Source organism: Streptomyces sp. NPDC048483 (assembly GCF_040651455.1).
In the GTDB taxonomy this organism is placed as follows: Bacteria; Actinomycetota; Actinomycetes; order Streptomycetales; family Streptomycetaceae; genus Streptomyces.
The window spans coordinates 1-41,855 of sequence record NZ_JBEZJZ010000073.1 but is presented as its reverse complement, the minus strand read 5'-3'; the positions used below and the strand labels follow the sequence as shown (position 1 = coordinate 41,855).

Sequence of the window (41,855 nt, the reverse complement as noted above, 5' to 3'; positions counted from 1 at the left end):
AGGGCGACAACGCGGCGCCGGAGCAGAAACCGCCCACTGAGGACGCCAGGATGCGCCGCCCCCGCCCCAACGACCGCCGCCCGACGCCCCGTTGGCGGCCCCGGTGGCGCCGTTCCACCCCCCGGATTCCCCTCGCATGGCCCGTACAGCTTTCGCTAGCGTGCGGGCCATGACTGCTTTTCCGTCCGCCGCCCCCGAGGCCCACCCCCGCATAGCGGACGTCCGCGAGCGCACCGCGTGACCCCGCTCGTCGTCGCGGCCGTCCTCATAGCCGCCCTCACCCACGCCAGCTGGAACGCGATCGCCCACGGCATCCGCGACCAGCTCCTCGCCTTCACCCTGGTCGGCGGCGGCGGCGCCCTGTGCGGCGCCGTCATGACGGCCTTCACCCCCCTCCCCGCCGCCGCGGCCTGGCCCTTCCTTTTCGCCTCGGCCGTCCTCCACGTCGTCTACCAGGTCCTGCTGATGCAGTCGTTCCGCCTGGGCGACTTCGGCCAGATGTACCCGATAGCCCGCGGCACGGCGCCCCTGGTGGTCACCGTTCTGGCCGCCGTCTTCGTCCACGAGGTCCCCGACGCATGGGCCCTGGCAGGTGTGGCCCTCGCCTCCGCAGGCCTGGTGGGCGTGGCCCTCTGGGGCATCCGCGGCTCGGGCACCACACCCCACTGGCCGGCCATCATCGCCGCCCTGGCCACCGGCCTGTCCATCGCCGCCTACACCACCGTCGACGGCCTGGGCGTACGCGCCTCCGGCAGCTCACTCGGCTATATCGCCTGGCTGATGATCCTTGAAGGCCTGGCCATCCCCGCGTACGCCCTCGCCACCCGCCGCCGCCAACTCCTCACCGAGCTGCGCCCCATAGCCCTGCGCGGTCTGGCCGGCGGCGTCCTCTCCGTCTTCGCCTACGGCCTCGTGCTGTGGGCCCAGACCCGCGCACCCCTGGCCCCCATCGCCGCCCTCCGCGAGTCCTCCATCATCGTCGGCGCCGCCATAGGAGCCCTCTTCTTCAAGGAACGCTTCGGCATGCCGCGCATTGCCGCGGCGGGCCTGATGGTGGTGGGCATCGGCCTGATGCTGCACTCGGGGTGAGCGGCCCGGTGCGGGGCGGGCAGCGGGCGTTCAGCGCCGTCGACGGGTGAGGGCGGCGTTGGCCTTCATCAGCGCCGGAATCAGCACGTAGGCGGCTATCGGGACGACGATCGCGGTGAGGATCAGCGTCCGCAGCAGCAGCGGCAGGCCGGCGGTGACCGGCCCGATCAGCCCGAGGACGACGGTGACCGTCGGATAGATGGCCAGCCAGGTGATCAGCGCACGCCGGTGGGTGGACGGGGCGGGGGCGGGGGCGGGGGCGGCAGGAACGTTCACGGACATACAAATCTCCTGGTCAGAGAGACGGGCAACAAGGAACGAGACAGGCCGAAGCGACGGGAACGACGGCAACGGCAACGGCAACGGCAACGGCGATATCCAACCAACGGGTTGGAGTCTTGCACGTGGCCGCCACAATCTCCAACCCAATAGTTGGAGATGCGTTAAGGTCCCGTCATGGCCTGGGACACAGCACGCACCAAGCGACTCCTCCTCGACGCCGCGGTGGACGAGTTCGCCGAACACGGCCCCGAGGGCGCCCGCGTGGCCCGTATCGCGACCCGCGCGGGCATCAACAAGGAGCGGATCTACACGTATTTCGGCAACAAGGAGAAGCTGTTCGCCGCGGTGCTGGAATCCGAGCTGGCAAAGGTCGCCGCCGCGGTCCCCCTCACCGACGAACAGGCCGCTGACCTCGCTGATTACGCAGGCCGGATCTTCGACTACCACCACGGGAACCCGCACTTCGCCCGACTGCTCGCCTGGGAGGGCCTGCTGTACGAGGGCCGGGTGGCCGCCGAACCCGAGCGCGCCACCCACTACGCCGCGAAGATCGCCGCCGTAACCCGGGCCCAACAGGCCGGCGCCCTGACCGACGAGATCGGCGCGGGCGAACTGATGCGCGCGGTCATCGCCTTGACCGTCTCCTGGTTCACTCTCCCGCAGCTGGCTCCCCTGCTGACCCCGGCAGCCACCGAGAGCGCCCCGACCGCCCAACGGGACCTACTGGTCACCCTGATCCGCCACCTGACCACGTGACCACGTGACCACCACAAGGAGACGTACGGCGGGTCACCCGGCAACGTGGGAAGCAGCGGCCCGTACCAGGGCCTGGGCCCGCGGATCCGCCGTCACATTCTTCTGCATCCCATTGGTGATGTACCCAAAGGCAAGCCCGCTCTCGGGATCCGCAAAGGCAAGCGCACCACCCCGCCCCGGATGCCCGAATGACCCTGGCCCCAAAAGGGGCGACGCCGCCCCGTGCAACATGAACCCGAGCCCGAACCGCGTATTGACCAGCAAGGTCCGGTCGAGCCCGGCGGATTCCTCCGTACGCGCCAGCGTCAACGTGGCCGGCGCAAACAGCCGCGCATGCCCGTCGACGGGCCCCATCAGAGCCGCATAACAGCGGGCCAACGCCCGCGCCGTACCCATTCCGGCCGACGCCGGAAGCTCGGCAGCCCGATACTCCGCGGCATTCTCATCGGCCGCGGGCGATATGGCCTCAAAAGCCCGCCGTGTAAGCGACGAAGGATCCGCATAAGCCTCGGCCACCGACCGCTTCGGCCGCACCCGCAATCCGGCGGCTCCCCCGCCCCCGGCCGCCGGCGCCTCGATCTCGGCCAGCCGCCCCACACGTGACTGCATCGCCGCCGGAAGCCCGATCCACAGATCAAGCCCCAGCGGCCCGGATATCTCTTCCGCAACCCAGCTGCCGAGCGACCGCCCCGTAACCCGCAGCACCAGCTCACCAATGAGCCAGCTGTAGGTCTGCGCGTGATATCCGTGCTCGGCCCCCGGCTCCCAAACAGGCGCCTGGGCGGCCACTGCCGCCGCCCCGCTGATCCCGTCAATCGCCTGCGCGGGCGTCAGCGGCGTATCCAGAACGGGCAGCCCGGCGCGGTGCGACAGCAGATGCCGTACGAGCACCCGCTCTTTCCCCGCCGCCTTGAATTCGGGCCAATACGTGCCCACGGGCGCATCAAGATCCAGCAGTCCCCGCTGATGCAGAAGCAGCGGAACAATCGCGGCCACGCCCTTGGTCGCGGACCGGACGACCTGAGCGGTATCGGCCTCCCAGGGGGCACCCCCGTCCGGCGCGTCCCCGTCCTTGGCCCCGCCCCACAGGTCCACAACCTTGCGCCCGTGCAGGTACACGGCGACCGCCGCGCCCCGCTCCCCGCGCCGCGCAAAGTTGTCCGCGAAGGCGTCCCGGACCGGCTCGAAGCCGTCCTCGACCGTGCCCTGGACGTCCACCACTGATTCCCGCTTCCCACTCATCCGTCGCCTTGGTGACCCATCAATGGTGCAACGCGCAGATCAGTGCTGATGACCAGGGTCCAGACCAGTGGGGTTCCTCACATCATTCCGGCCGCAACGGCATCAAACGGGCAGCGTCACGGACCGCGGATCAAATCCGAACGGCAACTCCAGCCGATGGGTCCGCATCAGCTCCTCATCGCACAGCAATTCCTGGGTGGTGCCGTCCGCGACCAGCACTCCGCCCGACAGCACAACGGACCGCGGACACAGCTCCAGCGCATACGGCAGATCGTGCGTCACCATCAGCACGGTCACATCCAATGACCGCAAAATGTCTGCGAGTTCACGCCGCGATGCCGGATCGAGATTGGACGACGGCTCGTCGAGGACAAGGATTTCCGGCCGCATTGCCAGCACCGTGGCCACCGCAACCCGGCGCCGCTGCCCGAACGACAGATGATGCGGCGGACGGTCCGCAAATCCCGCCATTCCGACCCGCTCGAGCGCCTCCATGACCCGCTCTTCCAGCTCGGCACCGCGCAGTCCCGCGGCCGCGGGCCCAAAGGCGACGTCTTCCCGAACGGTCGGCATGAACAGCTGGTCGTCGGGATCCTGGAAAACAATCCCCACCCGCCGCCGGATCTCGGCCAGGTGCTTCTTTCCCAACGGCAGCCCGGCGACGGTCACCGACCCGGCCCCCGCCTCGAGAATCCCGTTCAGATGCAGGACGAGCGTGGTCTTCCCCGCTCCATTGGGCCCGAGCAGCGCCACCCGCTCGCCCCGCTCCACGGACAGATTGACCCCGAAAAGCGCCTGATGCCCGTCGGGATAGGCATAGGCGAGCCCGGAAACGGCGAGCGAAGGCGGCGTCGTCACGCTCGCAGTCGCGTTCGTATTCGCGTTCGTTGTCACGCTCGCAGTCGCGTTCGTATTCGCGTTCGTCGTCGCGTTCGTCGTCGTACTCACAGCGTCCATCCCAAGAGGCATACAGCAAGGGCGGAAAGGGGCAGCACCGCGGCGCGGGTCCATTGCGCGCCACTGGCACGGGTATCGGAAAGAACGGGCATCGTGCCGGTGTACCCCCGGCTGACCATGGCGAGGTGCACCCGCTCTCCCCGCTCGTAGGAGCGGATGAACAGAGCGCCGGCGGACTTGGCGAGCACTCCCCAGTGCCGTACGCCCCGCGCCTCGAATCCTCGCGACAGCCGCGCAATCCGCATCCGTCGCATCTCATCGGTGATCACATCGCCGTACCGAATCATGAACGACGCAATCTGTACGAGCATCGGCGGCATCCGCAGCCGCTGCAGCCCCAGCAGCAATTCCCGCAATTCGGTCGTCGAGGCAAGCAGCACGGAAGCCGCCACGCCCAATGTTCCCTTGGCCAAGATGTTCCAGGCCCCCCACAGCCCGGACACACTCAGGCTCAGCCCACCGAGATCTATGTGCGGCCCCTCCGCCACAAATGGCATCAGCACCGCAAACGCCACAAACGGCACCTCGATCAGCAACCGCTTGAGCAGAAACCCGGCCGGAATCCGCGCCACGCCCGCGGCCGCCGCAATCAGCACCGCGTACAGCCCGAATGCCCAAATCGCCTCCCGCGGCGTGGACACCACGATCAGCACAAAGCAGAAAACGGCCGCGATTTTGCAATGCGGCGGCAGCGCATGCACCGGCGAATGCCCATGGCGATAGAGCTTATGAGCGTGCCCGGCCCCCATCAGACAAGCCCGCCCGAAGCATCGGCAGCCTCGCCGGTCCCCAGCGCCTTGCGCCGCCGCAGCACCACAAAAACCCCGGTCCCGACGGCCAGGGTCGCCCCGACGCCGATCACGCCTGCAAGCCCGCCCGACAGCCGCGCATTGGTGATGTCCTTGACGCTGTAGTCGGCCAGCGGCGAATCCTTGCCGGCGTGCTCCTGGGTCTTCTTGTCGATGCCCTGATCGTGGGCGACCTTCTCCAGGCCGTCGGGGTTGGCGGAGGCGTAGTAGCTGATCCCGCCCGCGCAGACCAGCGCGGTGGCCACCCCGGCCAGCCACACACCGCGAACCGACCGGCGGGGAGCCGGGGCGGCCGGGGCCGACGCGACCGGCTCGGCCTCGCGCGCGGCCGTGGTGACATCGTCCGTACCCGGCGCCGGAACATCGAGCGGCGACGTCCGCAATTCCAGCGGCTTGGCCAGGCCCCGCGCGCCATAAACCAGATCCGGCCGTACGGCAATCACCGCACCCACCGTCAGCGCCGTAATAGCGGCCTCACCGATACCGATCAGCACATGCACCCCCACCATGGCGGTGAAAACCTTGCCGATCGACACATCGGCCGTCCCGCCCAGCGCATACATGGCCGTAAACGCGACCGCCGCGGCCGGCACCGAAATCAGCGCCGACACAAACGACGCCACCGGCACCGAACGCCGGCTCCGCGGCAGCACCTTCACCAGCCCACGGAAAACGGCATAGGCAACAACGGTCGTCACTATCGCCATATCGGTGATATTCACGCCCAGCGCCGTCAGACCGCCATCGGCAAACAGCACCCCCTGCATCAACAGCACCACCGACACACACAGCACACCCGTGTACGGCCCCACGAGTATCGCCGCGAGCGCACCGCCGAGCAGATGCCCACTGGTCCCGGCCGCAACCGGGAAGTTCAGCATCTGCACCGCGAAAATGAACGCCGCCACCAGCCCGGCCAGCGGCGCCGTCCGGTCCGCTCCCGCCCCGCTGCCGCCCTGCCCCGCACCCTCCAGCTCACGCCGGGCACCGCGCAGGCTGACCGCTACCGCGACGGCGGCGACGGCACCGGTCGCCACCGACACCGGCGCATTGATGAATCCATCGGGTACGTGCATCTCAGGCTGTCTCCGCTCCAGGCTCTGTAACCAGCCAATGGTGAGGCCTCCTGCAAAGTTGTTGCAAGAGCGCCCACGGTGCGAAACGCCACAGCCGCCTGTTACTGCCCCGTAACGCAGAGCACGCTCCCGGCGGACAGGCCTTAGGCCCAGGTCGGTGTCCAGGTCTCGGCGTCGGCGTGCGGGGCCCGGCCGGAGCGGAGGTGGTCGCGGAGTGCGGCGAGTGTCGGGTGCGGGTTGTCGCGGTGCCAGACCAGTGAGTGCGGGTAGACCGGTGTCGGACCCCGCATGGCGATACGACGCAGGTCGTGGTCGGCGGGCCAGAGGAGGCGTGTCTGCTCGCCGACCAAGGTCGCCAGTGACCGGGAATCGGCGAGGGTGTCCAGCAGGGGCTCGGTGCCGAAGTCGGGGCCGGTGACCTCGATGGTGAGCCCGAACGCGGCGGCGAGGTCACCGTAGAAGGCGGCCCACTCGGTGCCGGGAACAAGACCGGGCATCCAGATCCGGTGCCCGACGAGTTCGGCAGGCGTGACCGCGTGGGCGGCGGCGAGCTCGTGGGCCGGTCCGGTGAGGAGCTGGACGGGCTCGTCGAAGACCCGGGCGGCCTCGACGTCGTCGGGGAGCTGCCGGCCGGGCATGGTGACGGCGCGGAAGGACGCGTCGATCGTGCCGGACCGGATGGCGTCGACGGCCGCGTCGGCGTCGAAGAGGGTCACGACATCGAGCTCGGCCTCAGGGTGTGCGCGACGGAAGTCCCCCAGCACGGCAGCCGGGCCGAGCCGTCGGCCGATCACATCCACGCGCAGCGCGCGGCGGCCGGGACGCACGGAGGCGACCGCCCGCTCCTCGGCCCGCAGGAGATCGCGGGCGTGGGGCAGGAACGCCTGTCCGTCGATGGTGAGCTCCGCGCCTCGCGCGGTGCGGGTGAACAGCCGCACGCCGAGGGTCTTCTCCAGCGTGGCGATGCGCTTGGAGACGGCCTGCTGGGTGACCGACAACTCCGCGGCGGCGTCCTGGAACCGCCCCGCGTCCGCGGCGGCCACAAAGGTGCGCACAGCGTCGATATCCACGCCGGCCACGCTATCCGCACAACGAATGGTTGTGCCTCGTAGCTGATCGGTTGTTTGATCTCGCCCTCTCCTCCTCGCTTTGATGCCGGTGGTCACCGCGTGGTGGTTCGGTCGGCGAGGGGGGCGGTGGGCATGACGGGCAGGCGGGCGCTGGGGCGTCGGTTCGGGTGGTTGTGGGCGGCGTTTGCGGTCAGCTCGTACGGCTCGGCGCTCGGCCTCGGCGCGTTTCCCCTGATCGCGGTCCTGGTGCTGCACTGCGGGCCGGCCCAGGTGGCGGCGCTGGCTGCCGCAGGGCGGGCCGTGGGAGCCCTGGTCGCGGTGCCGCTCGGCCCCTGGGTGGAGTTCCGGCGCAAGCGGCCTGTCATGGTGGCGATGGACCTGACCCGGTTCGCGGCGCTGATGAGCATCCCCGCCGCGTTCGCGCTCGGCCGGCTCGGCTTCACCCAGCTCCTCGTGGTCTCCGTCGTCACCGCGGCGGCCGACATCGCGTTCAGGGCGGCGAGCGGCGCGTACCTGAAGGCGCTTTTGCCGCCGGAGGACCTTCTCGTCGCGAACAGCCGGTTCGAGTCCACGACGTGGACCTCGACCACGGTCGGTCCGCCGCTCGGCGGGGCCGCGATCGGGATGTTCGGCCCGGTGACGACCGTGGTGGCCGACGCGGTCAGCTACCTGCTCTCGGCGCTGGGCATCCGCGCCATCGGCGGGACGGAGGCGCGCCCCGCGCGGACCGGTGCACCACGGCTGCGAGCAGGTGACCTGCTCGACGGCTGGCGCTACATCCTCACGCACCCCACGCTGCGCCCGCTGTTCTTCAACATGATCGTGGTCAACGGCCTGATCATGGCCTCCGAGCCGCTGCTCGCCGTACTTCTGCTGGGCCACCTCGGGTTCACACCCTGGCAGTACGGCCTCGCGTTCGCGGCCCCCTGTGTCGGCGGCCTGATCGGCTCACGCCTGGCGCATCGGCTCGCGGCGCGGTTCGGCCGGCACAAGGTGATGCTCACCGCCGGGGTGCTGCGCGCGTGCTGGCCGCTCGGGCTGGCGTTCGTCCGGCCCGGTGTCCCCGGGATCGTCCTGGTCATCGCCGTCCAACTCGGCCTGGTGACCTGCATCGGCCTGTTCAACCCGATGCTGGCGACCTACCGGCTCGACCACACCGCCCCCGACCGGGTCGCGCGCACCCTGGTCGCGTGGTCGATCAGCAGCAGCGCCGCCATCGCGGTCCTGACCGCCCTGTGGGGTCTGCTGGCCGCCGTCACCAGCCCCCGCACCGCGATCGCCGCCGCCGGAGTCCTCCTCCTGGCCACCCCGCTGCTTCTCCCGCGCCGCGAGAACGCGCCCCAGAACAAGCCGACTGGTGCCGGAGTCCAAGAAGCTGCCGATCGTGTCTGAGGCCGGAGCTTCGGTCGGTTCTTGAGCCACCGGCGGACCCAAGCCAGGGTGACGGTGCCCCGCGGCGTCGGCGGTGGCGCGCCGGGCGCTTGCCCCTGGCTCAGGACATCAGAAGCTGAAGCTCATCAGCGCCCCCGACTCCAAGCGGGCCGTGGCCTCGAAGAAACTCACCAGCGTCTCGAAGGCCACCTTCAGATACTCGGGTGCGCCGTCATCCTCGGGATCCCAGATCTGGGGTACACCTCTTCCTCGTCCATCCGAACCGGGTCGTCATGCGTGACCAACCGCTCCCACGGCAGCGCCCGCAGCGTCTTCGCCATGTCCTGGACGTCCTCGACGCTCCAGCCGAACAGCGTGCCTTTGTCGTCTATCGGGTAACCGTCCATCAAGAACTCAAGGGGCTCATCGGCCTCTTCAAGCAGGAACTCCAGGCCGGCCCAGGCCTTGTCGAGGTAGCCGTCGGGGTCGTCCGGCCGGAGCTCGTCGACCTCCCGGAGGAACTCCCTCGCCCACTCGGTGTCCTTCTCGGCTCTGTCCAGCTCCTCCGGTGTCACGCGCGTGAACGAGATGACCATGCCCATGGAGACAGCCCCCATCATCGAGTCGAGATCGATCCATCGCGACGACGAACTAATGTTCCCTATCTCACTGACAGTGCGGGCGTAGACGCCGAAGCCGGGCGGACATCGACTGCCGCACTGTCGCGAAGGCAGGTTCCGGGCCGTCACCGCGCTTCACCACTGAATCTGCCGACGAATCTCCGACTCAGGTCACTGGCCGAGCGTGTGCCGCCGCTGGTGCGGGCCGGGCGGGGCGAAGTTCAGCCCGTTCTCGTCGAGCGCGTTGAAGACGGTCACTCGGCCGTCGGGAAAGAGGAAGCTCACCTCCACGGCCCCTTGGGCCATGTCGTTGCCGGTCCATTCGAGCAACTCGACGCTCTGGAGGACCTCGCCTCGGAGAGCCTGCAACCCGGGTAGCGGCTCGGGCCGCCACCGCAGGTCGAAGCCCGGCCATTGAACCGGACGGCGGGGGTCGATCGTGGCCCAGGTAAGGGAGAGATCGTCGAACTTGAAGTGGTTGATCTCGACCTGTTCGCCGTCGAAGTCGAACAGCACCGGGCAGTCACAGAACCATTCGTCGTCCTCGAGGTCCCAGACCGCCCAGACCCTCGTCAGAGGACGGCCGATGAGCCCGCTCAACCGTCGCCCGTGCGCCTGAGCCACCGCGCCGGCGCCGTTCAGCCACTGCGGCCGGTAGCCCTCAACCCCGAAATCGAACACGCACTGATCCTGCCAGCCGCCGCTCTCGCGAGGGAGCCGACATTTTCCGCCGCGCCCGACAGGGAGGGTTCAGCTCAAGGGTCCGAGGTCAGGCGCGCTCGGCGCCGTGGCCCGTATGTGACGTATGAGGGCAGTCAGTTCGGCCGGGGTGGCTGACAGGACTCGGTGCGGGGTGTCGCTCTCGCGGAGGAGGATGGTGTCGTTGACAATCGCGAGTTCCACGCAGTCAGGCCCGTCCTGACCACCGGAGAAGGACGACTTCTGCCATGTGACGCCGTGTGCCATGTCGAGCCCCCCAAGCTTCAAGAAGCGTTCGCTTCCGTCCCTACATGACGTAGAACACCGCGAATCGGGAATGGGTTGCCGACGGTCACTTCGCCTCACCCTGTACGTGCCGCACGAAGGCCGCGATCTCGTCCGGGGTGGCCGACAGCATCCGGGACGGAGTGTCGTTCTCGCGGAGGAGTATGGAGCCGTTCACAGCGGCGAGTTCGACGCAGTCGGATGAGTCACCACCGCCGGAGAACGACGACTTCTGCCACACGGTGCCCTGTGTCATGTCGGGACCTTTCACATGCTCTGCACGAGGCGATGGACAAAGTTCCTCGACTCTACGACCCCCAGCGCTGCCTCCTCCACCTTGCGACGTACCTCTCGATAGCGGTTGAGCTGCGCTTCCGCGTCCAGAAGGTGTCCACCGTGCGGGGTGTCCATCAGAACCGTGTCCAGCTGCGGAACCGGGCCGCTTGCATACACCAGCGGGTCGCCGACCCCGGCAAACCCATCTACGTCGAACGGGACGATCCGCACGGTCACTCGCGGGAGCTCCGACTGTTCCAAGATGTGGAGCAACTGACTTCGGGCCACCTTGTTGTCTGCCGCCCTGATCCGCAGCGCTGCCTCGTGGATCACCGCCACATAGGGTGCGGACAGTTCCTGACGGCGCAGCCGGAAACGTACGCGCACTTCGAGCTCTTCCTCCGACAGCGTCGGCACTGTGGAGGCGAAGATCGCCCGCACCTGCTCTTCAGTCTGGAGAAGAGCAGGGATGTGCATGCTCTGAAACGTCCACAAACCGAGGGCGTGGTGCTCCAATTCCGCCACATCCAGATAACCCGAAGGCACCCACTCCCGGTACTCCTCCCACCAGCCGCGCACACGCTCAGTCGCCATGGCGGCCAGGACATCCACGAGTGCTGCGTCTTCGCACGCGTACTGGCTGGCGAGATGACGTACGCGCTCCGCACTCACCCCCACCCGACCCGCCTCAGTGCTGGAGAGCCTGCTTTCGGCGATGCCCAACTCCCGCGCACCGTCCCGGCCTGTCAGGCCTGCCCGCTCGCGGAGCTTGCGCAGTTCGACGCCGAGCCGTTCCTGACGCGCAGTGATGACCGCCCTTGAGGCCATGTGGCCCTTCCTTCCCCGGTGTTGAACGGTACGAGTATTCCAGCCCGGCTTGACGGAGGGAAAGTTTTACCCCTACCGTCAGTGACGTATCGCACACGCAGTGAACTCGGCATCCGGAAGCGCATTGCCCCGCCCTGCCAGGACGGCCGCGACATTGCCACCGCCTGCCCACCCGCCGCGTACGCATCAACTCACTCCCCTCAACCCGGAGTTACGCATGCCCATCTCCATGGTCAAGCCCTGGGAATACTCCCTCTACATCCCCCACGACCCCCGCGCCGTCCCCATCACCCGTCGCACCCTCCACCTCATCCTCACCGCACACGGCCTCCCCCATCTCATCGAGATCGCTGAACTCCTGGCCACCGAGCTGATCACCAACGCCGTGCGCCACACCGAGGGCCCCGCGGCCCTCCGTGTCCACTGGGCGGACGGCATCCTCCGTCTCGGGTCCTGGGACACGGACCCCACGCCACCCGCGCTCGTACTGCGCCTCACCGACGACACCGAGAGCGGTCGCGGGCTCGACCTCGTCCACTCCTGCTCCGACAAGTGGGGCTGGTACCCGCTGCTGAGCACCGGAGACCTCGGCAAATACGTCTGGTGCGAGCTGGCGGCGGCCGCATGAGTGCGGCGTCTCCCCTGGCAAGTTCTGGCAAGTTCCTCGTAAACAGCGTGAGTTAGCGGAAAGCTCACGCACAGAGATCGCTGCCTTCAGCGGAGGTGGACGTCATGACCTTGCGGAAGCTCGGCAAAGACCCGGAGAGCCCGAGTGGTGGCTCCCCCACGGTGTACCTGGACGAAGAAACGGACAACTACCTGGTTCAGGGCTGGAAGGTGGTGGACCCGGATCGTCTGTCCCAGATGGACATCCCCAGTCATGAGACGGTGGTCGAGATCCCCCGGCGCATGGTGCGGTTCTTTCTGGAGGTGAAGGGTGACTAGGGTCCCGCCGTTCGAGGAGCTGTTCCGCAACTGCCAGAGGTCGGCGATCCATCTGGAGATGCGCGACGGCTATATGAAGTCGGACCCGGCGTTCATCGACTGGAGCGCAGGCCACGCCATCGAACCCGCGACACGATGGGGCGACTGGCTGCGGCTGGTGCGCGAAGCGACCTCCAGGGGGGTAGAGGTGCGGCGGGCCAGAATCGTGTCCGAGCCGGTCAGTGCGTACATCCGTTTCGAGTACGAGGTCACCGAAGGCCTCAACCTCGCGGCCGGGGAGAAGGTGCGCTGGCTCTCGCGTCGCAAGGCCACAGACATCGCCCTGCCAGGCAATGACTTCTGGCTCTTCGATGCCGGTCTTGTGCTGGTGAATCACTTCGATGGAAACGGGGATTCCCTGGAGCACGAGGTCACCACGGACCCCAAGGTCGCCGAACTGTGCGCGGCGGCATTCGAGGGCGTGTGGGAACGAGCCGTGCCCCATGCGGAATACCAGCCCGTCTGACGGACAGGCGGTTGTCCGGCGCCCAGCCCGAGCAGTATGACCTCACCATCATCGAGCGTTCACCAGGCCAGGAAGGCCTTGGGCCAACGCCTGCGCGAGATACGGCTTGACGCCGGCCTCACGGCGCGGGCGCTGGCCGCGTTGGCCGACTGGCACGAATCCAAGTGCTCCCGCCTGGAGAGCGGCAGCCGCAGCCCGTCGGAGCCGGACCTCCGTGCCTGGGCGCTGCATTGTGGTGCGCCACACCTTGCCGAGGATCTCGTGACGACTGCTCGCGGTATCGACGGCATGTATGTCGAGTGGCGCCGCATGGAGCGCTCGGGGCTCAAGCAGGCCCAGGAGTCGGTTCTCCCTCTCTGGGAGCGGACCCGGCGTTTTCGTATCTACTCCTCGTGGCTCATTCCCGGCCCCGTCCAGACGGGGCCGTACATCAAGGCTCTGCTGACCTCAATCCGCAATCGCCGGCAGCTCGTCGACGATGTGGATGCAGCCGTACGGGTACGCATGGAGAAGCAGCGCATCGTGCACGAGGGAAATCATCGCTTTGCGATCATTCTCGAAGAGAGCGCCCTTCGCTACCGGATCGGCGGATGCGAGGTCATGGCAGGTCAACTGCGGCACCTTCTTGTCGCCGCATCGCTGCCTTCGGTGAGCCTCGGCATTGTGCCACTTGACGCCGACCGGTCCGGGCTCTGGCCGGTCGAGGGCTTTTTCCTCTTCGACGATGTCCAGGCCAACGTCGAGCTGGTGTCCGCCCACCTGACCGTCACGCAGCCGCACGAGATCAATCTGTACGCCCAGACGTTCTCCACTTTTACCGAACTGGCCGTGTACGGCGGTGCGGCGCGCGACCGAATTACGGCGGCCATCGACTCGCTTGGGTGACTCCTGGCAAGTTCCGGCACATTCATTGAGGCGCTGACCTGCCCGTTCCTAGCGTGATGCGCATACGGAGAGACCCATCTCCATTCAGCAGACGCGCTCGGAAGGGATGTCCCATGCCCAACGTCTACGACACGCCCATCAACGACGCCCGGTTCACCACGTTCTGTGGCGGCAACTTGGGAGGTGAGCACGAGACGTGCCTCTCCATCGCCGAAGTCCCCGGGGTGACAGGGGCGTTCGTCCTGCACGACACCAAGCCGGAGGGCGCCGGACGAGAGCTCCGCGCGACCGCTCAGGAGCTCGACACGTTCGCCCTTGGCTGGGTGAGGGAGCGAGGGCTGGAGTGCTGAGCCGGGAGGGGCACTGGCACGGTTACGGTGCATGGGTCGGAAGCGGCAAGGAATACGGGCGGGAAGGCTTGCGTCGGCCTGGCCGGCATCCGGGCGACGAGCAGACCCGCGCCTTTCTGGCTTCGCCCCTGCCTCCCATGATGGTCGGCCACTGGCTGCTGCGGCGGGACCAGACTGCCGCCGAGCGCACCTGGACGCGTGCAGTCGACGCCGTGTCCTGGCTTAAAGGCATCTACCGGGAGAACCTGCCGCTCGACCGGGAGGACGGCAGGACGGCGTACTGCGGCCTCCACGTGAAGACGGCCTACGCGCTCGATGCGCTGCCCCGTGGCGTGGATGTGACCTGGGCCTACTGGATGACCTCGGGGTCTCTCACCTCGTACTCGGTAGTGGCATGTCCCAATCGCCCACATCCGGACATCGCTTGCCCACTTCCACCTGACTGACCGAGCGCTGCCGAGGAGAAGACACATGTCGTTGAATCTGTTACTGAGCGGCGGCACGGGGGAAGTGCTGAGCTCGTGGCCGGATGAACCGCGCGTATACCACCGAGGCACAACCGAACTCGATCGGAACGTGCCGTTGTCCCTCCTGGAGACGTACATCGACTACGGCCTTCTGCCACCGCAGTACGTCGCGGTGGTCAAGGACGGGCAGGCCGTGCACCCCGGCCGGTTCTCCCAAGACGGCGCGCTGCTCCCGGAGAAGCTCCGCGGCCTGATCGACGAGGGCCACACCGTGAACCTCCGGGAGGCCGAGCGCGCGATCCCCTACCTGGCCCAGGTGTCGTACCAGATCCAGCGCGAGACGGGGTACCCGAATCACGTGAGTGCGATCGTCACCCCGCCCGGAAAGCAGGGGCTCAGACACCACTGGGACCAGTTCACGGGGATCATCACGCAGCTCACCGGCCGCAAGCGATGGCCCTTGTGGTGCCCCGTCGTCGATCGGCCGGTGGATGACTACCTTTCATCGCCCCAGGTATGGAGTCCACAACTGCAGGAGCGCTTCGAGACAAGCCCGCCGGATCTCGAGTTCGAGTTGGCGCCAGGCGACACCTTGTTCGTCCCGAGGGGCTGGGTGCACAGCCCCTACGCGGTCGGGAGCGACACGAGCTGCCACCTGACTTTTGCGATCAAGGACCGGCCCTGGCTGTGGCTGGTGCAGCAGATCATCGACTTGGCCGTGGAAGAGAAGTCGTTCCGAGCGGAGGTGCCTCCGCGTCTCTTCACCAAAGATCTTGAGACCGGGGTCCGCACGGCGCGTTCCATGGTGATCAACTTCCTTGACCGGTTCGATCCGGCCGACGCCACCACACGAATCGGCGAGGCGGCTATCAGCGACCGGCGCTGGCTGCGGCCGCATGGCTCACATGGCTCACGCGCTGCGGATGCGGCCGCCCCGCCGCACCAGCAAGGCCCCCAGGGCCGTGCGCCGGTGCAGGACCGCGCGTCCGGCGCGGACCGTGGTGATCAGGCCCGCGCCACGCAGTGCGGCCGCGTGGGCGGAGGCGGTGGCGTTGCTGACGCCCAGGCGGCGGGCGAGTTCGGTGGTGGTGTGCTCGTCGGCGAGTCGCTGCAGGATGTCGAGGCGGGTGCGGCCGAGGACGGCGGAGAGCGCGTCATCCGTGCCGCCGGTGCCGTCCGGGGTGAGCGGCAGGCCCGTACCGGCCGGGTAGGTCAGGAACAGGGGGCGGCCGGGGAGGTCGGAGATGAGGGGAGGGCCGGTCCAGTGGAAGGTGGGGACGAGGACCAGGCCGCGGCCTTGGAGGGTGATGTCGCGGTCGTGTTGAAGTGGTGAGGTGAACTCCCAGATGGAATCTTGGAGTTGGGATGAGGGGGCGAGTTCTGTCAGGGCGCCGGCGATGCCGTGCTCGGCGGCCGTCAGGGCGTGACGGGTGAACTCCGTCCGGTGCAGGTCCTGGATCAGGGGCCATACGGGGCGCAGCGCCGTATCGAAGGCGGCTTGCTGGGCGCGGCGGAGGAGGGTCCAGGCGTCGGCGTCGCCCCGGTGCAGGTCGCGGATCCATAGGGGTGCCGGGGCCGGGCGGTTGGCGTGGACCCGGTCGAGTTCGGAGCGGACCAGGGCAGGGGGCGAAGCCCGTACGGTGTCCAGGCCCTCGCGCAGGCTGTCGCTGAAGACGTCGATGAAGAGGGGGGCCTCGCCCGCGGGGACCAGGTCCCCCAGCGGGCGGACGGCGTCCGGCAGGGACCGGAGCAGCCGGCGGCGCCAGCGGCCGAAGAGGAGCTCCTCGTCGGGGACGCACATCTTCATCAGGGCCACGTTCAGCTCTTGCAACGGTGCCGGCCGGGGGGCGAAGCGGACGCGGGCGAAGTCTTCGGCCGTGAAGTGGATTCGGATCGGCACTACTCCCCCTTCTGACGTTGCGCCAGCGTTTCGGGCCAGGCCTGAACGTTCGCCCGTAGCTCTTGGTGGGCGCCAGCATTCGGGATGTCGGTCGGCCCCCTTCATTCACGCAAGGGGGCACCAGAAGGCGCAAGGACCGACGTCACAAGAGGCCCGAGGGGGAACCGTGTTCGGACGAGTGATCAGCTACGGAGAGGTGGACCGGCGGACGGTCACCAGGTCGGCAATGGCAGCGGCAGCCGCCGCGCTGGGCACCGGGCTGCTCGCCGGCTGCGGTGTCGCGGAGGCCGGGCAGGGAGGGACCGGCGGCGGGCTCACCCTTCGCCTCCCGGCGCCGACCGGGCCGTACCGGATCGGGGCGACCACGCTCTACCTGGTCGACCGGTCGCGGCGCGATCCGTGGGAACCGAAGATCGCGGTGCGGGAGGTGATGGTCACGGTGTTCTATCCGGCCCGTGGCGCCGGCGGCGGCCATCCCGTCGCGCCGCAGATGACCAGGGATGCCGTGGAGCTGTTCACGGCGATCGACGTCCGCGTGCACCGCTTGCCGGTGAAGGGCGTGGACTGGGCCGCCACCAGGACCCATGCCCGTACGGGGGCGCCCGCGCAGCCCGTACGGCGGCCGGTGCTGCTCTACACGCCGAGCGGCGGCGATGCGCGCACCCTCGGCACCGGCACGGCCGAGGAGCTGGCGAGCCATGGCTATGTGGTCGTCACCATCGATCATCCGGGAGATGCCGGGGAGGTCGACTTCCCGGTTGCGCGGGCGGGGCGGGCGAAGGTTCGGCCCACCGTCTTCCGGGGCGACCCGCGGGCGGATCCGCGGCAGTTCCGCACGATGATCGACACCCGGATCGCGGACATCCGCTTCGTACTGGACCAGCTGGCGGCGCTGGCGGCCGGACGGAACCCGGACGCGGCGGGGCGCCCGCTGCCCAGGGACCTCGGGCGGGCGCTGGACCTGCGGCGGGTGGGCATCTACGGCCACTCCGCGGGCGGCACCGCCGCGGCCGGGGCGATGTACGAGGACCGGCGGATCGGGGCGGCGGTCAACCTGGAGGGCTTTCTGGACCACCCCTCGGACCCGCCCGGCCGGAAGCCGGAGCTGTATCCGGTTGCGCGGCACGGGGTGGACCGGCCGCTGCTTCTGCTGGGCAGCGAGCACTTTCCCGCCCGGAGGGAGCTGGAGGGTTCCTGGTCGGCGATGCTCGCCCATCCGGGAGGGCGCACCCGGCGGCACCGGATCGACGCCGCCAACCACTGGGTGTTCTGCGACTACGCGGCGATGGCGCCCCGGTTGCAGGACGCCGGGCTGATGAGCGCGAAGGACCGGAACGCGCTGGTCGGTGCCATCGGGCCGGCCTCCTCGGTGCCCATGGTGCGGCATTACGTGCACGGGTTCTTCGCCCGGCAGCTGCCCATCCGCTGACCGGCCGGTCAGCGGCAAGGGGAACGAGTTCGAAGGATGGGGCGTGGGTACGCGGCCGTGAGGTGGTGAAACCGGCAGCGCCACGGGCGCCGAGTTGCCGCCCTCCCCCCACCCCGAAACCATGGTGGCGTGAGCGACGCACGCGAGGCCGTCGAGCCGCCCCCGGGAACGAACCCGGAGGCGCAATCGGAGGCACAACCGGGGACGAACCCGGAAGCGCTTCCCGCCGAGCCCCGCGGCCGCTTGCGCCGGATGCCGGTCGCACAAGGGCCGCCCCCCGGCTCCTACCTGCGGTATCCGCATCTGCACGGTGATCTGCTCTGCTTCTCGGCGGAGGACGATCTCTGGGTGGCCCCGATCGCGCCCCCGGGCGAGGAACCGGGCCGCGCCTGGCGGCTGACCGTCGACCGGACCCGTATCGGCCACCCCCGCTTCTCCCCCGACGGCCGCCATATCGCCTTCACCACCTGGCGCAGCCTCGACCCGGAGGTGCATCTCGCGCCGGTCGAGGGCGGCCCGGCCCGGCGGCTGACGTACTGGGGGAGCACGGACGCCCGGGTCTGCGGCTGGACACCGCCCGATTACGACGGCAGCCCGCACATCCTCGCCGTCTCCTCGCACGGGCAGCCGTTCTCGTACTACTCCTGGGCGTACAGCCTGCCGACAGACGGGAGCCCGGGGGGCAAGCTGCCCTGGGGGCCGGTCTCCGATATCGCGGTCGCGGACATCGGCGGGGAACACAAGACGCTGCTGCTCAGCGGCAAGCCGCCGCACGAGCCGGCCTCCTGGAAGCGCTACCGGGGCGGCGCGATGGGGCGGATGTGGCTGCACGGGAACCGGATGGTGCCGGATCTGTACGGGCATCTGGACTCGGTGATGTTCGTGGACGGCCGGATCGCGTTCCTGTCCGACCACGAGGGCGTCGCCAATGTGTATTCGTGTCTGCCGGACAGTACGGACCTCCGGCGGCACAGCGATCATGCGGACTTCTACGCCCGGCATGCCGCCACCGACGGCTCGCGCATCGTCTACCAGTGCGCGGGCGACATCTGGCTGATCGACGACCTGAGCCCGGGCGCCCTGCCGCGCAAGCTGGCGGTACGGCTGGGCGGGCCGCGGGCCGGGCGGCGCACGTACCAGGTCCCGGCCGCCTCGCACGTCACCTCGCTCGCGGTGGACGCCACCGGGCGGGCCAGCGCGGTCGGCGTCCGCGGGAGTCTGTACTGGCTCACCCACCGCGACGGGCCGGCCCGGACGATCCACGACGTACCGGGCGTGCGGGTCCGGCTTCCCGAGATGCTGGGCTCCACCGGGCGGATCGCCTACGTCACGGACGCCGAGGGGGAGGATGCGATCGAGATCTCCGACCTGCCGCGGGCCAGTGCCGCGCACACCCCGCTGCAGCTGGCGGCCGGCAAGCTCGGGCGCGTCCACGAGATGGTGTCGTCGCCGGACGGCGAACGGGTGGCGGTGGCGGCGCACGACGGGCGGCTGCTGCTGGTGGATGTCCATTCGCCGGAGGACGCGGAGAAACCCGGCCCGCCCGGCGAGGTCACCGAGCTGGTCGCCTCCGACAACGGCCCGGTGCGCGATCTCGCCTTCTCCCCCGACTCGCGCTGGCTGACCTGGTCGCATCCCGGCATCGGCCGCTCGCTGCGGCTGATCAAGATGGCCCGGCTGGCCGACGGCACCGTCGTGGACGTCACCAACGGGCGCTTCGAGGACGAGCAGCCGGTGTTCACCCGGGACGGGCGGTATCTCGCGTTTCTGTCGTGGCGCGGCTTCGACCCGGTCTACGACGTCCACACCGGGGACCTGTCGTTCCCGCTGGGCTGCCGCCCCCATCTCGTACCGCTGTCCTCCGCCACCCCCTCTCCCTTCGCGCTGTCCCCGGAGGGGCGGCCGGCGGCGGGCGGGCTGGATCCGGCGGAGAACCCGCCGGTCGGGGAGGGGCCGGTGATCGTGGAGGTGGAGGGGCTGGAGAACCGGGTCACGCCGTTCCCCGTCGCCGCGTCCAAGTATTCGTCGCTGGAGCCGGTCGCCGGCGGCGGGCTGGTCTGGCTGCGCTGGCCGATCTCCGGGGCGCTCGGCGAGACCTTCGCCAGCCCCACCGACACCTCGGGGCGGCCCACCCTCGAGCACTTCGATCTGGTCAAGGCCCGACGCACCGAGATCAGCGGCTCCCTGGACTCGTTCGCGCTCAGCGGCGACGGCTCCCGGCTGGTCGTCAACGACGAGGGCGATCTGCGCGCCGTACCGGCGACCGAGCCACCCGACGCCGACTCGACGGTCTTCCTCGACCTGCGGCGCATCCTGCACGACGTCGATCCGGGGTGGGAGTGGCGCCAGGCGTTCGACGAGGCGGGCCGGCTCATCCGCGCGTACTTCTGGGAGCCGCAGATGTGCGGCATCGACTGGGACGAGATGCTGGCGCAGTACCGTCCGCTGGTCGAGAACGTTGCCTCGCCCGACGAGTTCGCCGATCTGCTGCGGGAGGTGCTGGGGGAGCTGGGCACCTCGCATGCGTATGTCGCCGGTGCCCGGAGGAATGAGGGCCCGCCGCACTACCAGCGGCCGATCGGGCTGCTGGGCGCCAACTTCTATCCGCGGGACGGGCGTTGGGCGGTCCAGCGGATTCTGCCCGGCGAGTCCTCCGACCCCAAGGCCCGTTCCCCGCTGGCCGGTACGGGCATCCGCGAGGGCGCCGCGCTCACCCATGTGGACGGCCGCCCGGTCGACCCGGTGGCCGGGCCGAATCCGCTGCTCGCCGCGGCCGGCGGCACCACCGTCGAGCTGACCTTCGCCCCGGCGGAGGGCGACGGGCCGCCGCGCCGGATCGCCGTCGTCCCCCTGATCGACGAGCGACCGCTGCGCTACCAGGACTGGGTCGCCAAACGCCGCGCCGTCGTACGGGAGTTGAGCGGCGGCAAGTGCGGCTATCTCCACATCCCGGACATGGGCGGCTCCGGATGGGCGCAGTTCAACCGCGATCTGCGGCGCGAGATGTCGATGCCGGCCCTGATCGTGGACGTACGGGGCAACGCCGGCGGCAATATCTCCGAGCTGGTGATCGAGAAACTGACCCGCACCATCATGGGCTGGGACCTGACCCGCGGCGCGCAGCCGGTCTCGTACACCAGCAATGCGCCGCGCGGCCCGGTGGTCGCGGTCGCCGACGAGATGACGTCCTCCGACGGCGACATGATCACCGCCGCTTTCAAGCTGCAGGGCATCGGCCCGGTGGTGGGCATGCGCACCTGGGGCGGGGTCGTCGGCATGACCGGGCGGCACCGGCTCGCCGACGGCACCCAGATCACCGTGCCGATGAATGCCGCGTGGTTCCAGCTGTACGGGTGGGGCGTGGAGAACCACGGCGTCGAGGTCGACATCGAGGCGCTGCGCTCCCCGCTGCACTGGGCCGAGGGCAAGCATCCGCAGCTGGGCGTGGCGGTGCGGACGGCGCTGGAACTGCTGGAGCGGCATCCGGCGTCCACCCCGCCGGACCTGTCCGAGGTACCGGACCGGGAGCGGCCGGAGCTGCCGCCCCGGGGCGGGTGAGGCGCCGCGTCATCGCTTGGGGGCACCGCTTCGGGGCACCGCTTCGGCCCCGGCCGGTCAGGAAGGTCGGCTCGGGCCGGTCAGGAAGGTCGGCTCGGGCCGATCAGGAATTTCTGGCTGTCCGCTCCGCTGCGCCGCTCCGCCTGTGCCACGGCACCGGGCTCCGCGGGCCGGCCGCCCTGGATGGCGATGCAGCGGCCATCGCCGTCGCTCGACCGGAGGCGGTACACCGACATCCCGGATGCATCCCAGCCCGCTGCCGCATCGGCAACCCGGCCTCGATGTCCTTCAGGGCCTTGACCCGGGACTTCGCAAAGTCGCGTACGACCTGTTGCTGAGGAACGCTCGCCCCATCCGCAAGCCACGGCGTACGGGCGCGAACCTCGGTCAGCATCCTGTCAAGCTGCGCCGGACCACACGTCAGTCTCCCGCCCCTGGCTCGGCTGAGCGCGTGCACCGCCTTCGACCTGGCCACACCGTCATACACCCGAACCTACCGGGGAGGACTGACAGTTGAGAGCTCTTGATCCTCACCCCGGCTTGAAGGCTGGGGCATCCTCGGAGGAATCAAGTGACCGTCAACTGATACGTGGGGCGCACCCGGTGCACCGGGTGCGCCCCTTCGCGTATCTGCGCGGCGCGTCAGTCCTGGAAGCGGCCCCGCGCGTCGTCGGCCGCATCCTGGGCCTGTTCCCGGGCCTGCCGCCCCTGCTCGGACACCTCGTCCTTGGCGGCGCCCCTCGCCTTCTGTGCCTGCTCCTTGAGCCGCTCGGCCTTGTCCTGGAACTGGTCCTTGAGACCCATGCTGGTCACTCCTGCGTGAGGTGCGGGGAATTGGGCCCGACCAGACTTACATAACCGGACATTCTCCGCATTTCGAGCGCCGAGCGATTAGGGGGCGATCAGGGGAGGCCACCGTGCACCGTGGCCCTACCGCTCCGTCCGGGCCTTCTCGTCCGCCTCCCCGCCCGCGCCGACCAGCCCGACCCGCATCCCGTCCAGCCGGTCCCCGAAGCGCCGCATCTCCCGCTGGCCCACCGACCCGATGACCGACGGCAGATAACCGCGGAGCGACTGCATCCCGCGCAGCCACCACTGCCCGTAGACATGCGCCGAACGGCGCTCGATGCCCGCCACGATCCGGTCGACGGCGGGGCCCAGCGGATAGGTCTTGTTCGACGGCCAGGGCAGCCGGGAACGCAGCTCGCGCATGATGTCGTCCTGGTCGGCGCCGCGCACCATGTCCGTATCGGTCCAGCTCAGATAGCCGACGCCGACCCGTACCCCCTTGTGGCCGACCTCGGCGCGCAGGCTGTGCGCGAAGGCCTCGACGCCCGACTTGGAGGCGCAGTACGCGGTCATCATCGGCGCCGGGGTGATCGCGGCGAGCGAGGCGATCTGCAGGAAGTAGCCGCGGGACTCCATCAGTACGGGGAGGAAGGCGCGGCCGGTGACCGCGCCGCCTATCAGGTTGACCTCGATGACGCGCTTCCACGCCACCGGGTCGGAGTCGACGAACGGGCCACCGTTTGCCACCCCGGCGTTGGCGACGACCACGTCGATCTTGCCGAAGCGGTCCTTGACCTCGCCCGCGACCTGGGCCATCGCCTCGTGGTCGGTGACATCGGCGTGCCAGTGGTGCGCCGGGCCGTGCAGCGCGGCGGCCACCTTCTTCAGCTCGTCCGGCTCCAGCCCCACCAGCGCCAGCGTCGCACCGCGCGCCGACAGCTTGCGGGCCAGCAGCGCACCGACCCCGCGCGCCGCGCCGGTCACCACCACGACCTGGCCGTCCAGGCTCCTGTTCCCGGTCCTGCTCCTGGCGTTGTCTGCGCTCATGCCGACTTCTTCTCCTTGGTCTGCCGCTTGCCGCGGGGGGCCGGGGCGGGCTCGGCGGCCGGGGTCTGCGCCGCCTCCGGGCCGGTGGTGGTCGCGGTCGCGGTCGCGGTCGCGGCCAGGTGATCCCGGACGAGTTCCCGCAGGCGGCCGGTGACCGCATCGGGGTCCTCGATGGGTGTCATATGCCCCAGGCCGGGCAGCTCGGTCACGCCGCGGCAGTCGGGGAGTACGGAGGCCAGCCGGCGGGCGTGCACAAGGGGGGTGAGGCGGTCGGCGGTGCCCGCGACGATGGCGGTCGGCAGCTCCAGCCGGGCCACCCCGCCGGTCAGTTCGAGCCCGGCCAGCACCTTGCCCCAGCGGGCCCGTACGCCGGGCGGGCAGGCGTGCACGATCCGCGCGCAGGCCTCGATCTGCCCGGCGGTGGCGCCGGCGCCCATGGTGGCGTACCGCAGGGCCCATTTGGCGACCGGCGATACGGGGCCCAGCGGGGCGCGCGAGCCCAGGAGGAGACGGTGCGCACGGCGTCGGCCCTGGGGGCTGCGGAACGGGAACACCCGTGATTCCGCGGCCAGTTCGGCACTTCCCGTACTGCACAGCAGCGCGGCGGCGGCCCGCTCGCGCAGCTGCGGGCGGTCGGCGGCGGCCATGATCGTCATGCCGCCCATGGAGTGGCCGCCGATCACCGCCCGTTCGCCGGTCTCCAGCGTCGCCTCCAGTACGGCGACGAGGTCGTCGGCGAGGGCGTCGGTGCTGTGGCCCGCCGCGCCGACGGCCGGGCTGCGCCCATGGCCCCGCTGGTCGTAGACGACCACCTTGTGATCGGCGGCGAGGTCGCGGACGACCGGGGCCCAGAAAGCGGTCGAGCAGGTCCAGCCGTGGGCGAGGACGACGGCGGGGGCTCCCTCGGGGCCATGGATCTCGGCGTAGAGCCGGGCGTCGCCGGTGGAGGTGACGGTCAGCGTCTTCCGCGGAACGGGGGGCGCGTACGGCCCGCTCGTCACATGTCCGGGACGGCGGCTCATGCGACCACCTCCGCGCGCTCGCCGACGGACTGCCCGGCCGCCGTGCCCGCTGTCTTCCCGGCCGTCCTGCCGGGGGGCCGCAGGACCTCGTACTCCGCGAGATCCACCTGCCGGGTCACCCGCCGGAATTCCGACGTCGTCCCCGGCCATGCCGTCGTGTTCCGCCCGTTCGCGTCCAGGTACCAGCTGTCGCAGCCGCCGGTGTTCCACACCGTGCGCTCCATCCGCCGCTGGATCGTCCGCGTCCACTCCGCGACCGCGGACGGCCGGGCGCTGAGCGCGATCCGCCCACCGAGAATGTCGAGCTGCCGCATGAAGTCCACCATGTAGTTCAGCTGGGATTCGATCATCAGGATCATCGAGCTGTTCCCGAGGCCGGTGTTGGGGCCGATGATGGTGAGGAAGTTGGGGAAGCCGGCCGCGCTGGTGCCGCGCAGCGCCTCCATGCCGTCCTTCCACTCCTCGGCGAGGGTGGTGCCGTACGCGCCGGTCACCCGCTGGGCGATGGGCATGTCGGTGACGTGGAAGCCGGTCCCGAAGATGATCGCGTCGGCCTCGGTCTCCGTACCGTCGGAAGCGACCAGGGTGTTGCCGCGGATCTCCTTCAGCCCGGACGACACCAGGTCGACATTGGGCTTGGCCAGCGCCGGGTACCAGCTGTTGGACAGCAGGATGCGCTTGCAGCCGATGCGGTAGTCGGGGGTGAGCCGGGCGCGCATCGCCGGGTCCTTGATGACCTTGCGCATATGGGTCTTGGCGACGGCCTCGATCAGACCGAGCTCGTTGGGCCGCTTGGTGAAGGCGCTGACCTGCAACTCGCGTATTCCCCAGAGCAGTTGACGGCGCAGGGCGCGGGTCGCGGGGATCTTGGCGTGCAGCCGGCGCTCCAGGCCGGTGATCTTGCGGTCGGCGCGCGGCATGACCCAGGGGGGCGTGCGCTGGAAGACGGTGAGCCGGTCGACGTCGGGCTGGATGGCCGGCACGATCTGGATCGCCGACGCGCCGGTGCCGACCATCGCGACCCGCTTGCCCCGCAGGTCGTAGTCGTGATCCCAGCGCGCGGAGTGAAAGACCTTGCCGGGGAAGGTGTCCAGCCCCGGCACGTCCGGAAGCTTGGGGTCCGACAGCGGCCCGGTGGCCGATACGACCACGTCCGCGGTCAGCGTCCCGCTCGCCGTCGCGACCTCCCACCGCAGCTCATCGCCGTCCCACCGCAGGCTGCGCACCTCGGAGTTGAAGCGGATGTGCGGACGCAGCCCGAAGGTGTCCGTCACCCGCTCCAGGTACGCCCGGATGTGCGCCTGCCCGGAAAAGTTCCGCGGCCACTCCGGATTCGGGGCGAACGAGAAGGAATACAGATGCGACGGCACATCGCATGCGCATCCCGGATAGCTGTTGTCCCGCCAGGTACCGCCCACCGCATCGGCCCGCTCCAGGACCACGAAGTCGGTGATCCCCTGGCGGCGCAGCCGTACGGCCGCCCCCAGGCCACCGAATCCCGATCCGATCACCGCCACCCGTACGTGCTCCCGCACGCCCTCCCGCTCATGTTCGCGCCCGGCCATCCCGCTGCCTCCCGAGTCCGACGTCCACCTTCACCGGCTTCACTGCCACCGCGCCAATCGTGCCAGCAATCACTGGCACGATTGACTGAGGGGAGCGTAGGACAGGTCCGTACCGAGCGGTAGGGGTCCGGCGGCAGGAAGTTACCGGCGGTCGCATCCCGGCCGGCTGTCACACCCCCGGCATAGGCTGGTCCCGTGGCAGCGAACGAGAACGAGACCGCGAAGGGACACGGGCACGGGAACGGCGAGGCGCTCCCGGAGGCCGGCGCGCCCGAGCAGCACAACGCCCCGCCGTCCCGCGAATTCCGTATGGCCGAGCTGGCCAAGGAGGCCGGGATCACGGTCCGTACGCTGCGCTTCTACCGCGAGCGCAAGCTCATCCCCGCGCCGCGCCGCGAGGGCCGGATCGCCTGGTACAACGAGCACCACCTCGCCCGCCTGCGCATCATCGGCGACCTCCTGGAACGCGGCCACACCCTCGGCGGCATCGGCGAACTCCTCGCCGCCTTCGAAAGCGGCCGCGCCGTCGGCGAACTCCTCGGCCTGGGCTCCGCCCTCGTCCCCCCGTGGTCCGAGGAAACCCCGGTCCGCCTGACCCCCGAGGAACTGGCCGACCACTTCAGCGACGACATCACCCCCGAGAACCTCACCACATCCCTCAACATCGGCTATCTCGCCGTCGACGGCGACGAGTTCGTCCACATCAGCCGCCGCCTCCTGGACGCCTCCACCGAACTGGTCGACAAGGGCGTCCCGCTGGCCGCCGTCCTGGAAGCCGGCCGCCAGGTCCGCGCGCACGCCGACGCCCTGGCCGACCTCTTCACCAACCTGATCCGCACCCACGTCCTCGCCGATGTCCTGCACCGCGCCCCCACCGACGATCCCCCGACCCCCCAGGAGGTGGACCACATAGCCGAAACCATCGACAAACTCCGCCCCATCTCCAAGGGCGTCGTCGAAGCCGAACTCTCCATGGCCATGGACCGCCGCGTACGGGCGGAGGTCGAGGAGTGGCTGCGGGCCTGCGGCGAGGCGGGGGGACCGGGTCAGTAGGTCAGGAGGTCAGTCGGCAGTCACACCGCTGCTCACCGTAATGATCTTCTCGAGGCGGTAGCCGTCCAGGTCCCGGCCGATCCACGACTCCCCCGCACGGGGCCGATGGAACCGGAAGGTCGCGCCGGTGTCATTGACCGCGACGATGCACACCACCGCGGTCGGCGCCGCCCCCTCTCCGGCAAGCCCGCACACCTCACCGGCGAGCACGAGCCCCTGGCGCAGCAACGACACCTGAGCCTGCTCACCGAGCACCGGCTGCCCGTCGTCGGTGACCCCGGCCCGCACCGGCACGAAGTCCTCCAGGTGCAGGCTGCTGGACGCGCACTCCCAGCCGGTCAGGTCGCAGAGCTCACCGGAAACGGCCTTCGGATCCACCGCCGCACCGGCCCACGCAAGCACCTCCCCGTACCGGACAACGCCCCCGGCCACCCGCTCCCTCAACGCAGGCACCAGCCGATCCACCGGCCCCAGCGCCCCCTGGCCGCCCCGCAGCAACCCGAGGGCCGCGACGGCCGCGTCGTTCATCCGGACGGTGAGCACGGCGTCGCTCCTCAGGGTCCGTAGACCACCGTCACCGGCGCATGATCGCTCCACCGCTGGTCATAACTGTCCGCCCGCTCGACGTACGCCTTCACCGCCCGAGTCACCAGGCCGGGCGTGGCCATCTGGTAGTCGATCCGCCAGCCCGCGTCATTGTCGAAGGCCCGGCCGCGGTAGGACCACCAGGAGTACGGGCCCTCGGTTTCCGGGTGCAGGGTGCGGACGACGTCCACGTAGCCGCCGCGGGTCTCGTCGAGGACGTCCGTCAGCCAGGCGCGCTCCTCCGGGAGGAAGCCGGACTTCTTCTGGTTGGCCTTCCAGTTCTTGAGGTCGGCCTCCTGGTGGGCGATGTTCCAGTCGCCGCAGACCACGACCTCGCGTCCGTCCGCCGCGGAGCGTTTGCGCAGGTCGGCGAGGTACGGGAGGAACTCCGCCATAAAGCGTTCCTTCTCGTCCTGGCGCTCGGTGCCCACCTCACCGGAGGGCAGGTAGAGGCTGGCGACGGTCACGCCGGGCAGGTCGGCTTCGACATAGCGGCCGCTGACGTCGAATTCCGCCGAGCCGAAGCCCACCTGGACGCGGTCCGGCTCCCGGCGGGTGTAAAGGGAGACGCCGGCCCGGCCCTTGGCGGCGGCCGGGGCATGGACGACGTGCCAGCCCTCGGGGTCACGTACCTCGTCGGGCAGCTGGCCGGGCTCGGCGCGTACCTCCTGCAGGCACAGCACATCGGCGCCGGTCTCCGCCAGCCACGGAACGAAGCCCTTCTTGGCCGCGGCGCGCAGGCCATTCACATTCACAGACGTCACGGTGAGCATCCGGGCACCCTACCCACCCCCTGAACTGATCGCTTTCCCGTCTCGTGATCGCTTTCCCGTCCGTGATCGCTTTGCCGTCCGTGATCGCTTTGCCGTCCGTGATCGCTTTCCCGTCTCGTCGCACCGGGCACCGGCACACCCGTACGCTTACTCGAATGGAGACTCGTCCCGTCGAGACACAGCCCGCCGAGATGCACCCCGTCGAGATGCGCCCGTTCGAGATACGGCCCGTGCGCTATGACCACCCGGACGCGATCACGCTCGACACGCTGGTCCAGCAGGAGTACGCGCGCCGCTACGGCGACGGCGACATCACGCCGCTCGACCCCGCGATGTTCACCCCGCCGCACGGCACGTATCTGATCGCCTACGACGGCGCCCGCCCGGTGGCCACCGGCGGGTGGCGGCGGCAGGAGGACGCGGCCGAGGGGTACGCGGCCGGCGACGCCGAGATCAAGCGGATGTTCGTGGTCCCGGAGGCGCGCGGACGAGGGCTGGCCCGGCGGATCCTGGCCGCCCTGGAAGCGGATGCACGGGCCGCGGGGCGTTCCCGCATGGTGCTGGCAACCGGCACCAAGCAGCCGGAGGCGCTGGAGCTGTATGCCTCGAGCGGCTATGTGCTGGTGGAGAAGTTCGGGCTGTACCGGACGTACGAGGACAGCCGGTGTATGGCGAAGTCGCTGGCCGGAGGCGTCGTCCCGGCCCCTCGCTGATCTCCTCCGCCCGCCCCGCGCCCCCACCCGTTTGACCCTCACCCCACGTCAGACCACAGCCTGATCGACGGCACGGGCCACCGGGAGACCGCCCCGGGGACCGCCGGCACGCAGGGGATGCACGGGACACATGGGATGAGAGGCGCTGCGATGGGCTACTCGGTGGGACAGGTCTCCCGCTTCGCGGGGGTCACGGTGCGCACCCTGCACCACTACGACAAGGCCGGCCTGCTCTCCCCCAGCGACCGCAGCCCCGCCGGCTACCGCATCTACAGCGACGCCGACCTGGCCCGGCTCCAGCAGCTCCTCTTCTACCGGGAACTCGGCTTCCCGCTCGACGAGATCGCCACCATCCTGGAGGACCCGCAGGCCAACGCCCTCGACCACCTCCGCGCCCGGCACCACGTCCTCAACGACCAGATCATCAAGCTGCAGCGGCTGGTCGAGGTGGCCGAGCAGGCCATGGAGGTCCAGCAGACGGGGGTGAAACTGACGCCCGAGGAGCGGTTCGAGGTCTTCGGCGAGGTCTCGTTCGATCTCAGTTACGCCACCGAGGCGCAGCTGAAGTGGCAGCACAGCGAGGGGCACCAGCGCTCCATGGCGCGGGCCGCCGCGCACTCCAAGGAGGACTGGGCGCAGATCATGGCGGAGGGCGCCGCGTGGCGCCGGCGTCTGACCGCCGCCTTCGATGCCGAGGAGCCGGCGGACCGCGAGCGCGCCATGGACCTCGCCGAGGAACACCGGCGGCACATCACCCGCTGGTTCACCCCGTGCCCCACCGATATGCACGGCCGGATCGCCGATGACTTCGCCGCCGATCCCCGCGCCTTCGCCCTGCTCGTCCCGCCGACCGAGCAGCGCCCCGGCCTCGCCTCGTACCTGCGCACGGCCGTCCACGCCAACGCCGTACGGCAGTCGGACCCCGAGCGGGACGGCTGAGGGGTCGGCCGGGGACGGCCGGGTTCGTGCGGTGCGTCGGGGTCGGTAGGCCGAGCCGTCGCGTACCTCGTACGCCCCCTTCGACGCCTGGCCTGGTCACTTCGCTACCGCCGCAGTCCGTCGGTCACCCATCAGCCAACAGAGCCCCGACAACCGGGCCCCGCTACCGCTATCCGCTATCCGCTATCCGCACTCCACACTCCACACTCCACACTCCACAACCGAGGGTCGATCCCATGAAGATCCTGATCACCGCCGCCGGCTCATACGGCGATGTCGCCCCGTACACCGGCGTCGGCGCCCGCCTCCGGGACGCCGGCCACGACGTCGCACTCGCCACCCACAACACCTACGCCCCGCTCGTACGCGCCGCCGACCTGGAATTCCGCCACCTCCCTGCCGACCCACGCACCGCCCGCCCCGCCGACGCCGACCAGGACAAGGCGGTTGCCGCGAGCGGCAACCGGGCCCTGATGCGTCAGGCCGCCGCCTTCATCCAGCAGCTGGGCGGCGGGCTCGCCGAAGCCACTCGCCAGGACACCGAACTCCTCCTCCTCTCCGCCACCACGGCCCCTCTCGGCCGTCACCTCGCGGAGGCGATGGAGATCCCGTGCCTGGACCTGCCCCTCGTCCCCAACGCCCCCACCGGCGATTTCGCCCCCGTCATGAGCGGCGGCCGCTCCCTGGGCCGCTGGGGCAACCGCACCGTCGGCCGCCTCTCCCTGCGCGTCGTCGACCGTCTCTACGCCACCGCAACCCGCGACCTCCGCACCCGCCTCGGCCTGCCGCCCGCCACCCCCCGTACGGTCCGCCGCCGCGCCGAAACGGCCGGCCACCCGGTCCTGCACGGCTTCAGCGAGGTCCTGGTCCCCCGCCCCACCGACTGGCGCCCCGGTCTGGAGGTCGCAGGAAACTGGTGGCCCTGGCACTCCCCGAACGCCCAACTCCCCTCCGTCATCGAGGACTTCCTCGCCGCCGGCCCGCCCCCGGTCTTCATCGGCTTCGGCAGCATGGCGTCCGGCGAAGGCGAACGGCTGAGCTCCCTCGCCGTACGGGCCCTGCGCCGCGCCAAGGTCCGCGGCATCCTCCAGTCCGGCTGGGCACACCTGACCGCCGAGACCGGCTCCGACGATTCCGGCGCCTCCGAAACCTGCGGCACCTCTGGCGCCTGCAGCACCTCTGGCACCTCTGGCACCTCTGGCACCTCCGACATCCTCACCATCGGCGAGGTCCCCCACGCCCTCCTCTACCCCCGGATGTCCGCCGTGGTCCACCACTGCGGCGCCGGCACCAGCGCCGCGGGCCTCCGCGCCGGAGTACCCGCCGTCCCCGTCCCCGTCACCGCCGACCAGCCCTTCTGGGCCGCCCGCCTCACGTCCATCGGCGCCGCGACCGCCCCCATCCCCTTCAAGGACCTCACCGCAGACGACGCCGTAACCCGCCTCGCCGAAGCCATCACCCGGGCCACCACGGACCCCGCCCTGCGCGAGCGCGCCACCCACGCCGCGCTCCGCCTCACCTCCGAGGACGGCACGGGTGCGGTCACCAAGGCGGTCGCCCACCTGGCCGGCTAGGCCGCGGGCTTGGCTCCGGATATGCGCCCGCCGCCGTCCCCACCGCCATCCCCGGCGTCGTCGCGCTCAACAAACTCCATCACCAGACCCTCGGGTTCCTCAATCGCCGGCCACCCCCAAAAGGGGCGGAACGGCGCCCGGCATTCAGACATCGCCTCTCCTCCCTTCGACGGATTCCATGCTGGCATGAGGCACTGACAATGCCCGGGCCAACCGCCTCGCCAAGTCCCCTGACAACCAAGGAATTTGCGTAGCGAAAGCCGGAGTCGACGGGGGCGACCGGGGCGACCGGGGCGACCGGGGCGACCGGGGAAACGGCGGCCATGACACCGCAGGCACGAACGGACGAGCCACGCCTCACCCCCTCACCCCCTTGGAGCCCGCCCCCTCAGGCCCCGAACCACCCCCCGACATCCAGCCGGAACCCCTCCCCGGTCACCACGGCGCGCAGCCCCGCCTCCATCTCGCGAACCCGCTCCGCTCCCAGCGTCTCGGCCCACCGGGCCCGCAGCTCATCAAAGATCGCGGCCGACCGGGCCAGCACATCGACACCGCGCGGCGTCAGCCCGATCACCTTGCGCCGCCCGTCCGCGGGATCGTCGACCCGCTCGGCGTAACCCAGGCGCTCCAGCCGGTCGACGGTCTTCCCCGCGGCCTGCTTGGAGACACCGAGCCTTCGCCCCAGCTCACTGGCGGTCGCCCCATGACGCCCGATCGCTTGCAGGGCAAAGCCGTACGCGGGCCGTACGTCCGGATGCCCCTGCCGCGCCAGCTCCGCATGCAACTCGTCGATCAGCGACCGGAATCCGGCGAGCAACAGCAGCGGCAGCTCGTACCCAGGCGTGTCCCCACGCTCGTACGCCTCAGCCATTGCGAAACTCGACAACCCGGTTTACCTTCATTTCGTCAACCACGTTGTCGATTCTACGCCGCACATCACCCCGACCACCGAAAGAGCGGGTCCATCGCCATGCCCACACCCGAAAGCGCCACCACCCCACTCCACTTCGCCGACCACACCCCCGACTCGGCCCCGGCAGCCGCCCGCCCCGCCTTGGAAGCCATCACCAAGCACCTCGGCTATCTGCCGACCGGGGCCGCCCGCCTCGCCACGTCGCCCCATCTGCTCGACGGCTTCCGCAAACTCAGCGCGCTCTTCGAGTCGACGACCCTCGACCCGCTCTCCCGTGAGGTCGTCATCCTGACGATCGCCACCCGCAACGCCTGCCACCTCTGCGTAGCCATGCACACCGCCAAACTCACCCTCCTCACCGCACCCTCCGACACCACGGCCACCCCCGAATCGGCTCCCCTCTCCCCCCTCATCTCCGCCCTACGAGCCCAACGTGCCCTCCCCGACACCCGCCTGGAGGAACTCCGCCGCTTCACCCTCGCCGTCCTGGACACCGCCGGCGATGTGCCCCCGGCCGCCCTCCAGTCCTTTCTGGCCCATGGCTACACCCCCCAGAACGCCCTGGAAGTCGTCCTGGGCATAGGCACCTACACCATGTCCACCCTCGCCAACCGCCTCACCCAGGCGCCCGTCGACGCCCCCCTCGCCCCATACGCCTGGCACCCGTCGCCCCAAACCGAGACCACCCAGACCCCGTAACCTGCCCCGGGACATCGGCCGCAGCCATGGCATCACGCCGCCGACCTTCCGCCGAGATGGGACTCCAGTCCCTCCGCACCACCTCCGATGAAGGGGCACCCAACCGGTGAAGGTCCACCTGACGGATTCGGTCGTGGCACTCTCCACAAACTCTCCCTTGCCCTACTCACCTCGCTACGCATTGCGGGATCAAACCTTGGCCATCGGCGGATACGCCCATCAGGAAGAACGGGATACACAGCTCACCCACACCTTCGGAAGTCAGCAGTGGCTGTGGTCGGAAGAGGACGACTTCCGATTCCACGATTCCGAGCGCTCCGCCCCGTCCGGCCCTTCCGACCCCTCCAAGCCCTCCAAGCCCTCCGCGCCCTCCGCGCCCTCCGAGCCCCCCGCGCCTCCGGACCCTTCCGACCGCCGGCTGGAAAGCCTCTACCTCCTGATTCCCGACGAGCCGTGCACCGTCCCGGAGGAGGCCTGTGCGGGCTGGATACGCACCACCGTGGTCGCCGGCGGGCTACGGGCTGAAGTGAAGAAAGGCTTTGCCCTGGAGACCACGACCACCCGATGGCTGGCTCCAGAGGCGCGGCACATGATCTGCCTGAGGGAACAAGCCCCGCACACCCCGTCACCCGAAGAGGGAGGAATGCGGCTGCGTATCGCTCCCGACACCGACCTTTTGCTCGCGGACGGCAAGATGGCGGGCTGGATGCTCACCAACCCCGCCCGCTATCTCGTCAAAGGCTGGGATCGCCCCGCCGACACACCGCCTGCCCCCGGCACCTCACTCCTGTTGGCGGCATATCTGGCGATGACGTCATGGCCCGCATTCGAGAAAATCCTCGACGGCGACGGAGCGGCATGCCGGGAACTCCGCGCCCTGGAAGAGCGGATCCGCCATCAGACGGGTGATCCTTCACGAACCGCAGTTCTCGCCCACGCGGTAGCCCTGCTCATCGAGGACCACTGCTGAAAGGCCGCGACCGGACCGCCCGAGTACGCCTGGCCCGCAAGACCTGCCACATCGGCGAGCGCGAAAAGGCCCCCTCCCAGCCAGAACTCAAGCGCTCTCCAACGATGTTGCGCCCGCAGTGGCATGGGCTGCTTCCGATCCACCGTCCGCACCCGCCCCGTCGACAAGTGCCTGAAAGGCGTCCAGGTCACCGATGACTTCTTCGGCACGATCCCGCCGCTGGTACATGCGGTAATACCGGGCTCCGATCGCCTCGGGGTCGGCCTCGCCGTCGCCGGGGACAATGCCGGAAGCGATGGTCACCGTGCCCACGTAGACACCTTGCGGCTTGAGTTCGGCGTGCAAAGCGTGTGCCCAATTCCGCAGGCCGGCCATGGCCATGCCGACATTGGCCAGGAAGGGTGCCGGGATCCTCGAGGAAACGCCTGTGGTCAGCAGCAGCGCGCCGTCGCCGCGGGCGCGCATGTCCGGCAGCACCTGCCCCACGGCCGTCACAGCTCCCAGCACCTGCAGCTCGTACTGTGCGGCGGCCGAGGCGACCGTGGTCTGCGCGGCATGCGTGATGGGCCCGGTCGGGCTGGGGCTGAATTCCAGGACGTCGACCGGCCCCAGCGCGCTCTGCGCTGCGGCGAGTGCAGCGGCGAGGGCCCCGCGGTCGAGGATGTCGGCGGGGAAGGCAGCGGCGGTGACGCCGAGTCCGGCCAGTTCCGCCACCAGGGCGTCCAGCTTCTTCTCCGAACGCGAGATCAGCCCGACCTGGAAGCCGTTGCGCCCGAACGCGCGAGCCACCCCCATCCCCAGCCCCGGCCCCGCGCCCACCACAACAAGCGTCTTCGCCACAGCAGTTCCTTCCGATCGCAGCAGTCCGTCCAGCGCCGCCATCCGGGCCTGAACTCCATTAGGCGGCCCAGCTCATCGAGGCGACCGTGGTCGGCACTGCCCGTTGAGCGGACCACCGGGGCACATCGGCCGGGAAGCGACGGGGCTCAACTGGCCCTGGTCTGCCGCGAGTAGGGCCGGATCACCCAGGTGTGCAGTGATGGAGGAATTCAAGTAGGAGGTGGAGGAGAACAGATGGCAACGCGCATTCCGCGCCATGACTTCCGTACGGACAACACGGCGGAGCTCATGGAGCCGGTCGTCGCGGCCGCCCAGGACGCCATGGAAGGGATCGAGGCCTCCGAGGACGACCGCTTCGACGCGCTGACGTTCCCGCTCTCGGCGGCTGAGTGGCAATCAGTGCACTTGCCGTTCAGGAACGGGGCCGCGCCAAGGCTCGCGTGGTCGGTGTAGCGGCTTTGAGGGGCTGGAGCCGCTTCGGCGCGAGTGATCATGGCCCCATACGCTTCCGGCGCGTCAGGCAGTCTGTGGACCTGCCGCCCTGTACGGCACGACGTTGGGTCCGTGGTCCTCAAGACTCGCGCCGAATTGGCCTGCCCGAAGCCGTGGAGCCGACCACCCCGGCTACGACGCGCCCCTTCCCTGGCTGAGCGCGGGCCCGGCCGGGGGCCGGGCCGCGTGCGGGTGAGCGGAGCGAGCCGCCTTGATGCCGGAGAGACCACGGTGGAACGGCAACCAGGCGGATCCCACGCAGTTACTGTACGACGCGAAAAAGCCCCCACCGGATCATCCCGGCGGGGGCTTTGACGTGCTGTGGACCTGAGGGGATTCGAACCCCTGACCCCCTCGTTGCGAACGAGGTGCGCTACCAGCTGCGCCACAGGCCCTTGCGACGAATGAAACTCTAGCATCTCGGTCGCGGTGCTCGGAAATCGCTTCCGGTGCTGGTCAGTGGAGGGGCGTCGCCGTTCGCGGGGTGCGGCGTGGGTCACTCGTTCGCTGCGCGGGGGCGGTCCTCGTCCTCGTACTGGTCGAAGAGGGGGGTGCGGCCGCGGGGGCGGCGGGTGGGGGTTTCGGGGTGGGGGTGGTCGGGGGCGGCGCTGGAGCGGGCGGAGCTCCAGGCGTCGTCGGTGTCGAGGTCCACGTGGCTGGTGGCGCGGGGGGCCACCGGGGCGGTGACGTAGGTGGGCAGGGGGACCGGGACCGGCTCCCAGCTGCCGGAGGCGGGGCGGGGGCGTTCGCGTTCGCGCTGCTGGTCGACCCACTCGGCGTGGTCGGTCTCCTCGACGAGGGCGCGGCGGCCGGCGGTGTGGTTGGGGGCGGACGTGGCCGGGCGGGGCGGTTCGGGCGGGGCCTCGGCGGGGGTGTCAGCGCGGGCGTCGGGCTGGTGGTCGGCGGCGGGCGGCTGGTCGGCCGCCTGCTGAGGGCGCGGACGGCCCTCCCGCAGTCGCTGTGCTGCCGCCTCCGCCTTGCGCTGGTCCATGGTGAAGATGAAGCGGCGCCGCTCCTGGACGCGGAGGTAGACGATGTACGCGGTCAGGAGACCGGCGGGGAGGGCGGGGGCCCAGAGGAAGGGGAGGCCGCCGACCGCTGCGGCGATGGCGCCGAAGGTGAAGACGAGGAAGAGGATGGTGATGGTGCGCCGGCGGCGGGCGAGGACCTTGGCCCGCTTGGTGCGTTCGGCGAGGGAAGGGCGGAGCGGGCCGGACTGCACCCGGGTGTGCGGGGCCTCGGCCTCGGCCGGCGGTTCGGGGTCGCCGAACGGCCCGGGGTCCGGCTCGTCGGCCGGGGCGTCCGGGTGCTGCTCGTCGCCGGCATCGTCGGCGGGACACTCCTCCTGCCCCTTGTCGTAACGGCGTTGCATGGCCGCACGTCCGGACAGGAGCCGGATGGCAGTGCTGAAGCGTTCGGTCGGACGGGCCTCGTTGAGCTCGTCCTGCCTACGGAGCCACATCGGCACCAAATAGGCGGCCCAGGCCCCGACGATGACTGCGTAGATGAGGCCGCTGCTTCTCACAACTCACACGGTAGAGGGGTTTGCGCGGGGCCATCCGCCAATTGGGCCGGTGTGTCGCACGATCTGGCTGATAACGCGAAATTTTTTTGTGATTTTCGGGGTGGATAGGGTGAGCGGGCCGTGAATGCGGTCAAGCTTGGCAGCTATTCGAACATTTATTTTATTTGTGGGGTGTGCCCGGTGTGCTGGGCCTGTGGTGCCAGCGGTTGAGCAGGCCTTCGGGCACTTCTTCCAGGGTCAGTGCGAATACCGCGTGGTCGCGCCAGCCGCCGTCGATGTGCAGATAGCGCGGGCGGAGGCCCTCCTCGCGGAAGCCGAGTTTCTCCACCACGCGACGGCTGGGGATGTTTTCCGGCCGAATGCAGACTTCGATGCGGTGCAGTCCCACAGCGCGGAAGCAGTGGTCGACAGCGAGCGCCACGGCGGTGGGCATGACGCCGCGGCCGGCGACTTCCTGGTCGACCCAGTAACCGATATGGCCTGAGCACATGGAGCCCCAGGTAATGCCGGCGACGGTGAGTTGTCCGGCGAGGCGGCCCTGGTATTCGATGACGAACGGGAGCATGCGGCCCGCATGTGCCTCGGCGCGCAGATGGCGGACCATTTGGCGGAACGTGGGGCGGTGCGGCGGCGGAACGCCGGGCGGGGGCGGCGGGATGGTGGCTTCCCAGGGGCGCAGCCAGTCGCGGTTGCGGCGGTTGACCTCGCGCCAGGGGCGCTGGTCGCGCAGCTTTATCGGGCGGAGGGTGACGTCTCCGTCTGTCAGGACCACCGGCCAGGACGCGTTCAGCTCGGGCTCCCGGTGGGGCTGGGGTGGTCGCCGCCGCGGATCTGGTCGACGGCGTGCGGGAGGAGGTCGGTGAGGACGGCGAGGCCGTCGCGGACGCCGCCCGTGGAGCCGGGGAGGTTGATGATCAGCGTCGTACCGGCCACGCCTGCCAGGCCCCGGGACAGGGCTGCGGTGGGGATCTTCGTACGTCCGGCGGCGCGGATGGCCTCGGGGATTCCGGGGACCTCGTAGTCCAGGACCCGGCGGGTGGCCTCGGGGGTGCGGTCGGTCGGCGAGATGCCCGTACCGCCGGTGGTGAGGATGACGGCGTAGCGGGACGAGTCGACGGCGGCGCGGAGGGCGGCCTCCACGGGGTCGCCGTCGGGGACGACCTGGGGGCCGTCGACCTCGAAGCCCATCGACGTGAGGCCCTCGGCGAGGAGCGGGCCGCCCTTGTCGGCGTAGACGCCGGCGGCGGCGCGGTTGGAGGCCGTGACGACGAGGGCGCGGGCGGGGCTCACGGCCGGCTCCAGTCGCCGGACTTGCCGCCGGTCTTCTCCTCTACGCGGATGTCGGAGATGACCGCCGCCTTGTCGACGGCCTTGATCATGTCGACGACGGTGAGGGCGGCGACGGAGACGGCCGTCAAGGCTTCCATTTCGACGCCGGTGCGGTCCGTGGTTTTGACGGTGGCGGCGATCTCGACCGCTTCGTCGGTGACGGTCAGGTCCAGTTTCACGCCGGAGACGGCGAGGGGGTGGCACAGCGGGATCAGGTCGGGAGTGCGCTTGGCGCCCATGATGCCGGCGATCCGGGCGGTGGCCAGGGCGTCGCCCTTCGGCATGCCCTCGCCCCGGAGCAGCTCGATGACCTGCGGCGATACCAGGACGCGGCCGCGGGCACGGGCGGTGCGGGCGGTGACGTCCTTCTCCGATACGTCGACCATCCGGGCCGCGCCCGCCGCGTCGATGTGGGTGAGGTGTTGCTGGCCGCTGCTCATCGTTCTCCTGGTCCGGACCGTGCCGTGCCGCGCCTGTGGGACGACACCGTACCCGCACCGGTCGGCCGCTACCCGAGCAGGACGACCTCGACCTCCTCGCCCTCGGCCACCTCGGTGACCTCCTCAGGAACGATGATCAGGGCGTTGGCGTGGGCGAGGGCCTTGATCAGGTGGGAGCCGGTGCCGCCCACCGGGGTAACACGGTCGGCGTCGGGGTCGTAGGACCCGCGCAGGAACTGGCGCTTGCCCTTGGGTGAGGAGGCGATGGGCTCGGTGCACGCGGCACGGGCCGTGGCGCGGTGCACCTCGGCCAGGCCCATCAGGGTGCGGATGGCGGGGCGGACGAAGAGTTCGAAGGAGACATAGGAGCTGACGGGGTTTCCGGGGAGCGCCATGAGGGGCGTGCGGTCGGGGCCGATGAGGCCGAAGCCCTGGGGCTTGCCGGGCTGCATGGCGAGCTTGCGGAACTCGACCGTGCCCTCCTCTGCGGAGAGGTCGGTCAGGGTCTCCTTGACCACGTCGTACGCACCGACGCTGACGCCGCCGCTGGTGACCAGGATGTCCGCGCGGATGAGCTGGTCCTCGAGGGTGGCGCGGAGGGTTTCGGCGTCGTCGGCGACGGCGCCGACGCGGTAGGCGATGGCGCCGGCGGCGCGGGCGGCGGCGGTGAGCTGGAAGCTGTTGGAGTCGTGGATCTGGCCGGGGCCCAACGCCTCGCCGGGCTGGACCAGTTCGCTGCCGGTCGACATCACGACGACCCTGGGGCGGGGCCGCACCCGTACCGTGCCGCGGCCGATGGCGGCGAGCAGGCCGATCTGGGACGGGCCGAGGACCGTACCGGCGCGCAGGGCGGGCTCGCCCGCGGCGACATCGCTGCCCTGGGCGCGGATGTGGGCGCGGGCCTGCACGGGGCGGTGGACGCGGACCTCGCCGGCGGCGTCCTGGGGGGCGGCGGTGGCGTGGCGCATCGTGACGGCGGGGCCCTCGCCGCTGCCTCCGTCGGTCCATTCGACGGGGACGACGGCCTCCGCGCCGGGCGGCACCGGGGCGCCGGTCATGATGCGGGCGGCCTCGCCGGGGCCGACCGCGGGCAGCTCGCCGCTGCCCGCCGCGACATCCCCGATGACGCTGAGGGTCGCGGGGAATTCCTCGGTGGCGCCCGCGACGTCGGCCACCCGGACGGCATAGCCGTCCATGGAGCTGTTGTCGAAGGGCGGCAGGGCCACGGGGACCGTGATGTCCTCGACCAGGACGCAGCCCTGGGCGTCGAGGAGTTGCAGCTCGATCGGCTCCAGCGGATGGATCTTTGCCAGGACGTCGTCGAGGTGCTCGGCCACCGACCAGACGCGGTCCTGGTGGGTGGTCTGGTCGGTGGTGCCGTTCAACGTCTTACATCTCCTCGGTGACGTAACTGCGAAGCCAGTCCCTGAAGTCCGGGCCCAGGTCTTCACGTTCGCATGCCAGTCTGACAATGGCACGCAGGTAATCGCCACGGTCTCCGGTGTCATAGCGCCGGCCCTTGAAAACGACGCCGTGTACGGGACCCCCGAGGGCGGGGTCGGCGGCCAGCGCCTGGAGGGCGTCGGTCAGCTGGATCTCGCCGCCGCGGCCCGGTTCGGTCTTGCGCAGCACCTCGAAGACGGCCGGGTCGAGGACGTAGCGGCCGATGATGGCGAGGTTGCTGGGGGCTTCGGCGGGGGCGGGCTTCTCCACCAGGTCGGAGACCACGACCACGTCGTCGTCGCCGGTGGGGGTGGCGGCCGCGCACCCGTACAGGTGGATCTGCGCCGGGTCGACCTCCATCAGGGCGATGACGGAGCCGCCGTACTGCTCCTGTATCTCGATCATGCGCCGCAGCAGCGGGTCGCGGGGGTCGATGAGGTCGTCGCCGAGGAGGACGGCGAAGGGCTGGTCGCCGACGTGCGGAGCGGCGCAGAGCACGGCGTGGCCCAGGCCTCTGGGGTTGCCCTGCCGTACGTAGTGCATGGTCGCCAGGTCGCTGGATTCCTGGACGCGGGCGAGCCGGGATTCGTCACCCTTGCGGTGCAGGGCCTCTTCGAGTTCGTAGTTGCGGTCGAAGTGGTCCTCGAGGGGGCGCTTGTTGCGGCCGGTCACCATGAGTACGTCCAGGAGGCCGGCGGCGGCCGCCTCCTCCACCACGTATTGGATGGCGGGCTTGTCGACGACCGGGAGCATCTCCTTGGGTGTGGCCTTCGTGGCGGGGAGAAACCGGGTGCCGAGGCCGGCTGCCGGAATGACAGCCTTGCTGATCCGCGTGTGCGATGGGGTCATGCGCGACACCATAACCGTCCCTATCGGAACGATGATGAGGGTCTGGTGAATAGAGCATGAGAGCGGGAGCAAGGGCCCACAAATGAACTCTGGTCACGAATCCGATCACGATAGGAAGCGCACGTTGCGGCGAGATCTCCTGGAGGTGAGGAGATCGTTGCCGCCGGATGTCGTCGCGGCGACGGGCGAAGCGCTGGCCCGCCGGACGCTGGAACTGGCCGAATTTCGTACGGTGACATCCGGGAAGATTCCGGAAAAGACGGACGAATCATCCGGACCGGCCACTCCGTCCGCTCCGGCTGTCCCGCCGACCGTTGCCGCCTACGTCTCCATCGGTCACGAACCCTCCACAGGCCCGTTGCTGGACGCGCTCCGGGCGGCCGGGGTGCGGGTGCTGCTGCCCGTACTGCTGCCGGACAACGATCTGGACTGGGCGGAGTACGAGGGCGCCGAGCGGCTCGTGCGGGCCGGCTGGGGGCTGCTGGAGCCTGCCGGGGAGCGGCTCGGGCTCGAGGCCGTCACCGGGGCCGATGTGGTGCTGCTGCCCGGTCTGGCGGTGGACGGGCGGGGGCTTCGGCTGGGGCGCGGGGGCGGGTCGTACGACCGGGTGCTGGAGCGGCTGGAGCGGGCCGGGGCGGCGGCGTCGCTGGTGGTGCTGCTCTACGACACGGAGGTGCTGGAGGAGGTGCCGGCCGAGGCGCACGACCGGCCGGTGCATGCGGCGGTGACGCCGTCGGGGGTGCACCGGTTCCTCACCCCGCAGTCGTAGCGGCCCGCAGCCGCAGGAGGCCGCGGCCGGAGAACGCCGTCGGGGGGGGGGGGGGTTGGGGGCCCGGGGGGGGGGTTGCCGGTGGGGATGCGGGTGAGGTTGCCGGTGGGGATGCGGCCGGGTTGAC

At 70.1% G+C, this 41,855-nt stretch carries 45 protein-coding genes, 1 tRNA gene and 2 pseudogenes; 20 read left to right on the top strand and 28 right to left on the bottom strand.

Annotated elements, in window-relative coordinates; translation table 11 throughout:
- Positions 1-237 precede the first annotated feature (237 nt).
- Entirely contained in the window at positions 238-1,089 is an 852-nt protein-coding gene (locus AB0D04_RS29360; protein WP_362709247.1) for an EamA family transporter, read from the top strand.
- A gap of 30 nt (positions 1,090-1,119) precedes the next feature.
- Here the strand turns inward: AB0D04_RS29360 and AB0D04_RS29355 are convergent, their stop codons facing one another.
- On the bottom strand, positions 1,120-1,371 hold the full coding sequence (locus AB0D04_RS29355; RefSeq protein WP_362709245.1) for a hypothetical protein: 252 nt from the start codon (positions 1,369-1,371) through the stop codon (positions 1,120-1,122).
- Between the two features lie 174 nt (positions 1,372-1,545).
- Between AB0D04_RS29355 and AB0D04_RS29350 the strand changes: the two genes are divergently transcribed.
- A complete protein-coding gene (locus AB0D04_RS29350; RefSeq protein ID WP_362709242.1) occupies positions 1,546-2,127 on the top strand; it encodes a TetR family transcriptional regulator in 582 nt (193 codons plus the stop codon).
- Positions 2,128-2,160: 33 nt separating this feature from the next.
- Here the strand turns inward: AB0D04_RS29350 and AB0D04_RS29345 are convergent, their stop codons facing one another.
- The 5 genes from AB0D04_RS29345 to AB0D04_RS29325 form a co-directional block, all read right to left on the bottom strand.
- Positions 2,161-3,369 (bottom strand): serine hydrolase domain-containing protein, encoded by a 1,209-nt coding sequence (locus tag AB0D04_RS29345; protein WP_362709239.1) that lies wholly within the window; start codon positions 3,367-3,369, stop codon positions 2,161-2,163.
- A gap of 102 nt (positions 3,370-3,471) precedes the next feature.
- Positions 3,472-4,227 (bottom strand): ABC transporter ATP-binding protein, encoded by a 756-nt coding sequence (locus tag AB0D04_RS29340; RefSeq protein ID WP_362709260.1) that lies wholly within the window; start codon positions 4,225-4,227, stop codon positions 3,472-3,474.
- Positions 4,228-4,313: 86 nt separating this feature from the next.
- Positions 4,314-5,075 (bottom strand): cobalt ECF transporter T component CbiQ, encoded by a 762-nt coding sequence (cbiQ, locus tag AB0D04_RS29335; RefSeq protein ID WP_362709236.1) that lies wholly within the window; start codon positions 5,073-5,075, stop codon positions 4,314-4,316.
- Complete coding sequence (locus AB0D04_RS29330; RefSeq protein WP_362709234.1) at positions 5,075-6,211, bottom strand: energy-coupling factor ABC transporter permease; 1,137 nt, start codon at positions 6,209-6,211, stop codon at positions 5,075-5,077. The genes cbiQ and AB0D04_RS29330 overlap by 1 nt, the downstream gene beginning before the upstream one ends.
- A 143-nt stretch (positions 6,212-6,354) precedes the next feature.
- Positions 6,355-7,281, bottom strand: coding sequence for a LysR family transcriptional regulator (locus AB0D04_RS29325; RefSeq protein ID WP_362709231.1), 927 nt, complete (start codon positions 7,279-7,281; stop codon positions 6,355-6,357).
- Positions 7,282-7,413: 132 nt separating this feature from the next.
- Here AB0D04_RS29325 and AB0D04_RS29320 point away from each other — a divergent pair, with 132 nt between their 5' ends.
- Positions 7,414-8,673 carry an MFS transporter gene (locus tag AB0D04_RS29320; RefSeq protein WP_362709228.1) on the top strand — a complete coding sequence of 420 codons (1,260 nt, stop codon included), beginning with the start codon at positions 7,414-7,416 and terminating at the stop codon, positions 8,671-8,673.
- 191 nt (positions 8,674-8,864) lie between these two features.
- Here AB0D04_RS29320 and AB0D04_RS29315 read toward each other — a convergent pair whose 3' ends face one another.
- The 5 genes from AB0D04_RS29315 to AB0D04_RS29295 form a co-directional block, all read right to left on the bottom strand.
- Positions 8,865-9,254, bottom strand: coding sequence for a DUF1877 family protein (locus tag AB0D04_RS29315; RefSeq protein ID WP_362709225.1), 390 nt, complete (start codon positions 9,252-9,254; stop codon positions 8,865-8,867).
- Positions 9,255-9,443: 189 nt separating this feature from the next.
- Positions 9,444-9,953, bottom strand: a complete 510-nt coding sequence (locus AB0D04_RS29310) for a hypothetical protein (RefSeq protein WP_362709223.1) — start codon at positions 9,951-9,953, stop codon at positions 9,444-9,446.
- A 69-nt stretch (positions 9,954-10,022) separates the two neighbouring features.
- Positions 10,023-10,238 (bottom strand): DUF397 domain-containing protein, encoded by a 216-nt coding sequence (locus tag AB0D04_RS29305; protein WP_362709221.1) that lies wholly within the window; start codon positions 10,236-10,238, stop codon positions 10,023-10,025.
- Between the two features lie 85 nt (positions 10,239-10,323).
- A complete protein-coding gene (locus AB0D04_RS29300) occupies positions 10,324-10,512 on the bottom strand; it encodes a DUF397 domain-containing protein (protein ID WP_362709218.1) in 189 nt (62 codons plus the stop codon).
- 11 nt (positions 10,513-10,523) lie between these two features.
- On the bottom strand, positions 10,524-11,360 hold the full coding sequence (locus AB0D04_RS29295; RefSeq protein WP_362709216.1) for a helix-turn-helix transcriptional regulator: 837 nt from the start codon (positions 11,358-11,360) through the stop codon (positions 10,524-10,526).
- Positions 11,361-11,577: 217 nt separating this feature from the next.
- Here AB0D04_RS29295 and AB0D04_RS29290 point away from each other — a divergent pair, with 217 nt between their 5' ends.
- From AB0D04_RS29290 to AB0D04_RS29260, 7 genes and pseudogenes are all read left to right on the top strand, one after another.
- Positions 11,578-11,988: an ATP-binding protein gene (locus tag AB0D04_RS29290; RefSeq protein WP_362709214.1), complete on the top strand. Its 411-nt coding sequence runs from the start codon at positions 11,578-11,580 to the stop codon at positions 11,986-11,988.
- Positions 11,989-12,092: 104 nt separating this feature from the next.
- Positions 12,093-12,305 carry a hypothetical protein gene (locus AB0D04_RS29285; RefSeq protein WP_362709211.1) on the top strand — a complete coding sequence of 71 codons (213 nt, stop codon included), beginning with the start codon at positions 12,093-12,095 and terminating at the stop codon, positions 12,303-12,305.
- The gene (locus AB0D04_RS29280) at positions 12,298-12,810 is read left to right on the top strand and encodes a DUF6879 family protein (RefSeq protein ID WP_362709208.1); all 513 of its coding nucleotides are present in this window, start codon (positions 12,298-12,300) and stop codon (positions 12,808-12,810) included. The genes AB0D04_RS29285 and AB0D04_RS29280 overlap by 8 nt, the downstream gene beginning before the upstream one ends.
- 36 nt (positions 12,811-12,846) lie before the next feature.
- A complete protein-coding gene (locus AB0D04_RS29275; protein WP_362709206.1) occupies positions 12,847-13,695 on the top strand; it encodes a DUF5753 domain-containing protein in 849 nt (282 codons plus the stop codon).
- A 113-nt stretch (positions 13,696-13,808) separates the two neighbouring features.
- Positions 13,809-14,045, top strand: coding sequence for a DUF397 domain-containing protein (locus AB0D04_RS29270; protein ID WP_362709204.1), 237 nt, complete (start codon positions 13,809-13,811; stop codon positions 14,043-14,045).
- Positions 14,039-14,491: a hypothetical protein gene (locus AB0D04_RS29265; RefSeq protein WP_362709202.1), complete on the top strand. Its 453-nt coding sequence runs from the start codon at positions 14,039-14,041 to the stop codon at positions 14,489-14,491. Before AB0D04_RS29270 ends, AB0D04_RS29265 begins: the two co-directional genes overlap by 7 nt.
- 25 nt (positions 14,492-14,516) lie before the next feature.
- A pseudogene (locus AB0D04_RS29260) lies at positions 14,517-15,173 on the top strand (cupin domain-containing protein); the annotation flags it as partial.
- A 249-nt stretch (positions 15,174-15,422) separates the two neighbouring features.
- Here AB0D04_RS29260 and AB0D04_RS29255 read toward each other — a convergent pair.
- Positions 15,423-16,412 carry a winged helix-turn-helix domain-containing protein gene (locus tag AB0D04_RS29255; RefSeq protein WP_362709199.1) on the bottom strand — a complete coding sequence of 330 codons (990 nt, stop codon included), beginning with the start codon at positions 16,410-16,412 and terminating at the stop codon, positions 15,423-15,425.
- A gap of 166 nt (positions 16,413-16,578) precedes the next feature.
- On the opposite strand from AB0D04_RS29255, the gene AB0D04_RS29250 reads away from it, so the two are divergent.
- Both AB0D04_RS29250 and AB0D04_RS29245 read left to right on the top strand, forming a co-directional pair.
- Positions 16,579-17,841: an alpha/beta hydrolase gene (locus AB0D04_RS29250; RefSeq protein WP_362709196.1), complete on the top strand. Its 1,263-nt coding sequence runs from the start codon at positions 16,579-16,581 to the stop codon at positions 17,839-17,841.
- A 252-nt stretch (positions 17,842-18,093) separates the two neighbouring features.
- Entirely contained in the window at positions 18,094-21,399 is a 3,306-nt protein-coding gene (locus tag AB0D04_RS29245) for a S41 family peptidase (RefSeq protein WP_362709257.1), read from the top strand.
- Between the two features lie 244 nt (positions 21,400-21,643).
- Here AB0D04_RS29245 and AB0D04_RS29240 read toward each other — a convergent pair.
- From AB0D04_RS29240 to AB0D04_RS29220, 5 genes and pseudogenes are all read right to left on the bottom strand, one after another.
- Positions 21,644-21,886, bottom strand: a pseudogene (locus AB0D04_RS29240) (RNA-guided endonuclease TnpB family protein); the annotation flags it as partial.
- 155 nt (positions 21,887-22,041) lie between these two features.
- Entirely contained in the window at positions 22,042-22,203 is a 162-nt protein-coding gene (locus AB0D04_RS29235; RefSeq protein WP_362709193.1) for a hypothetical protein, read from the bottom strand.
- Positions 22,204-22,329: 126 nt separating this feature from the next.
- Positions 22,330-23,235, bottom strand: a complete 906-nt coding sequence (locus AB0D04_RS29230; RefSeq protein WP_362709191.1) for an SDR family oxidoreductase — start codon at positions 23,233-23,235, stop codon at positions 22,330-22,332.
- A complete protein-coding gene (locus AB0D04_RS29225) occupies positions 23,232-24,257 on the bottom strand; it encodes an alpha/beta fold hydrolase (protein WP_362709189.1) in 1,026 nt (341 codons plus the stop codon). Before AB0D04_RS29225 ends, AB0D04_RS29230 begins: the two co-directional genes overlap by 4 nt.
- Positions 24,254-25,822, bottom strand: a complete 1,569-nt coding sequence (locus AB0D04_RS29220; protein ID WP_362709187.1) for an NAD(P)/FAD-dependent oxidoreductase — start codon at positions 25,820-25,822, stop codon at positions 24,254-24,256. Before AB0D04_RS29220 ends, AB0D04_RS29225 begins: the two co-directional genes overlap by 4 nt.
- Positions 25,823-26,131: 309 nt before the next feature.
- Between AB0D04_RS29220 and AB0D04_RS29215 the strand changes: the two genes are divergently transcribed.
- Positions 26,132-26,875 carry a MerR family transcriptional regulator gene (locus AB0D04_RS29215; protein ID WP_362709255.1) on the top strand — a complete coding sequence of 248 codons (744 nt, stop codon included), beginning with the start codon at positions 26,132-26,134 and terminating at the stop codon, positions 26,873-26,875.
- A gap of 9 nt (positions 26,876-26,884) precedes the next feature.
- Here AB0D04_RS29215 and AB0D04_RS29210 read toward each other — a convergent pair whose 3' ends face one another.
- Together AB0D04_RS29210 and AB0D04_RS29205 are read right to left on the bottom strand one after the other, a co-directional pair.
- On the bottom strand, positions 26,885-27,418 hold the full coding sequence (locus AB0D04_RS29210; RefSeq protein ID WP_362709184.1) for a hypothetical protein: 534 nt from the start codon (positions 27,416-27,418) through the stop codon (positions 26,885-26,887).
- Between the two features lie 11 nt (positions 27,419-27,429).
- Positions 27,430-28,233, bottom strand: coding sequence for an exodeoxyribonuclease III (locus AB0D04_RS29205; RefSeq protein WP_362709181.1), 804 nt, complete (start codon positions 28,231-28,233; stop codon positions 27,430-27,432).
- 206 nt (positions 28,234-28,439) lie between these two features.
- On the opposite strand from AB0D04_RS29205, the gene AB0D04_RS29200 reads away from it, so the two are divergent.
- The 3 genes from AB0D04_RS29200 (at position 28,440) to AB0D04_RS29190 (ending at position 31,459) form a co-directional block, all read left to right on the top strand.
- On the top strand, positions 28,440-28,946 hold the full coding sequence (locus tag AB0D04_RS29200; RefSeq protein WP_362709253.1) for a GNAT family N-acetyltransferase: 507 nt from the start codon (positions 28,440-28,442) through the stop codon (positions 28,944-28,946).
- Between the two features lie 150 nt (positions 28,947-29,096).
- Complete coding sequence (locus tag AB0D04_RS29195; RefSeq protein WP_362709250.1) at positions 29,097-29,885, top strand: MerR family transcriptional regulator; 789 nt, start codon at positions 29,097-29,099, stop codon at positions 29,883-29,885.
- 236 nt (positions 29,886-30,121) lie between these two features.
- A complete protein-coding gene (locus AB0D04_RS29190) occupies positions 30,122-31,459 on the top strand; it encodes a glycosyltransferase (protein ID WP_362709179.1) in 1,338 nt (445 codons plus the stop codon).
- Positions 31,460-31,847: 388 nt separating this feature from the next.
- On the opposite strand, the gene AB0D04_RS29185 is transcribed toward AB0D04_RS29190, so the two are convergent.
- Complete coding sequence (locus AB0D04_RS29185) at positions 31,848-32,330, bottom strand: MarR family transcriptional regulator (RefSeq protein WP_362709176.1); 483 nt, start codon at positions 32,328-32,330, stop codon at positions 31,848-31,850.
- 99 nt (positions 32,331-32,429) lie between these two features.
- On the opposite strand from AB0D04_RS29185, the gene AB0D04_RS29180 reads away from it, so the two are divergent.
- Both AB0D04_RS29180 and AB0D04_RS29175 read left to right on the top strand, forming a co-directional pair.
- Entirely contained in the window at positions 32,430-33,071 is a 642-nt protein-coding gene (locus AB0D04_RS29180; protein WP_362709173.1) for a carboxymuconolactone decarboxylase family protein, read from the top strand.
- Positions 33,072-33,267: 196 nt separating this feature from the next.
- The gene (locus AB0D04_RS29175) at positions 33,268-34,041 is read left to right on the top strand and encodes a hypothetical protein (protein WP_362709171.1); all 774 of its coding nucleotides are present in this window, start codon (positions 33,268-33,270) and stop codon (positions 34,039-34,041) included.
- An 87-nt stretch (positions 34,042-34,128) separates the two neighbouring features.
- On the opposite strand, the gene AB0D04_RS29170 is transcribed toward AB0D04_RS29175, so the two are convergent.
- The gene (locus tag AB0D04_RS29170) at positions 34,129-34,923 is read right to left on the bottom strand and encodes an SDR family NAD(P)-dependent oxidoreductase (protein WP_362709170.1); all 795 of its coding nucleotides are present in this window, start codon (positions 34,921-34,923) and stop codon (positions 34,129-34,131) included.
- 192 nt (positions 34,924-35,115) lie between these two features.
- Between AB0D04_RS29170 and AB0D04_RS29165 the strand changes: the two genes are divergently transcribed.
- Positions 35,116-35,334, top strand: coding sequence for a hypothetical protein (locus tag AB0D04_RS29165; RefSeq protein ID WP_362709167.1), 219 nt, complete (start codon positions 35,116-35,118; stop codon positions 35,332-35,334).
- A 361-nt stretch (positions 35,335-35,695) separates the two neighbouring features.
- Here AB0D04_RS29165 and AB0D04_RS29160 read toward each other — a convergent pair.
- From AB0D04_RS29160 to galU, 7 genes are all read right to left on the bottom strand, one after another.
- Positions 35,696-35,768: transfer RNA gene (locus AB0D04_RS29160), tRNA-Ala, on the bottom strand.
- 101 nt (positions 35,769-35,869) lie between these two features.
- The gene (locus tag AB0D04_RS29155) at positions 35,870-36,898 is read right to left on the bottom strand and encodes a hypothetical protein (RefSeq protein ID WP_362709165.1); all 1,029 of its coding nucleotides are present in this window, start codon (positions 36,896-36,898) and stop codon (positions 35,870-35,872) included.
- 160 nt (positions 36,899-37,058) lie between these two features.
- On the bottom strand, positions 37,059-37,670 hold the full coding sequence (locus tag AB0D04_RS29150) for a GNAT family protein (protein WP_362709162.1): 612 nt from the start codon (positions 37,668-37,670) through the stop codon (positions 37,059-37,061).
- A 14-nt stretch (positions 37,671-37,684) separates the two neighbouring features.
- Positions 37,685-38,188 (bottom strand): MogA/MoaB family molybdenum cofactor biosynthesis protein, encoded by a 504-nt coding sequence (locus AB0D04_RS29145; protein ID WP_362709160.1) that lies wholly within the window; start codon positions 38,186-38,188, stop codon positions 37,685-37,687.
- A complete protein-coding gene (gene moaC / locus AB0D04_RS29140; RefSeq protein ID WP_362709158.1) occupies positions 38,185-38,667 on the bottom strand; it encodes a cyclic pyranopterin monophosphate synthase MoaC in 483 nt (160 codons plus the stop codon). Before moaC ends, AB0D04_RS29145 begins: the two co-directional genes overlap by 4 nt.
- A gap of 68 nt (positions 38,668-38,735) precedes the next feature.
- Positions 38,736-40,052, bottom strand: a complete 1,317-nt coding sequence (gene glp, locus AB0D04_RS29135; protein WP_362709155.1) for a gephyrin-like molybdotransferase Glp — start codon at positions 40,050-40,052, stop codon at positions 38,736-38,738.
- Between the two features lie 4 nt (positions 40,053-40,056).
- On the bottom strand, positions 40,057-40,959 hold the full coding sequence (gene galU, locus AB0D04_RS29130; RefSeq protein ID WP_362709153.1) for a UTP--glucose-1-phosphate uridylyltransferase GalU: 903 nt from the start codon (positions 40,957-40,959) through the stop codon (positions 40,057-40,059).
- An 82-nt stretch (positions 40,960-41,041) separates the two neighbouring features.
- On the opposite strand from galU, the gene AB0D04_RS29125 reads away from it, so the two are divergent.
- Positions 41,042-41,728, top strand: coding sequence for a 5-formyltetrahydrofolate cyclo-ligase (locus tag AB0D04_RS29125; protein WP_362709150.1), 687 nt, complete (start codon positions 41,042-41,044; stop codon positions 41,726-41,728).
- Positions 41,729-41,855 lie beyond the last annotated feature (127 nt).

Coding starts and splice junctions, on each gene's coding strand:
- AB0D04_RS29355 (WP_362709245.1), bottom strand. CDS start 1,371: ATGTCCGTGAACGTTCCTGCCGCCCCCGCCCCCGCCCCCGCCCCGTCC.
- AB0D04_RS29350 (WP_362709242.1), top strand. CDS start 1,546: ATGGCCTGGGACACAGCACGCACCAAGCGACTCCTCCTCGACGCCGCG.
- AB0D04_RS29345 (WP_362709239.1), bottom strand. CDS start 3,369: ATGAGTGGGAAGCGGGAATCAGTGGTGGACGTCCAGGGCACGGTCGAG.
- cbiQ (WP_362709236.1), bottom strand. CDS start 5,075: ATGGGGGCCGGGCACGCTCATAAGCTCTATCGCCATGGGCATTCGCCG.
- AB0D04_RS29330 (WP_362709234.1), bottom strand. CDS start 6,211: ATGCACGTACCCGATGGATTCATCAATGCGCCGGTGTCGGTGGCGACC.
- AB0D04_RS29320 (WP_362709228.1), top strand. CDS start 7,414: ATGACGGGCAGGCGGGCGCTGGGGCGTCGGTTCGGGTGGTTGTGGGCG.
- AB0D04_RS29315 (WP_362709225.1), bottom strand. CDS start 9,254: ATGGGCATGGTCATCTCGTTCACGCGCGTGACACCGGAGGAGCTGGAC.
- AB0D04_RS29305 (WP_362709221.1), bottom strand. CDS start 10,238: ATGGCACACGGCGTCACATGGCAGAAGTCGTCCTTCTCCGGTGGTCAG.
- AB0D04_RS29300 (WP_362709218.1), bottom strand. CDS start 10,512: ATGACACAGGGCACCGTGTGGCAGAAGTCGTCGTTCTCCGGCGGTGGT.
- AB0D04_RS29295 (WP_362709216.1), bottom strand. CDS start 11,360: ATGGCCTCAAGGGCGGTCATCACTGCGCGTCAGGAACGGCTCGGCGTC.
- AB0D04_RS29290 (WP_362709214.1), top strand. CDS start 11,578: ATGCCCATCTCCATGGTCAAGCCCTGGGAATACTCCCTCTACATCCCC.
- AB0D04_RS29285 (WP_362709211.1), top strand. CDS start 12,093: ATGACCTTGCGGAAGCTCGGCAAAGACCCGGAGAGCCCGAGTGGTGGC.
- AB0D04_RS29275 (WP_362709206.1), top strand. CDS start 12,847: ATGACCTCACCATCATCGAGCGTTCACCAGGCCAGGAAGGCCTTGGGC.
- AB0D04_RS29270 (WP_362709204.1), top strand. CDS start 13,809: ATGCCCAACGTCTACGACACGCCCATCAACGACGCCCGGTTCACCACG.
- AB0D04_RS29245 (WP_362709257.1), top strand. CDS start 18,094: ATGCCGGTCGCACAAGGGCCGCCCCCCGGCTCCTACCTGCGGTATCCG.
- AB0D04_RS29235 (WP_362709193.1), bottom strand. CDS start 22,203: ATGGGTCTCAAGGACCAGTTCCAGGACAAGGCCGAGCGGCTCAAGGAG.
- AB0D04_RS29230 (WP_362709191.1), bottom strand. CDS start 23,235: ATGAGCGCAGACAACGCCAGGAGCAGGACCGGGAACAGGAGCCTGGAC.
- AB0D04_RS29225 (WP_362709189.1), bottom strand. CDS start 24,257: ATGAGCCGCCGTCCCGGACATGTGACGAGCGGGCCGTACGCGCCCCCC.
- AB0D04_RS29220 (WP_362709187.1), bottom strand. CDS start 25,822: ATGGCCGGGCGCGAACATGAGCGGGAGGGCGTGCGGGAGCACGTACGG.
- AB0D04_RS29215 (WP_362709255.1), top strand. CDS start 26,132: ATGGCCGAGCTGGCCAAGGAGGCCGGGATCACGGTCCGTACGCTGCGC.
- AB0D04_RS29205 (WP_362709181.1), bottom strand. CDS start 28,233: ATGCTCACCGTGACGTCTGTGAATGTGAATGGCCTGCGCGCCGCGGCC.
- AB0D04_RS29200 (WP_362709253.1), top strand. CDS start 28,440: ATGCGCCCGTTCGAGATACGGCCCGTGCGCTATGACCACCCGGACGCG.
- AB0D04_RS29195 (WP_362709250.1), top strand. CDS start 29,097: ATGGGCTACTCGGTGGGACAGGTCTCCCGCTTCGCGGGGGTCACGGTG.
- AB0D04_RS29190 (WP_362709179.1), top strand. CDS start 30,122: ATGAAGATCCTGATCACCGCCGCCGGCTCATACGGCGATGTCGCCCCG.
- AB0D04_RS29185 (WP_362709176.1), bottom strand. CDS start 32,330: ATGGCTGAGGCGTACGAGCGTGGGGACACGCCTGGGTACGAGCTGCCG.
- AB0D04_RS29180 (WP_362709173.1), top strand. CDS start 32,430: ATGCCCACACCCGAAAGCGCCACCACCCCACTCCACTTCGCCGACCAC.
- AB0D04_RS29170 (WP_362709170.1), bottom strand. CDS start 34,923: ATGGCGGCGCTGGACGGACTGCTGCGATCGGAAGGAACTGCTGTGGCG.
- AB0D04_RS29165 (WP_362709167.1), top strand. CDS start 35,116: ATGGCAACGCGCATTCCGCGCCATGACTTCCGTACGGACAACACGGCG.
- moaC (WP_362709158.1), bottom strand. CDS start 38,667: ATGAGCAGCGGCCAGCAACACCTCACCCACATCGACGCGGCGGGCGCG.
- galU (WP_362709153.1), bottom strand. CDS start 40,959: ATGACCCCATCGCACACGCGGATCAGCAAGGCTGTCATTCCGGCAGCC.
- AB0D04_RS29125 (WP_362709150.1), top strand. CDS start 41,042: ATGAACTCTGGTCACGAATCCGATCACGATAGGAAGCGCACGTTGCGG.